General features: G+C 66.3%; 52 protein-coding genes (1 of these 52 running past the window's edge). 17 read left to right on the forward strand and 35 right to left on the reverse strand.

From position 1 onward, the window contains the following. The 4 genes from AO057_RS13455 to AO057_RS13470 all read right to left on the reverse strand — a co-directional run. A partial coding sequence (locus AO057_RS13455) for an LLM class flavin-dependent oxidoreductase (RefSeq protein WP_205630027.1) occupies positions 1-701 on the reverse strand: 701 nt, incomplete at its 3' end. Positions 702-727: 26 nt separating this feature from the next. After that, positions 728-1,231, reverse strand: a complete 504-nt coding sequence (locus AO057_RS13460) for a flavin reductase family protein (RefSeq protein ID WP_057676434.1) — start codon at positions 1,229-1,231, stop codon at positions 728-730. A 94-nt stretch (positions 1,232-1,325) separates the two neighbouring features. Then, complete coding sequence (locus AO057_RS13465; RefSeq protein WP_082605561.1) at positions 1,326-2,015, reverse strand: TetR/AcrR family transcriptional regulator; 690 nt, start codon at positions 2,013-2,015, stop codon at positions 1,326-1,328. Next, positions 2,012-3,079 (reverse strand): Gfo/Idh/MocA family protein, encoded by a 1,068-nt coding sequence (locus AO057_RS13470; protein ID WP_205630028.1) that lies wholly within the window; start codon positions 3,077-3,079, stop codon positions 2,012-2,014. Before AO057_RS13470 ends, AO057_RS13465 begins: the two co-directional genes overlap by 4 nt. Before the next feature lie 18 nt (positions 3,080-3,097). On the opposite strand from AO057_RS13470, the gene AO057_RS13475 reads away from it, so the two are divergent. Beyond that, positions 3,098-4,078, forward strand: a complete 981-nt coding sequence (locus AO057_RS13475; protein WP_082605562.1) for an NAD(P)-dependent oxidoreductase — start codon at positions 3,098-3,100, stop codon at positions 4,076-4,078. A 76-nt stretch (positions 4,079-4,154) separates the two neighbouring features. Here AO057_RS13475 and AO057_RS13480 read toward each other — a convergent pair whose 3' ends face one another. From AO057_RS13480 to AO057_RS13490, 3 genes are all read right to left on the reverse strand, one after another. Next, positions 4,155-5,474, reverse strand: a complete 1,320-nt coding sequence (locus AO057_RS13480; RefSeq protein ID WP_057676436.1) for a TIGR03862 family flavoprotein — start codon at positions 5,472-5,474, stop codon at positions 4,155-4,157. Between the two features lie 149 nt (positions 5,475-5,623). Continuing rightward, positions 5,624-8,878: a UvrD-helicase domain-containing protein gene (locus tag AO057_RS13485; RefSeq protein ID WP_057676437.1), complete on the reverse strand. Its 3,255-nt coding sequence runs from the start codon at positions 8,876-8,878 to the stop codon at positions 5,624-5,626. A 407-nt stretch (positions 8,879-9,285) separates the two neighbouring features. Next, entirely contained in the window at positions 9,286-11,751 is a 2,466-nt protein-coding gene (locus AO057_RS13490) for a PD-(D/E)XK nuclease family protein (protein ID WP_082605654.1), read from the reverse strand. A gap of 103 nt (positions 11,752-11,854) precedes the next feature. Between AO057_RS13490 and trxA the strand changes: the two genes are divergently transcribed. The 5 genes from trxA (at position 11,855) to AO057_RS13515 (ending at position 17,181) form a co-directional block, all read left to right on the forward strand. Then, complete coding sequence (gene trxA / locus AO057_RS13495) at positions 11,855-12,187, forward strand: thioredoxin TrxA (RefSeq protein WP_057676439.1); 333 nt, start codon at positions 11,855-11,857, stop codon at positions 12,185-12,187. A gap of 190 nt (positions 12,188-12,377) precedes the next feature. Then, complete coding sequence (rho, locus tag AO057_RS13500) at positions 12,378-13,640, forward strand: transcription termination factor Rho (protein ID WP_057676440.1); 1,263 nt, start codon at positions 12,378-12,380, stop codon at positions 13,638-13,640. A gap of 108 nt (positions 13,641-13,748) precedes the next feature. Then, positions 13,749-14,006: a type B 50S ribosomal protein L31 gene (locus tag AO057_RS13505; RefSeq protein ID WP_057676441.1), complete on the forward strand. Its 258-nt coding sequence runs from the start codon at positions 13,749-13,751 to the stop codon at positions 14,004-14,006. 108 nt (positions 14,007-14,114) lie between these two features. Beyond that, entirely contained in the window at positions 14,115-15,827 is a 1,713-nt protein-coding gene (locus AO057_RS13510; protein ID WP_057676442.1) for a hypothetical protein, read from the forward strand. Positions 15,828-15,831: 4 nt separating this feature from the next. Further along, positions 15,832-17,181: an MATE family efflux transporter gene (locus tag AO057_RS13515; protein WP_057676443.1), complete on the forward strand. Its 1,350-nt coding sequence runs from the start codon at positions 15,832-15,834 to the stop codon at positions 17,179-17,181. 16 nt (positions 17,182-17,197) lie between these two features. Here the strand turns inward: AO057_RS13515 and phoR are convergent, their stop codons facing one another. Genes phoR through pstS form a run of 7 tightly spaced genes read right to left on the reverse strand, consistent with a single transcriptional unit; the run spans position 17,198 to position 23,704 of the window. Beyond that, complete coding sequence (gene phoR / locus AO057_RS13520; RefSeq protein ID WP_057676444.1) at positions 17,198-18,535, reverse strand: phosphate regulon sensor histidine kinase PhoR; 1,338 nt, start codon at positions 18,533-18,535, stop codon at positions 17,198-17,200. 30 nt (positions 18,536-18,565) lie between these two features. Continuing rightward, positions 18,566-19,279 (reverse strand): phosphate regulon transcriptional regulator PhoB, encoded by a 714-nt coding sequence (gene phoB / locus AO057_RS13525; protein WP_057676445.1) that lies wholly within the window; start codon positions 19,277-19,279, stop codon positions 18,566-18,568. Then, complete coding sequence (gene phoU / locus AO057_RS13530) at positions 19,276-19,977, reverse strand: phosphate signaling complex protein PhoU (RefSeq protein WP_057676446.1); 702 nt, start codon at positions 19,975-19,977, stop codon at positions 19,276-19,278. The genes phoB and phoU overlap by 4 nt, the downstream gene beginning before the upstream one ends. A 13-nt stretch (positions 19,978-19,990) precedes the next feature. Next, positions 19,991-20,776 carry a phosphate ABC transporter ATP-binding protein PstB gene (pstB, locus tag AO057_RS13535; RefSeq protein ID WP_057676447.1) on the reverse strand — a complete coding sequence of 262 codons (786 nt, stop codon included), beginning with the start codon at positions 20,774-20,776 and terminating at the stop codon, positions 19,991-19,993. A 40-nt stretch (positions 20,777-20,816) separates the two neighbouring features. After that, a complete protein-coding gene (pstA, locus tag AO057_RS13540; protein WP_057676448.1) occupies positions 20,817-21,674 on the reverse strand; it encodes a phosphate ABC transporter permease PstA in 858 nt (285 codons plus the stop codon). Further along, positions 21,671-22,636, reverse strand: coding sequence for a phosphate ABC transporter permease subunit PstC (gene pstC / locus AO057_RS13545; protein ID WP_057676449.1), 966 nt, complete (start codon positions 22,634-22,636; stop codon positions 21,671-21,673). The genes pstA and pstC overlap by 4 nt, the downstream gene beginning before the upstream one ends. Before the next feature lie 24 nt (positions 22,637-22,660). Then, positions 22,661-23,704: a phosphate ABC transporter substrate-binding protein PstS gene (gene pstS, locus AO057_RS13550; protein ID WP_057676450.1), complete on the reverse strand. Its 1,044-nt coding sequence runs from the start codon at positions 23,702-23,704 to the stop codon at positions 22,661-22,663. 176 nt (positions 23,705-23,880) lie between these two features. Between pstS and AO057_RS13555 the strand changes: the two genes are divergently transcribed. The 3 genes from AO057_RS13555 (at position 23,881) to ppx (ending at position 27,223) form a co-directional block, all read left to right on the forward strand. Then, positions 23,881-24,372, forward strand: a complete 492-nt coding sequence (locus AO057_RS13555; protein ID WP_057676451.1) for a fasciclin domain-containing protein — start codon at positions 23,881-23,883, stop codon at positions 24,370-24,372. Between the two features lie 105 nt (positions 24,373-24,477). After that, positions 24,478-25,629: an ABC transporter substrate-binding protein gene (locus tag AO057_RS13560; protein WP_240480787.1), complete on the forward strand. Its 1,152-nt coding sequence runs from the start codon at positions 24,478-24,480 to the stop codon at positions 25,627-25,629. A gap of 97 nt (positions 25,630-25,726) precedes the next feature. Beyond that, positions 25,727-27,223, forward strand: a complete 1,497-nt coding sequence (gene ppx / locus AO057_RS13565; RefSeq protein ID WP_057676452.1) for an exopolyphosphatase — start codon at positions 25,727-25,729, stop codon at positions 27,221-27,223. A gap of 43 nt (positions 27,224-27,266) precedes the next feature. Here ppx and AO057_RS13570 read toward each other — a convergent pair whose 3' ends face one another. From AO057_RS13570 to asd, 5 genes are all read right to left on the reverse strand, one after another. Then, a complete protein-coding gene (locus AO057_RS13570; RefSeq protein ID WP_057676453.1) occupies positions 27,267-27,560 on the reverse strand; it encodes a hypothetical protein in 294 nt (97 codons plus the stop codon). Between the two features lie 149 nt (positions 27,561-27,709). Further along, the gene (locus tag AO057_RS13575; RefSeq protein ID WP_371258275.1) at positions 27,710-28,327 is read right to left on the reverse strand and encodes a GDSL-type esterase/lipase family protein; all 618 of its coding nucleotides are present in this window, start codon (positions 28,325-28,327) and stop codon (positions 27,710-27,712) included. Between the two features lie 109 nt (positions 28,328-28,436). Continuing rightward, the gene (locus tag AO057_RS17565) at positions 28,437-29,177 is read right to left on the reverse strand and encodes an Abi-alpha family protein (protein WP_082605563.1); all 741 of its coding nucleotides are present in this window, start codon (positions 29,175-29,177) and stop codon (positions 28,437-28,439) included. A gap of 99 nt (positions 29,178-29,276) precedes the next feature. After that, positions 29,277-29,852 carry a hypothetical protein gene (locus AO057_RS13585; protein ID WP_057676456.1) on the reverse strand — a complete coding sequence of 192 codons (576 nt, stop codon included), beginning with the start codon at positions 29,850-29,852 and terminating at the stop codon, positions 29,277-29,279. 1,044 nt (positions 29,853-30,896) lie between these two features. Further along, a complete protein-coding gene (gene asd / locus AO057_RS13595; protein ID WP_057676458.1) occupies positions 30,897-31,760 on the reverse strand; it encodes an archaetidylserine decarboxylase in 864 nt (287 codons plus the stop codon). Positions 31,761-31,845: 85 nt separating this feature from the next. Here asd and AO057_RS13600 point away from each other — a divergent pair, with 85 nt between their 5' ends. Continuing rightward, positions 31,846-33,489, forward strand: coding sequence for an aminotransferase class III-fold pyridoxal phosphate-dependent enzyme (locus AO057_RS13600; RefSeq protein ID WP_057676459.1), 1,644 nt, complete (start codon positions 31,846-31,848; stop codon positions 33,487-33,489). Between the two features lie 49 nt (positions 33,490-33,538). On the opposite strand, the gene AO057_RS13605 is transcribed toward AO057_RS13600, so the two are convergent. Further along, positions 33,539-34,186 (reverse strand): hypothetical protein, encoded by a 648-nt coding sequence (locus AO057_RS13605; RefSeq protein ID WP_057676460.1) that lies wholly within the window; start codon positions 34,184-34,186, stop codon positions 33,539-33,541. Between the two features lie 180 nt (positions 34,187-34,366). Between AO057_RS13605 and AO057_RS13610 the strand changes: the two genes are divergently transcribed. Further along, positions 34,367-35,596, forward strand: coding sequence for a glycosyltransferase family 4 protein (locus tag AO057_RS13610; RefSeq protein ID WP_057676461.1), 1,230 nt, complete (start codon positions 34,367-34,369; stop codon positions 35,594-35,596). Here the strand turns inward: AO057_RS13610 and lplT are convergent. From lplT to AO057_RS13625, 3 genes are all read right to left on the reverse strand, one after another. After that, on the reverse strand, positions 35,570-36,853 hold the full coding sequence (gene lplT / locus AO057_RS13615; protein WP_082605564.1) for a lysophospholipid transporter LplT: 1,284 nt from the start codon (positions 36,851-36,853) through the stop codon (positions 35,570-35,572). The two genes, AO057_RS13610 and lplT, sit on opposite strands and share 27 nt — an antisense overlap. Beyond that, positions 36,846-38,297 carry a UDP-glucose dehydrogenase family protein gene (locus tag AO057_RS13620; RefSeq protein WP_057676463.1) on the reverse strand — a complete coding sequence of 484 codons (1,452 nt, stop codon included), beginning with the start codon at positions 38,295-38,297 and terminating at the stop codon, positions 36,846-36,848. The genes lplT and AO057_RS13620 overlap by 8 nt, the downstream gene beginning before the upstream one ends. 105 nt (positions 38,298-38,402) lie before the next feature. After that, positions 38,403-40,223 carry a GGDEF domain-containing protein gene (locus tag AO057_RS13625; protein WP_057677302.1) on the reverse strand — a complete coding sequence of 607 codons (1,821 nt, stop codon included), beginning with the start codon at positions 40,221-40,223 and terminating at the stop codon, positions 38,403-38,405. A 241-nt stretch (positions 40,224-40,464) separates the two neighbouring features. Between AO057_RS13625 and AO057_RS13630 the strand changes: the two genes are divergently transcribed. Further along, positions 40,465-40,833 carry a hypothetical protein gene (locus AO057_RS13630; protein ID WP_082605565.1) on the forward strand — a complete coding sequence of 123 codons (369 nt, stop codon included), beginning with the start codon at positions 40,465-40,467 and terminating at the stop codon, positions 40,831-40,833. Positions 40,834-41,035: 202 nt separating this feature from the next. Here the strand turns inward: AO057_RS13630 and AO057_RS13635 are convergent, their stop codons facing one another. The 6 genes from AO057_RS13635 to AO057_RS13660 form a co-directional block, all read right to left on the reverse strand. Then, the gene (locus AO057_RS13635; protein ID WP_057676464.1) at positions 41,036-41,497 is read right to left on the reverse strand and encodes a SixA phosphatase family protein; all 462 of its coding nucleotides are present in this window, start codon (positions 41,495-41,497) and stop codon (positions 41,036-41,038) included. A 340-nt stretch (positions 41,498-41,837) separates the two neighbouring features. Continuing rightward, the gene (ppk1, locus tag AO057_RS13640) at positions 41,838-43,955 is read right to left on the reverse strand and encodes a polyphosphate kinase 1 (RefSeq protein WP_082605566.1); all 2,118 of its coding nucleotides are present in this window, start codon (positions 43,953-43,955) and stop codon (positions 41,838-41,840) included. 10 nt (positions 43,956-43,965) lie between these two features. Further along, positions 43,966-45,051 (reverse strand): glycosyltransferase family 4 protein, encoded by a 1,086-nt coding sequence (locus AO057_RS13645; RefSeq protein WP_057676465.1) that lies wholly within the window; start codon positions 45,049-45,051, stop codon positions 43,966-43,968. Continuing rightward, positions 45,048-45,878, reverse strand: a complete 831-nt coding sequence (locus tag AO057_RS13650; RefSeq protein WP_240480833.1) for a UDP-2,3-diacylglucosamine diphosphatase — start codon at positions 45,876-45,878, stop codon at positions 45,048-45,050. The genes AO057_RS13645 and AO057_RS13650 overlap by 4 nt, the downstream gene beginning before the upstream one ends. Before the next feature lie 44 nt (positions 45,879-45,922). Beyond that, positions 45,923-46,747 (reverse strand): GNAT family N-acetyltransferase, encoded by an 825-nt coding sequence (locus AO057_RS13655; RefSeq protein ID WP_057676467.1) that lies wholly within the window; start codon positions 46,745-46,747, stop codon positions 45,923-45,925. Between the two features lie 78 nt (positions 46,748-46,825). Continuing rightward, complete coding sequence (locus AO057_RS13660) at positions 46,826-47,326, reverse strand: hypothetical protein (protein ID WP_057676468.1); 501 nt, start codon at positions 47,324-47,326, stop codon at positions 46,826-46,828. A 122-nt stretch (positions 47,327-47,448) separates the two neighbouring features. Here AO057_RS13660 and AO057_RS13665 point away from each other — a divergent pair, with 122 nt between their 5' ends. The 4 genes from AO057_RS13665 to arsB are packed head-to-tail and all read left to right on the forward strand — an operon-like array spanning position 47,449 to position 50,696. Continuing rightward, positions 47,449-47,799, forward strand: a complete 351-nt coding sequence (locus AO057_RS13665; RefSeq protein WP_057676469.1) for an ArsR/SmtB family transcription factor — start codon at positions 47,449-47,451, stop codon at positions 47,797-47,799. After that, positions 47,796-49,118, forward strand: coding sequence for a hypothetical protein (locus AO057_RS13670; RefSeq protein ID WP_057676470.1), 1,323 nt, complete (start codon positions 47,796-47,798; stop codon positions 49,116-49,118). Before AO057_RS13665 ends, AO057_RS13670 begins: the two co-directional genes overlap by 4 nt. Beyond that, a complete protein-coding gene (locus tag AO057_RS13675) occupies positions 49,115-49,618 on the forward strand; it encodes an arsenate reductase ArsC (protein ID WP_057676471.1) in 504 nt (167 codons plus the stop codon). Before AO057_RS13670 ends, AO057_RS13675 begins: the two co-directional genes overlap by 4 nt. 1 nt (position 49,619) lies before the next feature. Then, complete coding sequence (gene arsB, locus AO057_RS13680) at positions 49,620-50,696, forward strand: ACR3 family arsenite efflux transporter (protein WP_057676472.1); 1,077 nt, start codon at positions 49,620-49,622, stop codon at positions 50,694-50,696. Between the two features lie 3 nt (positions 50,697-50,699). Here the strand turns inward: arsB and glmM are convergent, their stop codons facing one another. The 4 genes from glmM to AO057_RS13700 all read right to left on the reverse strand — a co-directional run bounded on the left by glmM (position 50,700) and on the right by AO057_RS13700 (position 55,750). Continuing rightward, positions 50,700-52,031, reverse strand: a complete 1,332-nt coding sequence (gene glmM, locus AO057_RS13685; protein WP_057676473.1) for a phosphoglucosamine mutase — start codon at positions 52,029-52,031, stop codon at positions 50,700-50,702. A gap of 40 nt (positions 52,032-52,071) precedes the next feature. Further along, complete coding sequence (gene folP, locus AO057_RS13690) at positions 52,072-52,935, reverse strand: dihydropteroate synthase (RefSeq protein WP_057676474.1); 864 nt, start codon at positions 52,933-52,935, stop codon at positions 52,072-52,074. Positions 52,936-52,998: 63 nt separating this feature from the next. After that, the gene (ftsH, locus tag AO057_RS13695) at positions 52,999-54,915 is read right to left on the reverse strand and encodes an ATP-dependent zinc metalloprotease FtsH (protein ID WP_057677304.1); all 1,917 of its coding nucleotides are present in this window, start codon (positions 54,913-54,915) and stop codon (positions 52,999-53,001) included. A gap of 166 nt (positions 54,916-55,081) precedes the next feature. Then, on the reverse strand, positions 55,082-55,750 hold the full coding sequence (locus AO057_RS13700) for an RlmE family RNA methyltransferase (protein ID WP_057676475.1): 669 nt from the start codon (positions 55,748-55,750) through the stop codon (positions 55,082-55,084). A 59-nt stretch (positions 55,751-55,809) separates the two neighbouring features. Here AO057_RS13700 and AO057_RS13705 point away from each other — a divergent pair, with 59 nt between their 5' ends. Then, positions 55,810-56,283 carry a YhbY family RNA-binding protein gene (locus tag AO057_RS13705; RefSeq protein WP_057676476.1) on the forward strand — a complete coding sequence of 158 codons (474 nt, stop codon included), beginning with the start codon at positions 55,810-55,812 and terminating at the stop codon, positions 56,281-56,283. On the opposite strand, the gene AO057_RS13710 is transcribed toward AO057_RS13705, so the two are convergent. Both AO057_RS13710 and greA read right to left on the reverse strand, forming a co-directional pair. After that, on the reverse strand, positions 56,274-56,717 hold the full coding sequence (locus AO057_RS13710; RefSeq protein WP_240480788.1) for a DUF4149 domain-containing protein: 444 nt from the start codon (positions 56,715-56,717) through the stop codon (positions 56,274-56,276). The genes AO057_RS13705 and AO057_RS13710 overlap by 10 nt on opposite strands. Then, positions 56,714-57,054: the 3' portion of a transcription elongation factor GreA gene (gene greA, locus AO057_RS13715; RefSeq protein WP_057676477.1), read on the reverse strand. 136 nt of this gene lie beyond the right edge of the window; the window shows 341 of its 477 coding nt (coding positions 137-477); its start codon lies beyond the right edge, outside the window; its stop codon occupies positions 56,714-56,716. The genes AO057_RS13710 and greA overlap by 4 nt, the downstream gene beginning before the upstream one ends.

Here is a 57,054-nt window from a genome sequence, read left to right on the forward strand (position 1 = left end):
CTCGGGTCGGCCTTGGCGCCCACACTTTCGCGGCCCTCCACGTACTTCGGCCAATGGGTCTTGACCCATTCCGGCAGCAGGAAGTTGGCCGAGATCGGCTGCCAGCCGCGCTTGGCCATTTCCGTCACGCCTTGGGAGAAAGGCGCCACCGCCGTGCCCACGATGAGGGGGTGGGGACGCTGGTAGGGCTTCATGATGAAACCCTGCCCGATCTCGGGAATCATGGTCTTGCCCACCGATACCTTCCAGAACTCGCCTTCCAGGTCATAAGGCGGATCGGAGGCCCAGATCTTGAGCACCATGTTGATGCCCTCGACGAACATGGCGTTGCGGTCGCGGCCGAAGTTGCCGAAGACCTCGGCATCCGACATCAGGCCGCCGGGGCTGATGCCCATGATGAAACGGCCCTTGAGCATGTGGTCCAGCATGGCCGCCTGCGCGGCAATGGCGGCCGGGTGCGAGTTGGGCACGTTGATGGTGCCGGTGCCCAGCATGATGTTCTTGGTCTCGGCCACCAGGCTGGCCAGGAACATCATGCTGGAGGTGACGGTCTCGGCCGCGTCGGTGACATGCTCGCCCACAAAGGCCTCGCTGTAGCCCAGGCGGTCGGCCAGCAGGACCGCCTCGCGGTCCTCGGCCAGGGTCTGCCCGATGTCACGCCCCAGCGCGTGCAGTGGCATCATGAACATGCTGTGTTTCAACGTGGACTCCTAAGGAATGGACGGGATCAGGCCGTGCTGCATTCGGCGCCCTGCACATAGGCGCCCTGGCAAAACAGCAGGGAGGGCTTGCGCTGGTAGGTGTAGTTTTCGACCTGCCCCAAAAACAGCACATGGTCGCCCACCAGCAGGCGTTCGGTGGTCCGGCATTCGATGGTGGCCACGCAGTCCTGCAGCACGGGCAGCCCCTCCAGCCCGGGCGTGAACGCCACGCCTTCGAACTTGTCGGCGACCGAACTGGCAAAACGCCTGGAGAGGGGGAGCTGGTCGACGGACAGGATGTTGATGACAAAACGGCCCGCGCGGTCAAAGACGTCCAGGCTCGGGGACGCTGCCAGCAGGCTCCACGAGACGATGGGGGGCGACAGCGACACCGAGCTGAAGGAATTGGCCGTGACACCCACCCGGCGGCTGGCCGCCTGGCCCGAGGTGACCACGGTCACACCCGTGCCAAAACTTCCGAAGACGTTGCGCAGCTCGCGCGCGTCGAAGGCGGTTCGTTGGGTGTTCATGTGATCACTTTAGGTTGACCACTTGATCAACAGCACTGGGGATTTCCCTTAGGGCCGGTTAATCATCATTTCAAATGATGCGTGCTAGCCGGCCCTAGCCGCGCTTTTTTGTGCGGGCTTTCGCCGGCGCCGCCACGCCCAGGATCTGCGGCAGCACGACGCGCGCGCCGGCCATGAAATGGGCAATGGTCAGACGGATCATCTCGTTCACATCACCCTCGATCGGCACATCGAAGATCCAGCGCCGCTGCCCGAAATAGAAAACGCGCGCATTGATGCTCCACACCAGCTCGATCTCGGCGGTCTTCAGGGGCAGCGTCTTCACATCGGGCAGTTGCAGCGCGTGGCGCAGCTCCAGCGCGATGGGCTCCAGGATGCGCCGGCGCAGCACCTCCAGGTACTTCTTGTTGATGCTTTCGCCGCGCAGACCGGAGAACATGAAGATGCGCACCCAGTCGCGCGTCAGCGCAACCTTGGAGTACTCGATGTAAAGGCTGACCAGGCGCTCTTCCAGGGGAATGCTGCGGTCGCGGATGACCGACTCCCAGAAGGGATTCCAGCGTCCCAGGTAGACCTCCTGGTAGACCCGATCGATCAGCGCGTCCTTGTTGGGGAAATACTTGTAGATCAGGGACTGGGTCACCCCCAGTCGGCGCGCCAGCTCACGCGTGTCGCCGCCCATGCCCACTTCCGAGAAGAATTCGACCGCCCCGCGCAAGATCTGCTGCTCGCGCTCCGGCCCGCTCAATCGCGTCTTGCGCGGTGCGCTGTGCTTGGTGCTCATGCCGGCGCCTGCAGGTCTGGTGCCGCCACGGGCACGATCTGGCCCGAGGCGACGGACGTCATGATGGCCTCCAGGGCCGCCACATTGGCCAGCATCTCGCGGTGGCTCACAGGATAGGGGCGCTCCTGGCGGATGGCCGCCGCAAAGGCCTCCAGATTGGCGAGCACCGTGGGATGCGGCGGCGCAAAGCTGCGTACGGGCGCCTGGCCCCGCATCACGCGGCAGATGTCCCAGCCGGTGGGCTGCTCGGGATGCGTGCGGTCGCGGATCTCGAACCAGCCCTGAGAGCCATAGACCGCAAGGCGTCCTTCGAAGGGCGTGGCCAGGATGGCGCTGATCAGCGCATTGGCACCACCGGGGAAGGCCAGCATGAGGCCCAGGGTGTCGCCATTCTCGAAGTCGGAACCGCGTGTGGCCAGGCGCGCCCACACCGCCTCGCTGGGCCCCAGGATGGCGATGGCCAGGTCCACCAGATGGATGCCCGTGGCCGTCAGCGGGCCGACCGGGGCGTGCTGGTTCGACAGGCGCCAGTTGTCCTTGGGCAGCGCAAAAAATTTGTCCTGGCTGAAGTTCGCTTCGATCTGCAGGATGGTGCCGTAGACCCCTGCCTCAATTTCCTGACGCAGGGCGATCACCGTGGGCTCGAAGCGGCGCTCGTGCCCGATGCCCAGCACGCGCTGATGGCGCTCGCAGCTGCGGATGGCGCGGCGCGCGTCCTCCAGCGTGAGACACAGGGGCTTTTCGCAAAACACATGCTTGCCCGCCGCAGCGGCAGCCACGATCTGGTCGGCATGCTGCTGGTGCGGGGTGCACAGGATCACCGCCTCCATACCTCCCAGCGCCAGGAAGGCATCCATATCGGCCAGGACCTGCACACCGGCCAGCAAGGGATCGGACGCCATCTCGCGGCGCAGCTCGGCGCTCACCTCCACCACCGCCATGAGGGTCAGGCGATCGGACTGCGAAATCTGGCGGGCGATGGTCTTGCCCCACCAGCCGTAGCCCACCAGCCCCACGGTGACCGGGCTGCGGGAGGAAGCGGAGTTGGCGTCGGGTTGGATCACGGCGGGAGCCCTCGGTGGATGTCTTGTTTTAGACTACGCAGGAATTTACACCAAATAGGAGATCAAATGACCACCAAGAAAAAGACCGCGGCGCCCGCACCGGCCCCGACCACCCGCATCGGATTCCTGGGCCTGGGCATCATGGGCTCGGCCATGTCCGCCAATCTGCTGAAGGCCGGCTTCGAGGTCTTCGGCTTCGATCCCGACACCACGGCCCGCGCGCGCCTGAAGAAGGTCGGCGGCAAACCCTGCACCAGCATGGCGGATCTGGCCTCGCGGGTGGACGTGATCATCACCTCGCTGCCCAGCCCCCAGGCGCTGATGGATGCCGCGCAGGCCGTGGCCCAGGCCGGAAACAAGGGCCTGATCGTGGTGGAAACCAGCACGCTGGAAGTGGACGACAAGTTGGCTGCGAAGAAAATCCTGGCTAAAAAGGGCATCACGCTGCTGGACTGCCCGCTGTCTGGCACCGGGGCCCAGGCCGTGCGCAAGGACCTCTCGATCTATTCCAGCGGTCCGGCCAAGGCGGTCAAGCAGCTGGCACCGGTGTTCGAAGGTTTCGCCAAGGCCAATTACTACCTGGGCGAGTTCGGCAACGGCATGAAGATGAAGCTGATGGCCAATCTTCTGGTGGCCATCCACAACGTGTCGACCGCCGAGGTGCTGCTGTTCGGCCAGCGTTTCGGCATCGCCCCGGAACTCGCCGTCAAGGTCCTGTCCGATGGCGCGGGCGGCTCAAGGATGCTTGATGTGCGCGGCCCCATGATGGTCGACCAGAGCTGGGACCAGGCCACCATGAAGGTCGGCATCTGGCAAAAGGACATGAAGCTCATCAGCGCCGCCCTGGCGCAAACGCAGACCCCGGCGCCGCTGTTCGCCGCCACACTGCCGGTCTACAACGCCGCCATGGGCATGGGCCATGCCGACAACGACACGGCAGCGGTGTTCGATGTGCTGGCGCAAATGTGCAGCCCCAGGAAGGCTGGCAAGCGCAAATAGGGAACACGGCGGGCATGGCCCGCCTCCCCTGCCCGGCCCGGCCGCTGCGGCACCTGCACGGCTGACGCTGGAGCCGTCAGCCGTGCAGGTGGCGCAAGACCCCCTGCGCCGCCCGCCGGCCACTGGCCAGGCAGGCCGTGAGCAGGTACCCCCCCGTAGGAGCCTCCCAGTCCAGCATCTCGCCTGCGCAGAACAGACCCGGCAGGGCCTCGCACATCAGGTCCGCATTCAGCACTTCGAACAGCACGCCGCCGGCGCTGCTGATGGCCTCGTCGATGGGCCGTGCCGCGACCAGTTGCAGCGGCAAGGCCTTGAGGGCTGCCGCGAGCTTGTGGCTGTCGTGCATGTCGTCCTTGCCCAGCAGCTCGTGCAGGACAGCGGCCTTGATGCCATCGATGCCCAAGCGGCTCTTGAGGTGGCTGGAGAGCGAACGCGAGCCGCGCGGGTGCATCACCTCGGCCAGCACACGTTCGGCCGTCATGTCGGGCAGCAGGTCCAGATGCAGTGTGGCGTGCCCGGTGCGGATGATCTCCTCGCGCAGCAGATGGGACGCCGCATAAACCAGGCTGCCCTCCACCCCGGTGGCGGTGGCGACGAACTCGCCCTTGCGTTCGAAGCTGCGGCCCAGGCCGTCCGTGCAGCGGATGGCCACGGTCTTGAAGGGCTGGCCGGCAAAACGGCTGGCGAAAAACGCGCTCCAGCCCGCTGGCGCCGGCACCGCCTGCACCGGCAGGGCCTGTCCCTCGGGCGGCAGTTTGCACTGCAGCGCCACGTCGAAACCGCAATTCGCCGGCAGCAAGGGCGCCACCGCCACGCCGCGTGCGGCCAGCAAGGGCACCCAGGCACCGTTGGAACCCAGCCGCGCCCAGCTACCGCCGCCCAGGGCCAGCACCACCGCGTCGGCCGGCACGCGCACCTCGCCTTCCGGCGATTCGAAACGCAGTTCGCGGCCGTCCTCGGACCAGCCCAGCCAGCGATGCCGCATGTGGAAAGCCACGCCCGACCCGCCATGCGCCGGATGGCGCAGGCGCTGCAACCAGGCACGCAGCAGCGGCGCGGCCTTCATGTCCTTGGGGAACACGCGGCCGGAACTGCCCACAAAAGTTTCGATGCCCAGGCCCTGCGCCCAGGCGCGCAGCTCGGGCGCACCGAAGTCGCGCAGCAGCGCCTCGATCTGCGTGCGACGGGCGCCGTAGCGCTCGGCAAAACGGTCCGCCGGCTCGGAATGCGTGAGGTTCAAACCGCCCTTGCCGGCCAGCAGGAACTTGCGGCCCACCGAGGGCATGGCGTCGTACAGGTCCACGGCCACGCCGGCCTGCACCAGCACTTCGGCCGCCATCAGGCCGGCCGGACCGCCGCCGATCACCACCACTTTTTTGTTCTGCATTTCAATCATTCCATTCACCGGCGCGCGACACCCACGCCATGCATCCACCCAGACCAGGGGCACCACGGAACCGGCTCAGCCGGGCCGTTGGTGCCGCCCCCCTCCCGCCGCAGGCGAGAGAGGGGGGAGACGCGCAGCGGCTCAGGGGGTGTTTCACCTTATTTGATCTCTTCAAGGGTTCCCTGTGCGCTCAGAAAGGCGGCGCGCACCGGCTCGCCCGGACAGGCCGCCTGCACCGCGGCACAGTAATCGCGCAGCTGCGACTGCAATTCCTCCTGGATCTGCGGCTGCGCAGCCGACTTGTAATCCAGCACCCACCAGCTGCCATCCATCTTGCGCACCAGCCGGTCGATCCGGCGCACGCTGCCCTGCAGCGTAACGGGCACCTCGTTGCCTTGCCACGCCACCTCGCCCGAGCGCCAGGCCCAGGCGCCCTCGCCCTGCAGGATGCGCAGGGCCATGGCCGCAGCCTGCCGGGCCTGCGCTTCGTCCAGGCCGAACTCGGTGCCGGCACGCTGCACCTGGGCTGCGGACCAGCCTGTGGCATCCAGCGCCGCCCACTCCAGCAGGCGGTGCATGGCCTGGCCCACCCGGGCCTCGGGCGTGGCGGCATCCTGGGAAGCTCCTTTTTTGATAGCAAACGGCGCCAGCGCGGAAAACACCGGCAGAACGGGCAGGCTGATCACCCCCGGCGTCCGGGCCGTGGCGGGACCCGCCAGCTCGGGAATGTCCTCCCGCGCGATGGAATCGCAGCCGGCCTGCAGGCGCTGCCACCAGCTCGCACCATTGGCCTGGTGCGGCTGGACCGACGAGAGCACCAGGCCGCGCTGGGCCCGCGTCAAGGCCACGTACAGGGCGTTGAGCTCCTCGCGCTGGCGTGCCTGTTCCTCCACCTGCAGCGCCTCGCGCACGCTGGGCGGCACCCGGCTCTCGCTGGCCAGGAAGATGAAACAACGCGGTACTTCGTCCTCGCCCGGCCAGTCCAGCAAGACCCCCATGCTCTGGGCGCGCTGGGCCGGCGCGTCGGTGTCGAGCAGGAGCACCAGCCCGGCCTCCAGCCCCTTGGCGCCGTGCACGGTCAGCAGGCGAACCGCATCGGCATCGGCCAGTGCGGGCGCCGGCACCCCGCCGGCCTTGAGCGCCCGCACGAAAGCGTAAGGCGTGGCGTAGCGCGCGCCATCCACCTGCAGGGCCGCCGCCAGCAGAGCCTGCAGCTTGGTCCGCGCGGTCTCACGCAAGGTGGGCGGCGCGGCGGCCACAAAACGCGCCAGCACGTCACCATCGTCGTAGATGGCATGGAGCGCATCGTGCGGCGGCAGCGTATCCAGCCAGCGCTTCCAGCGCAGCAACTGCGGCGCGATGGCCTGCAGCGCTGGCGGCAAGCCCTGGCCCTGCTGCAGCAGGTCGAACCAGGGGGCACGGTGTTCGCGCTGGCGCAGCGCCAGCGCGATGAGATCGTCATCGCTGACGTCGAACAGCGGCGACTTGAGCGCACGCGCCAGCGACAGGTCGTGCGCCGGCGAGACCAGGGCATCGAGCAGGGCCACCAGGTCCTGCACCTCGGGCGCATCGCCCAGTTCGCTCTTCTCGGGTTGCTGGGCCGGGATGCCCAGCTCGCGCAACTCCTCCTGCATGACGGCCAGACGATCCCGCTTGCGCGCCAGCACCATGATGTCCTGCGGCCGCAGGCCTTCGGCGATCTGCGCCGCCAGCCAGCGCGCCGCCTGGCGGCATTCCTGCGTGCGCAGCGTTTCCTCGGGCATGACACGCGGCTGGGTCAGGCTGTCGCGCCAGACCGCCGGGGCGTCCGCACCCTTCTCCGGCTTGTCGGGCCGCGGAATCTGCGGCAGGGCCCGCACGCTGCCCGTCTCTTGCGATTCGGTGGTGTGGGCCCGAAAACCTTCGTAATCGTTCTGTGCCTGGGCCTCTCCCATGGCCTGGTTCACCAGGGTCAGCACGGCGGGCGCATTGCGCCGCGTGTGGTCGCAGCTCAGCAGCTCGCCGCCGAGTTCGCGCACAAAGGCCTTGGCCGCCTTGAAGACCTGAGGCTCGGCGCGGCGGAAGCGGTAGATGCTCTGCTTGGGATCGCCCACGATGAAAAGCCGCGGTGCCACCGCGCCGCCACCGCTGCCCGCGTAGCTGCCGAGCCAGGCGTGCAGGGCCTGCCATTGCAGGGGGTTGGTGTCCTGGAACTCGTCGATCAGCAGGTGGCGGGTGCGCGCGTCCAGCCGCTCCTGCACCCAGCCGCCCAGCACCGGGTCGGCCAGCAGGTACAAGGCGGCGCGTTCGATGTCGCTCATGTCGACCCAGCCGCGCTCACGCTTGAGCATGGCGTATTCGTCGATCAGCAGGCGCGTGAGCCGCATCAGACGCTGCTGGTAACGCCAGGCCTCGTGCTGCTGCTGCGCGGCGCACAGGCGCTGCAGCTCGGGCTCGGCCTCCTGCGCCGCGCCCACTTTCAGCAGGTGCTGCGTCAGGCGGTCCTCGTCCTTGACGAAAAAACCGGCGCGCAGGATCTGCAGTGCCTCGTCAAGCTGGGCTGCGCTGACCGCAGCGTCCAGCAAGGCATAGGCGTCAATGACGGCCGCCGCCGCCTTCTGCGGTGTCTTGTTCTTTTCCTGGCCCAGGGCCTGGGCCCGGGCCAGCCACCGGGCACGCACGGCCGGCTGGCGCAGCACGCGCGCCGGCGTGTCCTCGCCGCCCAGTTCGGGATAGAGCACCTCAAAGGCCGGCACCGACGCCTCCACCGTGCCGGCGCCATCGGCCAGCAGAAACTCCACACGGCGCTGCAGGGCCGCGGTCAGCGCGTTCTCGGTCTGGAAACGGCCATGGCCAGCCACCACGGCCTCGTAGTCGGCCCGCGCTTCGGGTTCGCGCAACAGGCGCGCCTGGAAAGGCCGCCACACCTGCGCGATGGCCGGGGCATCGTCCTCCAGCAGTTCATAACCCGCCGGCAGGCCCAGCGTTTCCAGCACCGACATCGGCGCGTTGCGCAGCAAGGCCGCAAACCAGCTGTGGAAGGTCCGGATCTGCACCGGCCGGCCCTGGGCCAGCAGCTGGCCGTAGAGCTGGCGCAGGGGTACGCACAACTCCCGCGCGCGCGCCGGCTCGACACCGCGGACCAGCAACTCCTTGTGCAATTGCTCGTCGCTGGCGTGGGCAAACTGCTCCAGCCACTCCATGAGACGCTGGCGCATCTCGCCGGCGGCCTTTTTGGTGAAGGTGATGGCCAGGATCTCGTGCGGGGCGGCGCCCTCGAGCAGCGCACGCAGGATGCGCGAGACCAGCATCCAGGTCTTGCCGGCGCCGGCGCAGGCTTCCACTGCCACGTGACGGTTGGGGTCGCAGGCGATCTTGTAAAAGTCTTCTCTGGCGACTGGGTCGCCGTTGCGTTCGTAGGCGGGTTGGCTCATTTTGTGTTGCCTCCCGCAGGGGTTGCTCTTCCCCCCCCCCCCCCCTCCCCCCCCCCGCCGGGGCGGGAAGGGGAGCCCGATTTGGCAATTGGTTGCTGGATACGCTTCTACAGCGCCAATGTCGCCACTGTGTTTTGGATGCCAGCATTCCAGGCTGACGGTCGTAGAGAACGCGCCGGGCTGTGCGTGCCCCCGGCTGGCAGCTGCGCGCCAGCGATCAAGCCGTTTACTACGACCGGTACCGAGAACTCTCGGCACGCAATTCCAGATCGCAAACTCACCCTCGTAGTAGCGTAGCCGGCGCGAAGAAACAAAATCAGGCTCCCCCTTCCCGCCCCGGCGGGGGCGGGAAGGGGGCGGGGGGGGATAGGGGGGGAAAGAGTCAGCCTTGCGGCAGCAAAACCAACTCATGACTCACTCCAAAAATCCCGCCGACACAAACCCCGCGCCGCACAAAACTCACAAACAGTCCCCTCCCCCAACGCTGGCATGCCCGCCCCCCCCGCAATGCGCTGCAAGTCGTCCACGATGCCGTGGATCAAGGCATCGCGCACCTCCACCACATCGTCCTGCTCGAACGTCCGTGTGCCGTCCTTCTCGCCCACGTTGACGTAAGCCGCGCGCAGCGTGTCCTGCGGCAGCAGTGCCGCGTAGAAGGCCAGCTGGGTGTCTTCCAAAGGCGTCTTGGTGCGCTCCCGCGTGACGCTCTGCGGTTCGGTCTTGTAGTCGATGACCATGAGCTCATCGCTGCTGGAACGGTCAACGCGGTCAAGCCGGCCCACCAGCGTCAGGCTGCCCAGCGGCTGCGCCGACTCGCGCTCGCCCTCGCTGAAGCGCAGCCCGGTCGCCTCGTGGCCGGCCAGCCAGTCCAGGTAACCCTCGCGCACCCGGGGCCAGGCGGCCTGGAAAGGCAGGAACTCGTCCTCGGCCAGGCGCATGGATTGCGTCACCTCGACCGCGGCCGCGTCGATCAGCGCACGCCGCTGCGCGGCATCAGCACTGAGATCTTCGTGCAAACGGTCGTGGAAGGCCTTGAGCACGGCGTGCAGCCAGAGGCCGAAGTCGCGCTTGTCGAGTTCCCCCTCGATCTCCTCCGCCTCCTTCAGGCCGAGCTGGCGCAAGGCAAAGAAACGGTAAGGGCAATGGCGCAGGTCCTGGTAGGCGCTGGCCGACAGGCGTGCCACGCCCAGCTGTGGCGCCATCGGCAGCGGCCGTGGCACCGGAGTGGGCACGATCTCGCGCCTGGCGCGCGGATCGTCGGCCTGGCCATCACCCGAGTCATGGCGGATCTGCTGCACCAGCGGGCTGGGCAACAGGGGCTCCCCCCCCTCGTCGCTGGTGCGCCAGAGCAGGTCCACCTGCGCCGTGCACAGGGCATCGCGCCAGGCCGCGCGCAGGGCGGCATCCAGCGCCTCGCGGGCGGGCAGGCCCAGGGCGGCACGCTGCGCGGCCGTCCACAGGCCGGGCGGCTCGGGCGAGGGATTCAGGCGGATCTCGTCACAGCCCGGCAGCACCGCGGCTGCGAAGGGACGGCCCAGCATCTGCGCCAGCGGCAGGATCACGACCTGCTCCTGCGCCGGGTAGTCGGGCTTGAAGCTCACGGCCTCCAGCACCTGGTCCACCCAGTGCGTGAACTCGGGCAGCGCCAGGCGGCGCCGGGCCCACAGCGCATCGGGCGGCAAGGCTGCACCGCCCGGACCCAATCTCAGCGCGCCCAGGACCGCCTCGCCGGCCACGTCGTCCTGCAGCAAGGCCCACTGGCCGCTGCCTTGCAACAGCTCGCCCAGGGCCGTGAGCCATTGCGCCAGCGTACGACCGCGTTGCAGCGGCTCGCGGGCCGCCTCGACCTGAGCCAGCAAGGCGGCCAGCGCGGGCTGCTCGCGCGCGTCCAGCGTGGCCGGAACATGGCGCCAGGCGCGCTGCGGCTGGCGCCGCAGTGCGGCTTCGAGCTGGCGCACGGCCGCGGTGTCGCAGGCGGGCGAGTTCTTGAGCCAGTCCAGCACGGCGTCGCTGCTGGCATTCCAGGCGCAGGCACGCAAGGCGCCCATGAGCTGGGCCCCGGCCCGGCTGGTGGAGAGCTTCCAGCCGGTCTCATCCCGGATCTGGATGTCCTGTCCGGCCAGCATGGCGCGCACGCGGCGTGTCAGCGCCCGGTCGGTGACCACCAGCGCCACCGGCGCACGCCCGGCCTGCAGGTGGCGCAGCACGCAGGCGGCGGCCAGCTGCGCCTCGTCCTGCGCGTCCCGCGCGCGATGCAGGGCCGGCGTGGCCGGCGGGACCAACGCCGCCTCGCACGCCAGCACGAGCATGCGCTCGCCCCAGACCGAGCGCAGGGCCGCGGGCAAGGGATCGGGCTGGAAACCAGGCACGGCGACCAGGCAGTCGGTGGACTCGATCACGCGCGATTCAAAAAGCACATCGCTGGGATAGGAAGAATTGGCAGCCCAGGCCACGGCCAGCTGCGCCACGGCGACCTCCAGCGCCAGGGCGCCGGCATCCATGCCGGTCATGGCCGCAGCGCGGGCCTGCACAGCCCAGGTGGCCCGCTGCGCCGGCGGCACGGCCGCGGCCAGGGGCGCCAGCTGCTGAGCGGCTTCAAGCAGCAAGGGGGTGGCGGCCTGCGCGCGTGTACCCAGACCGGCCTGCTCCAGCAGCGCCTGCGCCGTCAGCACGTCGAGCGCGGCATCGAAGCTGACATCGGTCGAGGCCGGGTGGTGCCCACCCAGGCTGCGGCACCAGTTCTGCGTGGTTTCGAAGCGCGGCGCAAAGCCGTCCGGGTGCAGACGGGCCCACAGTCGCGCGGCCTGCGGCATCAGCTGCGCATAGGGCAGCAGGACCACGGTGCGGGCCGGGTGCGCGCCGCGTGCGTGCATGTGGGCCTCGATGCCGGCAAGCCACTGTTGCCAACGAAAATCCGTGGTTTCTGTCACAATGCCGCAACTGTAGCCGCATTGCCTCATAGACCAAGGAGCCCTCATGGCCAGCGACCTGATCAAGCATGTTTCCGACGCGTCCTTCGAAACCGACGTCCTCAAATCCAGCCAACCCGTGCTGGTCGACTACTGGGCCGAGTGGTGCGGTCCCTGCAAGATGATCGCCCCCGTGCTGGACGAAGTGGCCGGCACCTACCAGGGCAAGCTGCAGGTGGCCAAGATGAATGTGGACGAGAACCGCGACATCCCCGCCAAGTTCGGCATCCGTGGCATCCCCACGCTCATGCTGTTCAAGGACGGCCAGCTGGCCGCCACCAAGGTCGGCGCCATGAGCAAGGCCCAGCTGACCGCCTTCATCGACCAGCAACTGGCCTGAAGCCACCCCATCCGCTCTGAACAGGGCCGCCGACGCAATACTGCGCGGCGGCCTTTTTTCCTGTCATAATCTCCAGCAATCGCCGGTTCCATCCTGAACCGGTTCGAGTTCCCGGCTGGCAAGACCCCGGCGTCTGCTCAGTTGCACACCCCCCCGATCGATATAGCCACACCCCACTGGGGCTCCATCCATGCACTTAAACGAACTCAAGGTACTGCACGTATCTGAAATCCTCCAGCAGGCCGAGGCCCTCGAAATCGAGAACACCGGCCGCATGCGCAAGCAGGAGCTGATGTTCGCGATCATCAAGAAGCGCGCCAAGACCGGTGAACAGGTGTTTGCCGACGGCGTGCTGGAGATCCTGCCCGACGGTTTCGGCTTCCTGCGCAGCCCTGATTCAAGCTACACCGCCAGCACCGACGACATCTACATCAGCCCCAGCCAGGTACGTCGTTTCAACCTGCACACCGGCGACATGATCGAAGGCGAAGTGCGCACACCCAAGGATGGCGAGCGCTACTTCGCGCTGAACAAGCTGGAGAAGGTCAACGGCGGTTCGCCCGAGACGAACAAGCACAAGGTGATGTTCGAGAACCTGACGCCGCTGTTCCCCAAGGTGCAGATGAAGCTGGAACAGGACATCAAGGGTGAGGAAAACATCACCGGCCGTGTCATCGACATCATCGCCCCCATCGGCAAGGGCCAGCGCGCCCTGATCGTGGCGCAGCCCAAGAGCGGCAAGACCGTGATGATGCAGCACATCGCGCACGCCATCTCGGCCAACTACCCCGACAGCTACCTGATGGTGCTGCTGATCGACGAGCGTCCGGAAGAAGTGACCGAGATGCAGCGCACCGTCAAGGGCGAGGTGATTGCCTCCACCTTCGACGAGCCGGCCGCCCGCCATGTGCACGTGGCCGAGATGGTGATCGAGCGCGCCAAGCGCCTGGTCGAGTTGAAGAAGGACGTGGTGATCCTGCTGGACTCCATCACACGCCTGGCCCGCGCCTACAACAACGTGGTGCCGTCGTCGGGCAAGGTGCTGACCGGCGGTGTGGACGCCAACGCCCTGCAGCGCCCCAAGCGTTTCCTGGGTGCCGCCCGTAACGTCGAAGAAGGTGGCTCGCTGACCATCATCGCCACGGCGCTGGTGGACACCGGCAGCCGCATGGACGAAGTGATCTTCGAGGAGTTCAAGGGCACCGGCAACTCCGAAATCCATCTGGACCGCCGCCTGTACGAGAAGCGCGTCTTCCCCTCCATCCAGCTCAACCGCAGCGGCACCCGCCGCGAAGAACTGCTGCTGCAACCCGAAATCCTGCAGAAGACCCGCATCCTGCGCCAGTTCCTCTACAACATGGACGAGATCGAGGCCATGGAAATGGTGCTCAAGCAGATGCGTGCCACCAAGAACAACAACGAGTTCTTCGACATGATGCGTCGCGGCGGCTGATCTCAACCGGAAATCAAGCCAAGTCCTTGATTTACTTGTATAATCTGCGTTTTTCGCGGAAAGTAGTCTGGATGGTCCAGGCCGGCTCCCGCACCTAGAGGAAGAATCATGAAAGAAGGCATTCACCCGAACTACCGCGAAGTCTGCTTCGTGGACCTGTCCAACGGTTTCAAGTTCGTGACCCGTTCCTGCGCCAACGCCAAGGAAATGATCAAGATGGAAGACGGCCGCGAACTGCCGCTCTTCAAGCTGGACACCTCCAGCGAGTCGCACCCCTTCTACACCGGCACCCAGAAGTCGGTGGACAACATGGGCGGCCGCGTGGAGAAATTCCGCAACCGCTTCGGCAAGACTGCTGCCAAGTAATCTGGTCGCCGTTTTCCAGTCGAGGGCAGCCCGGTTTACCGCGCTGCCCTTTTCCATTCCCGAACCCTTCCAGCCCCTTAGCCCCATGTCCTCTGGCATGATCCGCGCGTGAACCAGCCCAGCCCCGCCATCGTCGCCCAGGGCGCCGTGCGCCGCCTGCCCCACCTGGCGCTCTGGCTCTTCGCCCTGGCCTATCTGCTGCCCGGCTTCATCGGGCGCAGTCCCTGGCGCAGCGCCGACATCACCGCCTATGGCTACATGGCCGAACTGGCCGCCGGCCGCGCCAGCTGGTTCTCGCCCACCCTTCTGAACCAGCCCCCCGAGGTCGACGCCCTGCTGCCCTACTGGCTGGGCGCCTGGGCCCTGCAACTGGCGCCGTCCTGGATCGCAGCCGACTTTGCCGCCCGCCTGCCCTTCATCGGCCTGCTGGCCCTGACCCTGATTGCGGTCTGGCAGGGCATCTACTACCTGGCGCGCAGCCCGCGGGCCCAACCCGTGGCCTTCGCCTTCGGTGGTGAAGCCCGCCCCAACGACTACGCCCGTGCCATGGCAGATGGCGGCCTGCTCGCCTTCATCGCCTGCCTGGGTCTGGCCCAGCTCTCGCACGAGACCACCCCGGCCCTGGCCCAGCTGTGCTTCACGGCGCTGAGCTTCTACGCCTTTGCCGCCCTGCCCTACCGGCGCTGGACGCCGACCCTCTCGGCCCTGGTCGGCCTGACCGGCCTCACGCTCTCGGGCGGCCCGTCCATGGCCCTGCTGCTGGCCCTGGGCGCCCTGCTGGCGCACGTGCTGGACCGCAGCCAGGCGCAGGAAAATACCAGCCACTACCGACGTGACCTGAAGCGGCTGCTGGCGCTGACCCTGGCGGTGGCCGTGCTGGCCAGCGCGCTTGACCTCTGGCGCTGGCGCATCGGCCTGCCCGCGCCCACCTGGGCCGCCTGGCATGGCCTGGGCAGCCTGCTGCTGTGGTTCACCTGGCCCGCCTGGCCCCTGGTGCTGTGGACGCTGTGGCGCTGGCGCCGCCAGCTCTTCGACCGCCGGCCCAGCCGCCACCTCTCGCTGCCGCTGTGGTACACCACGATCACCGTGGGCGCCACGCTCATCACCCCGGCCGGCGACCGGGCCCTGCTGCTGGCCCTGCCGGCCCTGGCCACGCTGGCCGCCTTCGCCCTTCCCACGCTGGGACGCAGCGTGTCGGCCCTGATCGACTGGTTCACGCTGCTGTTCTTCACCACCTGTGCACTCGTCATCTGGGTGGTCTGGATCGCCATGTTGACCGGCTTCCCGCCCCAGCCCGCCGCCAACGTGGCGCGTCTGCTGCCCGGATTCGAGCCGCGCTTCGTCATCCTGCCCTTTGTCTTCGCCACCCTGGCCACCCTCGCTTGGGGCTGGCTGGTGAAATGGCGCATCGGCCGGCACCGCGCCGCGCTCTGGAAAAGCATGGTGCTGCCCGCCGGCGGCGCCGCCCTGTCCTGGCTGCTGCTGACCACGCTGTGGATGCCGGCGCTGGACTTTGCCCGCAGTTACGCGCCCCTGGTACGGCGCATCGAGGCCACCGTGCAGCCGGCCGGCTGCCTGGCGCACTTCGGTCTCTCCCGCGGTCAGCTGGCGGCCTTGCAGCTGCATTCGCGCCTGCGCCTGGAACCGGCCAACGACAGCGCCCGCTGCGACTGGCTGATCATCGATCGGGGCATCGTGCGGCAGACACCCGAGATCCTCAGCCCGGCGCAGTGGCAGCTGCACAGCGAACTGGGCCACCCGCGCGAAGGCGAGGAAGATCTGGCCATCTACCGCCGTCTCCCGGCCACCGCCACCCGCTGATCCCGTGCCCGAGTTCAAGACCATCGCGCGCCATGCCGGCACCGTGCTGGTGGGCCAGCTGGCCACCATGGCCTATGGCGTGACCGACACCATCGTCGCCGGCCGCTACGCCGAGGCCTCGCTGGCCGCGCTGTCGGTGGGTTCCGCCATCTACATGAGCGTGTACGTCGGCTTGATGAGCGTGCTGACAGCCCTGCTGCCGGTCTGGTCCGAATTGCACGGAGCCCGCAAACCTGCGCAACTCGGACACTCCATCCGCCAGGCGCTGTACCTGTGGCTGGCACTGGTACTGGTCGGCCTGTCCATCCTGCTCAATCCAGGTTTCCTGCTCGACTGGGCCGATGTGCCGGTGGCGCTGCGCGCCGAGGTGCTGGCCTACCTGGGCGTGCTGGCGCTGGCCCTGCCAGCGGCGCTGATGTTCCGGCTCTACAGTACGTTCAACCAGAGCCTGGGCAAGCCCCAGCTGGTGACCTGGCTGCAGCTGGGCTCGCTCGGCGTCAAGGTGCCGCTCTCCATCTGGTTCGCTTTCGGCGGCCTGGGCCTGGAGGCCCGGGGAGCCGAAGGCTGCGCCTGGGCCACCCTGGTCGTGCACGTGGCCATGCTGTCCCTGGCCCTGTGGCTGCTGCGCACGCGCACCCTGTACGCGCCCTACCAGCTCTGGCACGCACCCGGCCGGCCCGACTGGAAAGTGCTCGCTGCCTTCGCCCGCCTGGGCGTACCCAGCGGCCTGACCATCCTGATCGAGGTGACCTCCTTCACGCTGATGGCGCTGTTCGTGGCGCGCCTGGGCACCACGGCGGCCGCCAGCCACCAGATCGCCGCCAACCTGGCCGCTGTGCTCTACATGGTGCCGCTGGCCATCGGCATCGCCACCAGCGCACGCACCAGCTACTGGCTGGGCGCCGGCCAGGCGAGCAAGGCGCGTCATGCAGTGGGAGTCGGTTTCGTGCTCGTGCTGGGCAGCGCCGTTCTGCTGGCCACCACGTTGGTGCTGGTACGCGGCCCGCTGGCCCGGCTGTATGCCAGCAGCCCCGAGGTGGTGGCGCTGGCCGTGCCGCTGCTGTTTTGGACCGCGATCTACCACCTGTTCGACGGCCTGCAGGCCCTGGCAGTCTTCGTGCTGCGCTGCTGGCGCATCACGCTGGCCCCCTTCCTGATCTACGGCGTGCTGCTGTGGGGCCTGGGCCTGTATGGCGGCTTCCTGCTGGCCTATCGCGGTCTCGGCCCCTGGCCTGCGCTGCAGACCCCGGCGGCCTTCTGGATGGCCGGCGCCACGGCATTGGCGCTCGCGGCCCTGAGCTTTTGGCTGATGATCTGGCAGGTGCTGCGGCGTGAACACCAGCCCGGCAAGTAGCCTCTGCGACTGACGCTCAGGACAGCTGGCGAACCCGGCTGGCCGGAAACAGGATGGAAAAGCGTGAGCCCTTGCCCGGGCTGCTCTCGATGTGCAATTCGGCGCCATGGCGCTGAGCCACGTGCTTGACGATGGCCAAGCCCAGGCCGGTACCGCCGGTGTCGCGCGAACGGCTGCGGTCCACGCGGTAAAAACGTTCGGTCAGACGCGGAATGTGTTCGGGTGCGATGCCCGGGCCGCTGTCCTGCACGTAAAACTCCACGCGGCCGTCCTCCAGCATCAGCCAGCCGCAGCGCACCTCGCCACCGGCCGGCGTGTAGCGCACGGCGTTGCTGACCAGATTGGAGAGCGCACTGTGCAGCTCCGAAGGCCTGCCGGCCAGTTCACGGGCGGGCGCCGGCTCGAACACCAGCGTTTGTGCCGGGCCGGTCATGGGCGGATTCAGCACCGCCGAGAGGACTTGCGCTTCCTGCTCCACCTGCCCCATCAGCGCGGGCAATGACGACCACTCGGCAGCCCCGGGCAGTGGGCTGCCCTCCAGGCGCGAGAGCATCAGCAAGTCGCTCACCAGGGACTGCATGCGCCCGGCCTGCTGGGCCATCAGATCCAGGTAACGGGCGCGCTCGGTGGCGTCCAGCGGCAGGGTCTGCAGGGTCTCGACAAAACCGGAAAGCACCGTCAGCGGCGTGCGGATCTCGTGCGAGACGTTGGCCACGAAGTCGCGCCGCATGGCCTCGGCCTGCTCGAACATGGTGACGTCACGCGAAAGCAGCAGGCGCCGGCCCTCACCGTAGTCATGCAGGTGAACCGAAAGGCGCGAGGGATGGGCGCTGCTGTGGGCCCGCCCCTGCATGACCACGCTGGACTGGTAGTTCCCCCCAGAAACATAGGCCGTGAAAGCCGGATCACGCACCAGATTGACCATGTGCTGCAACAGGTCACGCCCCGAGTCCAGGCCGAAGTGCTGGGCTGCCGTCTGGTTGAACCATTCGATGCGCCCGTGCGCGTCCAGCAACACCACCCCGTTGGGTGAAGCCTGCAGGGCCGCCAGGAAATCCTGCAGACGGCGATCGCTGTCGCGTGTTTCATGCTCGCGCTGGCGCACCAGCCGGCGCGCGCGCTCGGCGGCTTCACCCCACAGACCCAGCTTGAGCGGCACATCCGAGACGTCGCCGTTGCGCAGCCAATGCAGCACCCGCAGGCCACGCGTGAAATCGACCAGCACCCACAGCAGCCCCATGACCAGCATGCCGGCCAGTCCGCCCCGGATCTGCAGGTCCTCAGGCGCCAGCCAGATGCCGATCACCGCCCCCAAAATCTGGAGCAGCAGAAAAAGTATGAGATGCAAAAGCATGAAACGACGACCCCGGGGACGGGACCGCCCTCAGCCACGCAGCGCGGCGGGAACCGGCACGGGCTGCGCCGACAAGCGATAGCCGGCACCACGCACGGTCTCCACCATGGCAGCCGCCTCGCCCAGGGCTTCGCGCAAGCGCTTGATGTGCACGTCCACCGTGCGCTCCTCGATGAAGACGTGGTCACCCCAGACCTTGTCCAGCAGTTGTCCCCGGCTGTGCACGCGCTCGGCGTGGCTCATCAGGTACTGCAGCAGCTTGAATTCGGTGGGCCCCAGCTTGAGCGCCTGCTCCGCGTAGCTCACACGGTGCGTGGCCGTGTCCAGCTTGAGGCGGCCGATCTCCAGCGTCACCACACCCTGGTCGGGCGCGCGTCGGCGCAGCAGGGCGCGGATGCGCGCCAGCATCTCCTTGGTGGAGAAAGGCTTGGCCATGTAATCGTCGGCACCGGCATCCAGGCCTGCCACGCGGTCGGCCTCGTCACCACGCGCCGTCAGCATGATGATGGGCACGGCCTTGGTCCGCGGATCGTTGCGCCAGCGGCGCGCCAGGCTCAGCCCGCTCTCGCCGGGCAGCATCCAGTCCAGCAGCACCAGGTCGGGCAGCACCGCGTCGATCTCGCGCTGCGCGGTCAGACCATCGGGCGCCACGGTGGGCTGGAAACCGTTATGGCGCAGGTTGACAGCGATCAACTCGGCGATCGCCGGCTCGTCTTCCACCACGAGTACAGCAGGCTGTTTCATTTGAGGACGGATTCGATCTCTTCGATCGAAGAATGGCGCACGTCGGCACCCTTGACGATGTAGATGATGAGCTCGGCGATGTTCTTGGCGTGGTCGCCGACACGTTCGATGGCCTTGGCCAGGAAGAGCAGGTCCAGGCTGGGCGAGATGGTGCGAGGGTCTTCCATCATGTAGGTGATCAGCACGCGCACGAAGCTGTCGAACTCCCTGTCGATCAGGTCGTCTTCCTTCAGGATGGCCACGGCGTTCGTCGTATCGAGCCGGGCGAAGGCATCCAGCGCCTTGCGCAGCTGGCCCGCGGCCAGATCGGCCGCCGTGCGCAGCTCGGAGGCCGGCAGGGCGCGCGGCGCTCCGTTGTGGATGATGGACAGCACCATGCGCGCCATCTTCTCGGCCTCATCCCCGGCGCGTTCCAGGTTGGCGATGGCCTTGGAGATGGCCATCAGCAGGCGCAGGTCGCGGGCGGTGGGCTGACGGCGCGCGATGATGGAGGAGATCTCGTGATCGAGTTCGATCTCCATGGTGTTCACCCGGTGTTCCAGCTCGATCACCTGGCGGGCTTCCTCGGCGTTGAACTGGCCCAGGGCCTGGACCGCCTGCTGGACCTGGGCTTCGACCAGGCCGCCCATTTCCATGACGCGGCTGGAGACGGAACTCAGTTCGCTGTCGAACTGGGTGGAGAGATGTTTTTCGGGCATGTGCATTTCCTCCTTAGCCGAAGCGGCCGGTGATGTAGTCTTCAGTTTCCTTGCGCGTCGGCTTGAAGAACATCTGCTCGGTGGAGCCGAACTCCACCAGATCGCCCAGGTACATATAGGCCGTGTAATCGCTGCAACGCGCCGCCTGCTGCATGTTGTGCGTGACGATCACCACCGTGTAGTCGTCCTTGAGCTCGGTGATCAACTCCTCGATCTTGGCGGTGGAGATCGGGTCCAGCGCGGAACAGGGCTCGTCGAGCAGGATCACCTCGGGCTTGATGGCGATGCCGCGTGCGATGCACAGGCGCTGCTGCTGGCCGCCCGATAGGCTGGAGCCGCTCTGCTTGAGTTTGTCCTTGACCTCGTTCCACAGGGCGGCCTTGCGCAAGGCCCATTCGACGCGCTCTTCCAGATCGGTGGCGCTGAGCGATTCGAACAGCTTGATGCCGAAGGCGATGTTGTCGAAGATGGACATCGGGAAGGGCGTGGGCTTCTGGAACACCATGCCGACCTTGGCGCGCAGCAGGGCTACGTCTTCCTTGCTGGTCAGCAGATTCTCGCCGTCGAGCAGCACCTCGCCCTGGGCACGCTGGTCCGGGTAAAGCTCGAACATGCGGTTGAACACGCGCAGCAGGGTGGACTTGCCGCAGCCGGAGGGGCCGATGAAGGCCGTCACCTTGTTCTGCGGAATGTCCAGGTTGATGTTCTTGAGCGCATGGAATTTTCCGTAGAAGAAATCCAGGTTGCGCACCGAGATCTTCGGGGCAGGCGTTTCGGCCGGGTTGGAAATCGGTTCCATGTTTTGCCTTGCAGGAGAGTATTCGCTGGTGTACACGTGGTCAGCCCTTGTGGCGCGTCAGCACACGCGCAATGATGTTGAGCCCGAGCACGGTCACGGTGATCAGCAGCACTCCGGCCCAGGCCAGTTGCTGCCAGTTCTCGTACGGGCTCATGGCGAACTTGAAAATGGTGACCGGCAGGCTGGCCATCGGGTCCGACAGGTTCGAGGTCCAGAACTGGTTGCTCAGCGCCGTGAACAGCAGCGGTGCCGTCTCGCCCGAGATGCGGGCCACGGCCAGCAGCACACCGGTGACCACACCGGCGCGCGCAGCGCGCAGGGTGATCATCAGGATGACCTTCCACTTGGGCGTGCCCAGCGCGTAGGCGGCCTCGCGCATGGCAGAGGGCACCAGCTGCAGCATGTTCTCGGTGGTGCGGATCACGACCGGGATCACGATCAGCGCCAGTGCCATCACGCCGGCCCAGCCGGAGAAGGACTTGAAGCGCGTCACCACCACCGCATAAACGAACAGGCCGATCACGATGGAGGGGGCCGACAGCAGGATGTCGTTGACAAAACGTGTCACCTCGGCCAGCCAGCCCTTGGGCTCGTACTCGGCCAGGTAGATGCCCGCCATGATGCCGATGGGCGTGCCCACAAAGGTGGCGAGCAACACCATGAGGAAGGAGCCGTAGATGGCGTTGGCGATGCCGCCCGCTTCGTTGGGCGGCGGGGTCATCTGCGTCACGGTGGCCCACACCAGGCCGTCCAGGCCCAGGCGGAAGGTTTCCCAGAGGATCCAGAACAGCCAGAACAGGCCAAAAGCCATGGCGCCCATGGACAACGCCAGGGCCAGGAAGTTGACACGCTTGCGGCGCTGGAAGGCGCGGCTGCGGATCTGGTCTTGCGCGTTCATGACTTGGTGCCTTCGCTCTTCTTGAGTTGCTGCAGCAGCAGCTTGGACAGGGTCAGCACGACAAAGGTGATGAAGAACAGCACCAGGCCCAGATAGATCAGCGACGCCTGGTGGATGCCGGCGGCGGCCTCGGCGAACTCGTTGGCCAGGGCCGAGGTGATGCTGTTGGCCGCATCGAACAGGCTCAGCGTGTCGAGCTGGTTCATGTTGCCGATGACGAAGGTGACCGCCATGGTCTCGCCCAGGGCACGGCCCAGGCCGAGCATGATGCCGCCGACCACACCGGCCTTGGTATAGGGCAGCACCACCTTGGAGACCACCTCCCAGGTGGTGGAGCCCAGGCCGTAGGCCGACTCCTTGAGCAGCGGCGGTGTGACCTCGAACACGTCGCGCATCACGGCGGCGATGAAGGGGATGATCATGATGGCCAGGATGATGCCGGCCGACAGGATGCCGATACCCACCGGCGGCCCCGACACCAGGGCGCCCAGATAGGGCACGCCGGCAAACAGCTTCTGCAACGGCACCTGCACATAGGTGGCCAGGATGGGACCGAAGACCAGCAGGCCCCACATGCCATACACGATGGAGGGCACGGCCGCCAGCAACTCAATGGCGGTGCCCAGCGGGCGCTTGAGCCAGGCCGGGCACATCTCGGTCAGAAACAGGGCGATGCCGAAACTGACCGGAACGGCGATCAGCAAGGCGATGAAGGAGGTGGCCAGGGTGCCGTAGATCATCACCAGGCCGCCGAAATTCTCCTGCACCGGGTCCCACACCGGGCTGGTCAGGAAACCCAGACCATAACGTTCGATGGCGGGCCAGGCGCCGACCATCAGGGAAGCAATGATGCTGGCCAGCAGCGCCAGAGTCACCCACGCCGCCCCTTGGGCCAGCCAGCCGAACAGGACATCGAACCAGGCACCGGTCCGGGACCGGGGAGCAGACGGGAGTGAACTCATGGCGTACGGACGCTTTCTCTCTACTTACTTGTAGGCGACGGGCTTGCCGGAGGCGTCCTTGATCTGGCTCCAGGACTTCTCAATGGCGGCCTTCACGCTGGCGGGCATGGGCACATATTCCAGGTCGCTGGCCATGGTGTCGCCATTCTTGTAGACCCACTGGAAGAACTTCAGGGTCTGGGCGGCGTTGGCCGGCTTGTCCTGCACCTTGTGCATCAGGATGAAGGTGGCGCTGGTGATCGGCCAGGCATTCTTGCCCGGCTTGTTGCCCAGGACCTGGAAGAAGGTCTTGTCCCAGTCGGCGCCTGCAGCGGCAGCCTTGAAGCTGTCGTCGCTGGGCTGGACGAACACACCATCGCGGTTCTGCAGCTGGGTGTGGGCCATCTTGTTCTGCTTGGCGTAAGCGAACTCGACGTAACCGATGGAGTTGGGCAGGCGGCCAACGAAGGCGGAGACGCCTTCGTTGCCCTTGCCGCCGGCGCCCACGGGCCAGTTCACAGCGGTGCCTTCACCGACCTTTTCCTTCCACTCCGGGCTGACCTGGCTCAGGTAGTTGGTGAAACCGAAGGTGGTGCCGGAACCGTCGGCGCGGCGCACCGGAGCGATGGCGGCGTCGGGCAGGTCCAGGCCGGGGTTCAGGCTGGTGATGGCCTTGTCGTTCCACTTGGTGATCTTGCCCAGGTAGATGTCAGCCAGCACCGTGCCGGTCAGCTTGAGCTGGCCCGGGGCAATGCCCTTGATGTTCACCACGGCCACGGTACCACCCATGACAGTGGGGAACTGCAGCTGGCCCTTCTTGGCCAGCACGTCGTCGGTCAGCGGCATGTCGGAAGCGCCGAAATCAACGGTCTTGGCGTCGATCTGGCGGATGCCGGCACCGGAGCCCACCGACTGGTAGTTGATCTTGATGCCGGTGGCCTTGTTGTACTCGGAAGCCCACTTGGCGTAGACAGGCGCCGGGAAGCTGGCGCCGGCGCCGGTCACGTCCTGGGCGACTGCGGCACCCGCCCACAGAAGGGTCGAGCTGGCAGCGAGGCCCAGCAGGGAAGATTTCAGGCTGGTTTTCATGGAATGGCTCCTGGTTGGTTACTTGAAAGCAAACCAAATTTACGAATCTTTTGTGACAGGATCGTGACATGAGCCGACACATGGAGTGTAGCGCGGCCCACACTTTTCAAATTACCGTCATCTTGCTGTCACAGGCCTCCGATAGCCTTCGAACTTTCTCACCCAAGGAGCCTGCAATGAACAAGACCGCCTTCACCCGCCGCCTGATGCTTGCCACCGCCGTGGCCTGGGGCCTGGCCGGCTGTGCGAGCATGAACCAGCCCGTCACCCTGGCCGACACCCTGGCCCGTGACCCCCAGCTCAGCACCCTGAACAGCCTGGTGGAAAAGGCCGGCCTCGCGGACACGCTCAAATCCGGCAGCTACACCGTCTTCGCCCCCAGCAATGAGGCCTTCAAGGCCGTCCCGGCCAAGACCCTGGAAGAGCTCGCGGCCAACCCGGCCCGCCTCAAGGAGGTGCTGACGTATCACGTGGTGGCCGGCAAGGTCATGGCCGCCGACGTCAAGAACGGCCCGGTCAAGACCGTGCAGGGCGCTAACGTGGCCCTGGCCCGCGCCGGCGCCTTCGTCACCGTGGAAGAGGCCATGGTGATCAAGGCCGACATGACGGCTACCAACGGCGTGGTGCACGTGGTCGACCGCGTGCTCATGCCGCCCGTGCGCCGCTGAAGCTCGTCCCGCAGGCCCGCCGTGGCCGGCACGCCTTCCCTCTCGTGCAGGCCCACCCCCCGGTGGGCCTGCGCACTTGCGATACCCGAATTCAGTGCCCTCATCGTGACCCGACTGCCCCCGCCCCCTGCCCCCACCCGCCGCCAGCTCCTGCTCGCCGCCGCCAGCCTGCCCCTGCTGGGCGTCGCCCAGGCCCAGCCGGCACGGGCTACCCCCGCCACGCGCACCCCGGAGATCGTGCAGTTGGTCGACAGCGCCGCCGACCAGCTCGATGTCTCGCGCGACTTCCTCATCGGCTCTCGCGCCGCCTGGCAGGAGTTCAACGCCCGCGGCGGCTGGCGCGGCCGAGCCGTGCAGCACACCGTGCTGGAGGTGGACGGCAGCCCCGCCAGCCTGCGCCAGGCCGTGGAATCCGTGCGTGCCCTGCCCAACTGCCTGGCCTTGTGCGGCACCGCCGGCGACCGCACCGCCGCGCAACTCGTCGAGTTGCTGCGGCAGGATCCGCTGGAGATCGCCCATGCCGCGCCCTGGCTGCACCAGGACCTGGCAGCCGGCGCCGAGCAGCGCACCTTTCCCATCTTCGCCTCCCGCCAGGAGCAGATCGCGCACGCGCTGCGCTCACTCTCCGTCATCGGCGTGCCGGAACTTGGGGTGGTCTATGCCTCGGCGCAGGAACAGCGCCTCTACGAAAACGAGGTCCAGCGCATCGTGCGCTCGCTGCAGCTGCGCCTGCAGACCTATGCGCCCGGCGGCGACCTGCAGGAGCTGGGGCGCAAGCTCACGCCCCAGACGCCGCCCATCCTGCTGTTCGTCGGCGGCACACCCGAACTCGCCCAGTTCACCCTGGGCCTGGGCCGGCAGGAGCGCCAGCGTTACGTCATCGGCCTGGCCGACGTGAACCTGCAGACACTCAACCAATTGGGCGCCTCGCGCAACACACCCGTCATGGCCACCCAGGTCGTGCCCATGGTCACGGCCGGCCTGCCCATCGTGCGCGCCTACCGCGAGACCCTGGCGCGCCTGTTCGACGAACCCCCCACGCCGCAAAGCCTGGCCGGCTACATCGCCGCGCGCTACGCGCAGGATGTACTGCAGAGTGTGGAGCCCACGGCCACCCGCGCCCAGGTGCTGCAGGCTTTCCGCCAGCGCAGCCAGCTTGACCTGGCGGGCTTTCGCATCACCTTCCAGGCCCAGCGTCGCAGCAGCGCCTACGTCACACAAAGCATGCTGACCGCTGATGGCCGCATCCTGGGGTGAACTTGTGAATAGATCCACTGCGCGACCCGCTCACTGCGATTTCTTCACAAGTTCAACAGCCGGGTACCATCGACCCGATGAAGCTTGAGACCCGCGCATGAAAAACGGAACCGAACTCGCCGCCATCGACCTGGGCTCCAACAGCTTCCGGCTTGAAATCGCCCAGCTCGACCACGGCCTGCTCAAGCGCCGCGAATACCTCAAGGAAACCGTGCGCCAGGGCAACGGCCTGGACGCCGACCGCAACCTCGGTGACGACGCCATGCAGCGCGGCTGGGACTGCCTGGGCCGTTTTGCCGAACGCCTGGCCGGCTTCAAGAAGAACCAGGTACGCGCCGTCGCCACCCAGACCCTGCGCGAAGCCCGCAACCGCGAGGTCTTCCTGGAACGCGCGCAGAAGATCCTCGGCTTTCCCATCGACGTGATCTCCGGCCGCGAGGAAGCGCGCCTGATCTACCAGGGCGTGGCCCATCTGCTGCCGCAGTCCGACGAACGCCGCCTGGTGGTGGACATCGGCGGACGCTCCACCGAACTCATCCTGGGCCAGGGCTACCGCCCGCGTTTCATGGACTCCTACCGCGTGGGCAGCGTGGCCTGGTCCATGCGTTATTTCCCTGAAGGCACCTTCAGTGCCGAGGCCTTCGAGACCGCCGAGGTCGCCGCCCAGGCCGTGCTGGACGAAGCCCTCACCAGCTGCCGGCGCGAAGACTGGGATGTGGCCTACGGCTCCTCGGGCACCGTGGGCGCCGTAGGCGACGTGCTGCAGGCCGCCGGCTGGGCTGAGGGCCTGATCACACAGGAAGGCCTGGACTGGCTGCTGGAGCGCCTGCTCAAGGCTGGCAGCGCCGAGCGCCTGCGCATCGAGGGCATGAAGGACGACCGCCGCGCCGTCATCGGCGGCGGCGTCAGCGTGCTGCGCGCCCTCTTCGCCCTGCTGGACATCGAGGAGATGCACGTGGCCCAGGGCGCGCTGCGCCACGGCGCGCTCTACGACCTGCTGGACCGCGAACACGAACAGAGCGACCAGCGCAGCACCAGCGTGGCGCGTCTGGCGCGCAACTTCAACGCCGACCCGGCCCAGGCCCGGCGCGTGAGCCAGGTGGCGCACCACCTGTTGCGCCAGCTGGCCGGCCCGGGCGAACCCGAGGAACTGGAACGCGCCCTGCGCAAGCTGGGCTGGGCCGCGCAGCTGCACGAGATCGGCAGCGCCATCTCGCACAGCGACTACCACAAGCACGGCGCCTACATCCTGGACAACGCAGATGCCGCCGGCTTCACCATGAACGAACTGCACCGCCTGGGCCAGCTCGTGCTGGGCCACCGCGGCAAGCTGCGCAAGCTGGACCTGGCGTTCGACGACGCGGCCTTCGTGCTGCAGCTGCTGGCCCTGCGCCTGGCCGTCATCCTCTGCCATGCGCGGCGTGATCCGGACCTGCAGGGCTTGCGCCTGGACTGGGATGGGGAGCGTGAAGTGCGGCTCGACTGCCGCGCCGACTGGGTCGCCAAGTACCCGCAGTCGGCGTATCTGCTGCAGGAAGAAATGCAGGCCTGGCAGAAGACGGCCTGGACGCTGGATGTCCTCAACGCGGACTGAGCCTGGCCGATAACGGCGCCGAGGCCGACGGCGCCCCGAAGGCCTAGCGCGAGATCTTGCGCTCGATTTCGACCACGGCCCCCGACCTGAAGGTGATGACCGTCAAGGTGTCCGGATCCTGCGCATGCGGGAAGTAGGTCCAGGTCTTCTCCTCGGGCAGGCCCCTGAGGGCGTTGTTGGCGACCACGGATTCGTGATCCGGCTTGCCCACACGCACGAGGACTTCGCCCTCGGACATGCCCCTGCGGATGAAGCCGCGTTCGCGGGCATCCTGGGCCAAGGCCGCAAAGCTGGCGATGAGGAGCAGAGGCAGGAGGAAAACTCGAAAGATGTTCATGTGCCATTCCCTTCTGTTACGCGTTGGAGAGTGCACGGGAAGGGGTTTGACACCATGGCCAGACGGTCATCGCGTGTTCCTCCCATGCTTTGGGCAAGCGCTTATTTATATCTGAAATCGGCCACACGCAGGCTGAGCCACGCCGGCCTTCAGGCGAGCCAGCCCACGCGGCGCAGCGTCTGCACCAGCCCTTCGGCAAACTGGCGGTAACCCTGGGCGTTGGCGTGCACACTGTCGGCACGCAGGCTGGGGTTGGACAAGACGGTCGCCCAGCCGTCCGCGTGCAGCGGGAGCTTGAGCTCCTCCGCCAGCTCGGCGTACAGCGGGTGGTCTTTCAGGCTGCCCGTGCCGGCCGCCAGCAGCGAGGCCTGGGGCACGGCCACCAGCAGCACCTGGGCGCCACCCGCCCGGGCCGCGCGGCAGACCTCGCGGATGGTGTCTTTGGCCCCGGCCGCGCTCATCTGGCGCAGAAAATCGTTGCCGCCGATGCTCACGATGACCAGTGCGGGCTGGTGCTCCTGCAGCAGGGCCGGCAAACGCGACAAGGCCTGGGCCGAGGTATCGCCCGAGACGCCGCCGTTCACCACCTGCCATCCCGTGAGTGACTGCAGCACAGCGGGATAAGCCATATCCGCTGTGGCCCCTACGCCGGCCGTCAGCGAATCGCCCAGGGCCAGCACGGTGCTGCCGGCGGGCAGCGCCTGGGCTTTGGGCGTGCGTTTGCCGCAGGCGGACAGTAAGACGGCGAGGGCAAGGGCCCCGAGCAAATGGCGGCGAGGCCGATGAAGAAGAGAGTGAGAGAGCATCACGGGTAACGTAGAAGTAACAGGCCTGTACGACTTTTCGCGTAGGTCCGTGACTTTCGGGTTATGCGTCTTACGCACCTTGGACCCAATGAGGGTTGAGGTCATCGGGTACGCAAGACTGCGCGAACATCTTTCCGAAACTCTCGAGAGCGATAACGCTCTTGATGTTTACGCCGGTCTGGCGGGAGGTGGCACCGTTCATAATCGGTTCTTGATTTCCGTCTTGCCAGATACCTGCCAGATTGAGACTGTGGAGATGGTCCATATAGAGTCCGAAGTTTCCAGGGAACACGAGTTCGCTTAGCGGAAACTCATTGTGTGTCGTCGTTCTTGGTCCGAACGTACTCGATTCCTGACGATACACGGCATGCTGTCGGAAAGAAAAGGAGCGTCGTTTAAGGTGAAAGAGAATCAGCGCCTCATCGGGACTCAGCTGAGTGATCAATTGAGCGAACGCAGGATGAGCTTCGCTCACCCGCTCTCGGTCGATGGCTCGGGCTAGAAGGTTGAGGAAAAGCTCGGCATTGATGCTCGTCTCTTCGACATATTGGAGGCCAGCGAACACAGGACCCGCAAGTTGCGGATGCGCTTCAACCCTGCGCTCCTCTGGTACTTTCTCGGCGACGCGTTCGAGGTACCGTTTCCATCGCTGATGTTGAGCGGCTAGATAATCCACGGGTGCCAAGGCAAAACGCGCCACCTTCGCTGCATTTCCGAGCGCTTCGCCCACCTCTCTTGCAGCAGGTTGTGCTACGTCGCGGTAGACCTCGGCGATTGGTACAACCTTTCCAATGTCTTCAAGCCAGTTCATATCAACTTAGGGCCCTAATAGACGCATAACGTGAAGATGACCGGCGGACAGTAGGGGGGGCGAAAGCCCGCCGATAGGACATCCGCGTCGATCGACATGTTAAGTTGCATGCTCGTATCCGTTGGTGCGCTCGGCCAGTTCCGAGAAGAGCCAGCGATCTGGGCTTAGCCGTGCCTTCTTGGACTTTGGATTCGGGAAATGCACGACTGCCCACAACGACTTGTACATATCCATCATGCACCAGACCTTGCCGTTGTGCCTTGGGTCGCGCACGAAGACGTATGAGAACACGCCGCTTTGCACAGTACGCCAGCGCTTGCGTTGGAATCGTTCAGTGAAGGTGGCTATGAAGTATGGGAGCGGCCGCTGGTCGATTACGTTGTACGGGTAGACGGCCACAGGGCCAACGTGCTCCTGCGCGGGAGCCCACCCGTAGCGAAGTACGAAAAGACCAGTGGCCATCTTTCGAACGACCCGTTCGACTCGGTCATGCTCTGGCCGGATCAGCACACGGCCTGTCTCCTCGTCGACAGAGAGGGCCTGGAGCAGCTTCTCGTCCAGTGCGGGCGCGCGGCTCAATGTTCGGTCGATCTGTCCGCCTGGAGCCAGCTTCTCCTCAATATGCGGCGAAGTCGCGATCTGCCCCAGCAAGACGAGAAAATACTGTTCATCCAATGACGCGCCACGGTTGCAGTGAACGCAACTCGGAACCTTGCGCAAGTTGTTCGGCAACGGTCGGGCGAGCAATGACTTCGGGGGGACGTGATCCCCCGTGCCCGCAAGGCCACCACAGTACACGCAGCGAGTCGCGATGGTTCCCATGCAATTTAACGTTTGAGATGAGTGAGAGCCGTAGGCGATCCACTCTCGATTGAAATGTTAGGTACCACGGCCATTAGTTCTTCAAGAGAATTTTTCTCAAGGACCATTCTGGAGCCGGCGAGTGGATGTCGTTGATTCTCCAGCCATCATCTGTGTGAACAACATCAAACGCCAAGGTGAATGACTTTTGGCCGGGGTAGACAATCGAAACCGAAATTGCATTGCCTGGACCGATGCCTACGACACGAAACTTGGCACCTTCAGGGTCCTGACTATTCCAAATGGGTGAGAAGTCCAGTTGACATATCTCACGAGTACGTTCGGCGCACTTCCTATCTTCAAGCAACAGGCGAGCCAAGGACTGGGTTAGATACTTGGTCAGGACACTCGATTTCTCGTTGAGAAACGGTGTGCGCTTAGAGATCCTAGGCCCAGTCTCCCACGTGTAGTCCTGATACAGACGTTCGACGACAGCAAGCCGAGCGTCCTCTGCCGCGTGGGCACTGAACAAAGTGAAGAGTGCCAGAAATATGGACGCTCGGAAAACGTTTCCCATTCGCGTACCTAACGTAATGTGGACCGCAAAAATGCGGAATAACATTGGCGACTGTTCATCCTGGCGCCTCCCTTGTTGCAAGCTAAGTGCTTGTTTTGCTTGAAGAATTCTGGCCAATATAGCGCAGTGTCGCGTCGCTAACAAACCGTGTAACCTCGCGAAAGTGCGGCATAACATCGCCGCCACAGTCGCAGCTGTAAGGCTAGACGAACGCAAGTGCTTGTCGGCGCAGCGTTTTTCCCGCGTCAGTCATCAGCACGGCCAAATAAAAATCCGATAAACCCCGCAAGTTTTCCGTGCATGCAAGGGCTAGCCCTTGCCCAGCACGGCTCGGTTCTACCTTAAACCTGTCGCAGCAAGGCCTGCCCCGCCCTCACCTCCGCCCCCGGCTCCAGGCCGTCCACCAGCTCCATACCCTTCGGCGCCAGCACCACGATGGTCGAGCCATGCTCGAACCAGCCCATCTCCTGCCCGCGCTGCAACTTCGCATCGCAGGCAATCACCTGCTCGCCCCGGTAGTCATGGTGCAGGTTCAGGCTCAGGAAGTGCAGGCGCACGCTGGCCACCAGGATGGCACCCACAGGCACGATGGTCAGGGCCTGGCCCGAGGGCAGCGCGGCCTCGATCACGGCACGATCATTTCGACAGTAGAGGCTGGGCACGCGCTTGAGCGCAATGGGGTTGACGTTCCACATATCGCCCTGGATGTGCGTGACGCGTTTCACCGTGCAGTCGGTCGGTGCGTGAAAGCGGTGGTACATGCTGGCGCGCAGGCGCAGGGTGACGTAGCTGCCGCCCTGGTGTTTTTCCGCCAGCGCAGCACTGCCCAGCAACTCGGTCAGGCTGTAGGGCATGCCCTTGATCTGCAGCAGTTCGTCACCATCGATGCGGCCGTGGCCACCGACGATGCCGTCGCTGGGGCTGCAGATCACTTGCGGGTCAGCGTCGAAGGGCCGCGCGCCCTCTTTCAGTTCACGTACAAAACAGTCGTGCAGGCTGTCGAAGCTCTGTTTTTTGGCCTCACTCAGGTCCAGGTCACCAAAGAACTGGAACAAAGCAATGGAGGCATCACGCACCAGCGGCTGGCGGATCTTGCTGAAACGGCCCATGAAACGCGTCAGCGCCACGCGGGGCAGGCGGTTGGTGAGCACGAAGTTCAGGCCTTCCTGTTGCAGGAGGCGGTCGAGCAATGTCTTGAATGTCATCTGGTTTTCACATGCCTGTCAAATGGTTTGAATACAAAGAGTCATCGTCGTTTCACACGGCTGCCCCAAAGGAAACCGAAGGACCATGACTTACGAACTTGCCTGGATTGCCGGCGCCGCCGGCCTCACCCTCCCCGCCCTCAAGCGCCGCCTGGAGCTCTCGCGCGCCAAGCACCCCTCGCTGGCCGGGCATTCGCGCACGGCCAAGCGCCTGGCGCGCTGGATCCCGGGCTACGCCTACGACGAGGCCACCTTCTATGCCTGCGATGGCGCGCCCGATACCGTGGCGCAACAACGCCGCGCGGGCTTCTTTGCACTCGCCGGCCGGCTGCAGGCCAAGGCGCCACAGTCGATCGCGCTGACCAAAGCCGCGCGCGAAGGTCTGCCGGATCTGCGTTTCACGGGCGCCTACCGCGTGCCCTACCAGTTCAGCCCCTACCTGCGCCAGCATCTGCAGGTGGGTGGCTTCGTACAGGCCAGCGAGGGCGTGAGCGTGACGGACCTGGACGGCAACCGCTACATCGACCTCACGGGTTCCTACGGCGTCAACGTCATGGGCATGGACTTCTACAAGTCCTGCATCGCAGCGGGCGCGCGTATTGCGCAGGACCTGGGCCCCGTGCTCGGTGCCTACCATCCCTGCGTGGCCGACAACGTGGCGCGGCTGCAGCAGATCAGCGGGCTGGACGCCGTGTCCTTCCACATGAGCGGCACCGAGGCCGTGATGCAGGCCGTGCGCCTGGCGCGTTACCACACGGGCAAACGCCACCTGGTGCGTTTCTGCGGGGCCTACCACGGCTGGTGGGAAGACGTGCAGCCGGGCCCGGGCAACCCCCTGCCCCCGCGCGAGACCTACACCCTGCGTGACATGCACGAGGCTTCGCTCAAGGTGCTGCGCACCCGCCGCGACATCGCCTGCGTGCTCATCAACCCGCTGCAGGCCCTGCACCCCAACAAGAACGCCCCGGGCGACTCCACCTTGCTCGACAGCAGCCGCAGCGCGGGCTACGACCGCGCGGCCTACACGCGCTGGCTGCAGCAGCTGCGCGAGGTTTGCACCGAACGCGGCATCGTGTTGATCTTCGACGAGGTGTTTCTGGGTTTCCGCCTGGCGGCGCGCGGCGCGCAGGAGTACTTTGGCGTGCAGGCCGATCTGGTGACCTACGGCAAGACCCTGGGCGGCGGCCTGCCCGTGGGCGTGGTTTGCGGCAAACAGGCGCTGATGCAGCGCTTCCGCGAGGACAAGCCCGCCGACATCTGCTTTGCACGCGGCACCTTCAACGCCCACCCCTATGTGATGGGGGCGATGAACGAATTCCTGCGCCGGCTGGATACGCCCGAGATCAGTGCGATCTACCGCGATCTGGATGGCACCTGGGATACACGACGCGAGCGCTTCAACGCCCGCATGCTGGTCGAGGGCCTGCCCCTGCAGGCGGCGAACATGAGCAGCGTCTGGACGCTGAGCTATACCCGCCCCTCGCGCTACAACTGGATGCTGCAGTATTACCTGCGCGATCATGGCCTGGCCCTGAGCTGGGTGGGCACGGGCCGTTTCATCTTCAGCCTGAACTTCAGCGAAAGTGATTTCGAGGACATGCTGGAGCGTTGTGTACAGGCCGGCCTGCAGATGCAGCGCGACGGCTGGTGGTGGAAGGCCCCGGGCCAGACCAACAAGACCATCAAGCGCGGGTTGCTGCGGGAGATGCTGCGCCATCTGTGGCGCTAGGAAAGAAAAAACCCGGTGCGACGGAACCCGCCGCACCGGGAACATGGCATCAGGCCTGGTGACGGGCCAGCTCAGCCTCGTGCTCGGCACGTTCCTCGATCAGGTGCTCGGGCTTGGCGATCAGCTCGCCCTGCAGCAGGTACAGCGGCGACTTCCAGTAGAGCAGGATGTCGTGGAAAGGGTCGGTGATGATCTTGATGGCCCAGACGATGCCGGTATAAAGACTTTGGGTCACGGCCAGTTGCAGCACGCGGAAGGCCAGGCCACCCACCCCCAGCCAGAGCCAGAGCCAGCCGACGTTGAGCACGTAGCCGCTGGGCTGGGTGTGCGCCTCCAGCAGGCCGAAGAAATCCGGCTGCAGCCAGAGCACCACGGGCAGGCCGGCCCAGACGGCCATGAGCACCACCTTGCGCTTGAGGTTGTAGCCCACCTTGATCTCTTCCTTGTACTCGTGGGTGGCGTGGTTCACCTCGTCATAGCCCTTGGGCTCGAAGAAGAAGTGGCCCGACTGACGCGAGACCATGGAGATCAGCCAGGCGATCAGCGCGGCCACCGGCGGCTGGATGAAGAGGAAGGCATAGGCCACCAGGAAGGACACAGCGCTGATGAGGTGCAGCGACTGATTGATGCGGCTGTGGTGGTAATAGCGGTGGTCGTCCCAGCGCTGGACCTTCAGGGCTTGCAGAAATTGGCTCACGGAGGCTCCTTGGTGTGTCGTGTTAACGGAGGGCAGCAAGGCTGCGCCTGGGGGCATGGTCGGGCCCGCGCGTGAAAGAACGATGACAGCCGGTGGCCCGTCATCAAAATTTCACAGGCCTGCGATGCCGCGATACCACGCTGTCATCGAACTGAGATAAATGCGCCGCAAGATGGGCGCATGAAACCCGACACCACCGACATCCTGGTCGAAGACCTGCCGCCCGCGCAGACGCATCTACGCATCGCCATCGTCACCGAGACCTACCCGCCCGAGATCAACGGCGTGGCGCTCACGCTGCAGCGTGTGGTCGAAGGCCTGCGCGAGCGCGGCCACCAGGTCCAGCTGGTGCGCCCGCGCCAGGCCAGCGAAGCCCCGGCGGGTGAATCGGGCGACGTGCTCATGCGCGGCATGCCCATCCCGCGTTACCCGCACCTGCAGCTGGGCCTGCCCTCGCGCCGCCAGCTCGAACCGCTGTGGATGCTCAAGCGGCCGGACCTGGTGCACATCGCCACGGAAGGACCGCTGGGCTGGTCGGCGCTGCGTGTGGCGCGCAAGCTGCGCATCCCGGTCACCTCGGATTTCCGCACCAACTTCCATGCCTACAGCAGCCACTACGGCATGGGCTGGCTGAGCAAGCCCATCATGGCCTACCTGCGGCGCTTCCATAACCAGACGCTGTGCACCATGGTGCCCACACGCGGCCTGGCCGAACGCCTGAGCGAAGCCGGCTTCGAGCGACTGCAGGTGGTGGCGCGCGGCGTGGACAGCAGCATCTTCGACCCGGCCCTCCGCAGCGAGGCGCTGCGCGCCAGCTGGGGCGCCGGGCCCGACACCCCGGTGCTGCTGTGCGTGGGCCGCCTGGCCAAGGAGAAGAGCCTGCCGCTGCTGGTGCGCGCCTACGCCCAGGCGCGGCTGCTGCGACCCGACCTGAAACTGGTGCTGGTGGGCGACGGCCCGATGCGGGCCGAACTGCAGGCGCTGGCACCCGAGGCCATCTTCACCGGCACGCTGGCGCGCCCGGCCCTGGCGCAGCATTACGCCTCGGCCGACCTCTTCGGTTTTCCCAGCCAGACCGAGACCTTCGGCAACGTGGTGCTGGAGGCCATGGCCAGCGGGCTGGGCGTGGTGGCCTACGACTACGCCGCCGCCTCGGAAAACATCAAACCGGGCCAGAACGGCCTGCTGGCGCCGATGGACGACGACGAGACCTTCGTGCGCCTGCTGGTCGAACTGGTGCAGGACAGCGCCCTGCTGCAGCGCCTGCGCACGGCTTCGCGCGACGCGGCACGACAGAACGACTGGGCCGGCATCGTGGCACAGATCGAAAGCGTGATGAAGCTGGCTGTGGCCGGACACCTCGCGTCCGGCGGCCGGCCGCTTTCAATCCCTGCGCAGCAGGTGGCCTGACAGGGCCTTGAGCCCGGTCCGGCGGCTCCGGCGCCAGAGTGTGCCACCAATGAACAGGATCAAGCCCAGGCCGGCCAGCGCCATGACGTGCTGCGCCGGCAGCTCCAGCGCGATCAGCCCTGCATAGAGTCCCAGCAACACCAGGATGCTGAGGTTTTCGTTGAAGCCCTGCACCGCGATGGACTGGCCCGCCGTCAGCAGGCGGTGGCCGCGGTGCTGCAACAGCGCGTTCATGGGAACGACCATCATGCCGCCCAGCGCCCCCACGGCCAGCAGCACGGGCACGGCGGCGCGCCAGTCGGAGATGAAGAGCGCACTCACCATGAAGGCCCCCATGAACTGCCCCAGCGGCAAAACCGCCGTGGCGTGGCGCAGGCGCAGGCGGCTGGCCACCAGCACGGCCCCGCCCACCACACCCAGGGCCACGACGCCCTGCAGATAGGCTGCCTGGTCCAGGCCCAGGCCCAGCGCCTGCACGGCCCACAGCAGCACGGCAAACTGCAGCATGGCGCCCAGGCCCCAGAACACCGTGGTCACGGTCAGCGAAAGGCCGCCGCTGCGGTCCCGCCAGAGCAAGGCATTGGCGTGCCGGAAGTCGGCCAGCATCTGCGCCGGACGACGCCCGCGCACCGGGTAGGACGCGCCGCTGGGCACGATGCGCAGATTGCACAGGGCCGAAAGCGCATACAGCACGATCACGATGGCCATCGAGACGTTGAGCGCAGCCGAGGAAGCACCGGCCGAGAGCGGCCAAAGCGCGCCGGCCCCGGCCGCAGCAGAGGACTGCAGCCACAGCGGCGCCACCAGCAGGCCGCCGAGCACCGTGCCCAGCAAGACCGAGAGCACCACGGCCGATTCCACCCAGCCATTGGCTGCCACCAGCGCGGCGGGCGGCACGCTTTCGGTCAGCAGCCCGTATTTGGCCGGCGCATAGGCCGAGGCGCCCAGGCCCACCAGGGCAAAAGCCAGCATGGGGTGCACGCCATACAGCAGGGCCAGCGCACCCAGCAACTTGAGCCCGTTCATCCAGGCCATCAGGCTGCGCTTGCAGACGGCATCGGCCAGCGCGCCGATGAAGGGCGCGAGGAAGACATAGGACAGGGTGAAGGCGAACTTGAGCAGCGGCGCCCACCACAGCGGCGAGCCCAGGTGATGCAGGTGCGCAATGGCGACGATGAGCAGCGCGTTGTCGGCCAGCGAGGAGAGAAACTGGGTGGCCATGAGCCACCCGAAGCCGCGCGGTAACTGCCTAGACATTCGCCATCGGACGGGCCGGTTCGGCCAGCCGGACCAGGCTCTCGGTGCCGGCGGCGCCAGCGAGAGCCAGTACGGCCAGCGCATTGCGCCGGCCGATGCCCTGGTAGGCGATGCCCTGCTCCTGCAACTGCTGCGGATCGTAGAGATTGCGGCCGTCGATGATCAGCGGATGGCGCAGGGCCTGGCGGATCAGCCCGAAATCCGGGTTGTGAAAGAGCTTCCACTCCGTCACCACCAGCAGGGCGTCGGCACCGTCGAGCGCGGACATGGCGTCGCCCACGAGGGTGAGGCGCGACAGGCCGTCCGGAATGTCGGCCAGGTCCTCGGCCAGCACGGCCTGCGCCGCCTCCATGGCCACCGGGTCGTGGGCCACCACCTCGGCGCCGCGCAGGATGAGCTGGCGGATCAGGTGGCGGCTGGGGGCCTCGCGCATGTCGTCGGTCTGCGGCTTGAAGGCCAGGCCCCACAGGGCAAAACGACGCCCGTGCAGATCACTGCCGAAGTGGGCCATGACCCGGCGCGCCAGGATCTGGCGCTGGGCCTGGTTGACGCGCTCGGTGGCTTCCACCAGCTGCATCTGGCTGCCATGCTGTTGCGCCGTCTGCATCAGGGCGCGCGTGTCCTTGGGGAAACAGCTGCCGCCATAGCCGGTGCCGGCGTAGAGGAAGCTCGGGCCGATGCGGCTGTCGCTGCCGATGCCGCGGCGGATGGCGTCCACGTCAGCCCCCACCAGGTCGGCCAGGTTGGCCATCTCGTTCATGAAGGAGATGCGCGCAGCCAGCATGGCGTTGGCGGCGTACTTGGTGAGCTCGGCGCTGCGCACATCCATCCAGACCGTGCGCTCGTGGTGGCGGTTGAGCGAAGCGTAGAGCCGCGTCATGGCCGCGCGCGCCATCTCGCCGGGGGCACCGGCGGGCAGGCCGATCACGATGCGGTCCGGGTGCATGAAGTCGTCGATGGCCGCGCCTTCCTTGAGGAATTCGGGGTTGGAGATCACCGCAAAAGGCAGTCCGGAGCGGTCCCGCTCCTGCAGGGCTTCGGTGATCACCGCCTCGACCCGCTCGGCCGTGCCCACCGGCACGGTGGATTTGTTCACGACGACCAGCGGATGCGTCAGGCTGCGGCCTACCTGTCGCGCCACGTCCAGCACGTGGACCAGATCGGCCGAGCCATCCTCCTTCGGTGGCGTGCCGACGGCGATGAACAGCACCTCGCAGGCCTCCAGCGCATCCGGCAGGCGGGTGGTGAAGAACAGCCGCTGGTCGCGGGTGTTGCGCTGGATCACGGTGTCCAGCCCGGGCTCGTAGATCGGCACCACACCCGAGCGCAGCAGCTCCACGCGCCGAGGATCGCTGTCCATGCAGACCACCTCATGGCCCATGTCGGCCAGACAGCTCGCCGTCACCAGGCCCACATAACCGGCACCGATCACTGATACTTTCATGGTCACCCCGCTAGTTTGTTGGGACGATCATGCAAGCGTCATGTGACCGCGGCATGTCTGCGCCATGAACAATCGGTGACCGGGCCGACGGCCCGCGCCCACTGTTCAGGCCGGGACAGTCGCGCGCCGCGGCATCACGAACAGGCCGCTGCCCGCAAGCTTGGCCTCGCGTTTGGCCAGCGCGGCCTGGGTGGCCACCTCCTCCGCGTCGCGGTAGGCCTGGCACCCGACCTGCACCGCACCGATGGAGACCGTGGTGCAGGGGAAGAAGCGCATGACACCGTGCCGGTCCTCGGCATGGATGCCGCCGCACAGGCGGGCCGCCTCGTCGAAAAGCTCGCGTGCCTGCTGGGCGAATTCGTCAACGATGCGCTCGCAGCGCTGCGCCCAGTCGTCGCTCTGGAACAGGATCATGAAGTCGTCGCCACCCACATGCCCGACGAAGTCGCGCTGCGGATCGCTGTGCGCCACGGCCAGCCGCGCCAGCAGGCGGATCATCTCGTCGCCGCGCCAGTAACCATACTGATCGTTGAAGGGCTTGAAGTTGTTCATGTCGATGTAACAGGCGACGAACTCGCCCTGGCTCTCGATCAGGCGTTTGATGTGCAGGCTGATCGGGATGTTGCCCGGCAGCGAAGTCAGCGGGTTGGCGTGGCGGGCCGCCTCCAGGCGCAGCTCGGTGACCGATCGCACCAGTTGTTCGCCCGTGCCCAGGCCGACGTAACGACCGTTCTCGGTGACGATGAAACCGTCGCTCAGGTAACGCTGGTCCTGCGAGGTCAGGATGCCCACCAGTTCCTCGATGTCGTGGCTGCGCTCGATCAGACGCGGCTGCTGGTTGGCGTGCAGCAGGCAGGACTTCTTGCCGAAGATCTCGCGGAAGTACAGCGTGGCGTAATGGTCCATGAACTGCTGGCGGTTGATGATGGCCTGCGGACGTTCGTCGTCCACCACCGCCACCGCGTGCAGCTCCGGATAGGCCTGGAAGATGGCCGCCACCTCGTCGTTGCTGGCGCGGCAGCCGATCGCAGGCGCATGGATGAGCGAAAGATGGCGCAGCTGCCCCATGCGGGCCACGTAGCGCTGCTCGGGCATCACCGCCACCCGCGTGTCGTGCAGCACCTCCACCGCCGCTGCGAGGATTTCGGGCCGCACCTCGGCCCCCGGGTGTCCCAGGAAATAGCCCTGGCCATAGGCGATGCCGAGATCGCGGATGACACGCAGGTCGGCCTCGTTCTCGATGCCCTCGGCCACCAGTGCCGTGCCGAAGACATCGGCGATCTGCAGCAGGGCCTGCAGGGTCTTGAGCTTGTCAGCGCTGCAGCTGATGTCGCGGCTGAAGTACTTGTCGATCTTGACGATGTCGGGCCGGATCTGCGACCACAGGCGCAGGCTGGAGCGGCCGTCGCCGAAATCGTCGAGCGCCAGCGACAGGCCCACGGCGTGCAGCGCGCGGGCCACCTCGACCAGCCCGTCCATGTCATGCACACGCTCATGCTCGGTGATCTCCAGCACCACCATGCGCGGCGACACCTCCAGGGTGCGCATGGCCCGTGCCAGCGTCTGGGTGCCGTCCACCGCAACGAGACGCTCCAGCGCATGGGCGCTGATGTTGAGGAACAGCCGCCCCGGCTGGCGCTGCTGCCCCCACTGCCGCAGCGCCACGTAGACGCAGTAGAGCTCGAACTCATAGAGCAGGCCTTCGGCCTGGGCTGCGCCCAGCAGCGCATCAGCCGACTGCAGCCGGCTGCCTTGCGGCCCGCGGATCAACGCCTCGTGCGCGTGTACCGTCGCACTCTTGAGATCGACGATGGGCTGGAACACCGGGTGCAGGGCATCGGCCCGCATCAGGCAGGCGAGCGGCCCCTCCCGACCGCTCAGCGCGGAGAGGAATTCATGGGCAAAAAGACGGACGTGGTCAATCATCGGCGGGCGTTGCGCAGCGTGCGCATCCTGCGTCGCAGCGAACAGGGTTTCCTGCATTCCATTCCAGAGGTAGCGCCCCAGCAGGCAGGCAAGACCTTACTGTGCCGGCGCCTCATGTCAGCGGCATGACGGACATGTTTCAGTCCGATGACATGACACCAGGCCGTGTGCGGTAGCGCATTGCCGCGCAGCGAGAAACTATATAAACTGTTTTTTGTTTCAACCCCAACGACGCTCGACCATGCCAGCACCTGTCTCATCCCCCGCCACGCCCACCCGCGGCAAGACCCGAACCACCACCGCCAAAAAAGCAGCGCCCCGCAAGGCCGCGACCGGCAAGACCGCCGTCAAGACCGGCACGGCCCAACCGGTCAAGCAGGTCAAGCCCAAGAAACCCAAGCTGGTGCGCGACAGCTTCACCATCCCCAAGGACGAATACGGTGTGCTGGCCGAGCTCAAGCAGCGCTGCGCCAAGCTGGCACAGCCGAGCAAGAAGAGTGAGTTGCTGCGTGCCGGCATCCAGGCCCTGGCCGCCATGAGCGACAAGAGCCTGCTCGCCGCGCTCAAGGCAATCCCGTCGATCAAGACCGGCCGTCCGAAGAAAGCCTGAAACTCGCAAAGAAATCGTAGCGAGCGGCCCGAGCGCAAGGCGGACGGAGCGCAGCCACCGGAACGTACTTTCTGTACGTGAGGATGGCGACAACGAAGTTGCGGCGTAGGCTAACTTTCGCAAAGCGAAAGTTAAGCGCAGCGGCCGAAGCCAACACCGCCCAACGCAGCGATCGGGTCGCGCAGTAGATTTATTGCGAGTTTTACAGCACGTCGGGCGACTGCACCGACACCAGGGTGGTCTGCGAGATGCCGTCGCGCAGGCGATGGCGCAGCCACCAGACGGCGCCTTTTTTCACGCTGCACTCGCTGCCATGGATGGCGAGCAGACGCGCGATGGTCTGCCCCAGCACCGGCTGGTGCCCGACCACCACGGTGACACCGCGACTGTCAGGCCATTGAACGGCCTGCAACAGTTGCTCGACCGTAGCACCGGGACCCAGTTCCTCGCGCAGCTTGAACTTGCGCCCCAGCGCCAGTGCCGTCTGCTCGGTGCGGCGTGCCGGGCTGACCAGGATGCGGGCACCTTCGGGCAGCTGGCGGTCCAGCCAGCCCGCCATGCGCGCCGCCTGTTTTTCGCCGCGCGGCGTCAGCAAGCGCGCAAGGTCATCCCCACCCGGCTGGGCCTCATGCGCTTCCGCGTGACGCCACAGCAGCAAATCCATCTAGAACTTCCCCGCCCCTGATTTGAGGTCACGTTGGGGTGCAATCGGGATGAGTTGCCCGGCAACATTTCGCAGCATGGGCTGACCGCCCATGCAAGGAATTTGGTGGGAAAATCGCCCGCTCGCACAGCCGGCCGGCTGTGCGCCGTGCGACGGCCCCATAGGGGGCGCAAACGCGACCGCGTTTGCGGCACCCCAACCCGCAGGGCTCATGGTTTTTCGGGTGACCTGCCGCGTTGCAAAACCAGGCAAGGCGTCCAGCCTTGCCTTGGGTTTTGCGCCTTGCATTCCATCCCGAAAAATCATGAGCGTGATCCTCAAATCAGGGGTGGGGAAGTTCTTAGGCTCCACGCGGCTCGCGCAGCGCGTAACGCGCCATGAGTGCGTCCTGGGCGCTGATGGCCGGGCGTCCGGCCGCGGGAACAACCTTGGTGTAGCGCCCGTCCGGCTGCAACTCCCAGCTGCCCTGGGTGTCGCCCATGGCAGCCACCAGGCATTCGTCGACGATGCGCTGGCGCAGCAGCGGGTCCAGCACCGGCCAGGCCAGCTCGACCCGGCGCAGCATGTTGCGGTTCATCCAGTCGGCGCTGGAGAGGTAGAGCTCCTCGGTCTCGCCGGCACGGAAATAGAAGACCCGCGCATGTTCGAGAAAACGTCCGATCAGCGAACGCACGCGGATGTTGCCGGTCTGTCCGGGCAGTTGCGCGGGCAGCATGCAGGCACCCCGCACGATCAGGTCGATCTTCGCGCCTTTCTGTCCGGCGGCGATCAAGGCGCGAATGAGTGCCTCGTCGGTCAGGGCGTTCATCTTGGCGACGATGCGCGCCGGCTGGCCGGCCGCAGCGGCGGCCCCCAGGCTCTCGATCTTCTCCAGCAGCTTGCGGTGCAGCTGGAAAGGCGCCACCCACAGGTGCTTGAGGCGCGGCAGTCGGCTCTGGCCGGCCAGGTGCACGAAGACATGTTCGATGTCGGCGGTCAACCCCGCGTCGGCCGTGAGGTGGCTGAGGTCGGTGTAGAAGCGCGCCGTCGCCGGGTTGTAGTTGCCGGTGGACAGGTGGGCGTAGCGCCGGAAATGCCGGCCCTCGCGTCGTGTCACCAGCATCATCTTGGCGTGGGTCTTGAGACCGACCACGCCATAGAGCACCTGCACACCGATGGATTCGAGCTGCTCGGCCCAGTTGATGTTGACCTCTTCATCGAAGCGCGCCTTGAGCTCCAGCACCACGGTCACTTCCTTGCCGCGGCGCACGGCTTCGCGCAGCAGGTCCATCAGGACGGAGTTGGCACCGGTGCGGTAGATGGTCTGCTTGATGGCCAGCACCTGGGGATCGCTGATGGCCTGGCGCAGGAAGTCCAGCACCCCGTCAAAGCTCTCGTAGGGCTGGTGGATCAGCATGTCGCCACGCTTGAGCTGTTCGAAGATGGACTGCCCGCTCACCAGCTGGACCGGGTAGGACGGCTTGTAGGCCGGGAAGCGCAGGCGCGGCTCGTCCACCAGGTCGACCAGCTGGCCCAGGCGCACCAGATTCACCGGCCCGTGCACGCGGTAGAGCGCGCCCTCGGGCAGCTCGAACTGACGCAGCAGGAAATCCGACAGGTACTGCGAGCAGCCGGCCGAGACCTCCAGCCGCACGGCCTGGCCGTAGTGGCGGTGCTGCAAACCCTGGCGCAGCGCGGTGCGCAGGTTCTTGACGTCGTCCTCGTCCACCGCCAGATCGGAGTGGCGCGTGACGCGGAACTGCGAGAACTGGCTCATGTCGCGCCCGGGGAACAGCTCGGCCAAGTGCGCGCGGATCACGCTGGAGAGCGAGACAAACAGCCGGCGCTTGCCGCACAGCTTCTCGGGCAGGCAGATCAGGCGCGGCAAGGCGCGCGGCACCTTGACGATGGAAACGTCGTTCTCGCGGCCGAAGGCGTCGTGCCCGCCCAGGCGAACGATGAAGTTGAGCGACTTGTTGGCCACTTGCGGAAAAGGGTGGGAGGGGTCGAGCCCCACCGGAATCAGCAGGGGCCGCACCTCCTGCTCGAAGTACTGCTTGACCCAGCGCCGCTGTGCGGTGTTGCGATCGCCGTGCGAGATGATCTTGATGCCTTCCTTCTCGAAGGCCGGCATCAGCTCGTCGTTGTACAGGGCGTACTGGCGCTCCACCAGGCTGTGGATGGCTACCGACATGGCATCGAAGGTCGCCGCGGTGTAGGTGCCCAACTGGTCCTGGCCCTGCTTGGCGCTCAAATGCGGTTCAGCCCGCACCTCGAAGAATTCATCGAGGTTGGAGGACACGATGCACAGGTAGCGCAGGCGCTCCAGCAGCGGCACCTCGGGCCGGCAGGCCCAATCAAACACACGCTCATTGAAGGCCAGGATGCTCTGGTCGCGGTCCAGCAGGGCGGGCACGGTGATGCGTTGGGCGCTTTCGGCAGGCACGGTCAGCTCCAGGCTGGAAGATTGCAAAGTCATGACAGATTGTTTACAGCATAGATGACATTGGTGTGACAGTATCGTCCGATGCCCCGGTCAGGACTGTGGCCTGCCGCACAGGCACCAGATGGGCCAGGAACTGCTGCGCCGCCTGCCCCCAGCTGAAGACCTCGGCCCGCTGGCGCGCCGCATGGCGCGGCACGGCCTGGGCCCGGTACCAGGCCTGCTGCAGGTCCTCGTCAAGCACCCCACCCCGGGCCCGGCCTTCGTGCTGGCCCAGCACTTCCAGCGGTCCATCCACCGGGTAGGCCGCCACGGGTGTGCCGCAGGCCATGGCCTCCAGCATGACCAGGCCGAAGGTCTCGGAGCGGCTGGGCATCACAAACACATCGGCCGCCGCATACACCTGCGCCAGCTCGGCCCGCGGCAGGATGCCCAGCCAGTGCACCCGCTGGTAGCGGGCCTTGAGCGCGGTCTCCAGCGGCCCGACGCCGCAGACGATCTTGCAACCCGGCACATCGAGTTGCAGGAAGGCCTCGATGTTCTTCTCGTAGGAGACCCGCCCCACGAAAAGCGACACCGGCCGGGGCAGATCCTGCAGCCCGGCATACCTGCGCACCTCGTCCTGGTAGGGGAAGAGCCTGAGATCCACGCCGTGCGTCCAGGGCCGCAGATTCCTGAAACCACGCTGTTGCAACAGATTCAGCACGCCTTGCGTGGGCACCAGCACGCCCGAAGATGGTCTGTGGAAGTGGCGGAACAGGGCATACCCCCAGGACAGGGGGACACGCAGCGCAGCCTGCAGGATTTCCGGGAAACGGGTGTGGTAAGCCGTGGTGAAGGCCAGGCCGTGCTTCAGGCAATAAGCCCGCGCCGCCCAGCCCAGGGGGCCCTCGGTGGCGATGTGGATGGCCTGCGGCGCCAGCGCGTCCAGACGCTGGCCGAGCGCCTTGCGTGGGCGCACGGCCAGGTCGATGCCGGCATACCCCGGACAGGGGCGCGTGCGGAACTGGCCGGGGTGGATCACCTCGACCTCATGCCCGGCGGCACGCACCTCACGCACCAGTTCCACCAGCGTGGTGACCACGCCGTTGACCTGGGGCTCCCAGGCATCGGTGACCAGCGCGATCTTCATGCGGTGGCGGCGCGCACAGAGGCGGTCTGCAGGGCCTGGGCCGGTGCCGCCTCGCCCCAGCGCACCAACTCCAGCCGGCCGTCGTGGTGCTCGACCAGGGCCGTCAGGCTTTCGACCCAGTCACCGTCGTTGCAGTAGAGGATGCCTTCGATCTCGCGGATCTCGGCGTGGTGGATGTGGCCGCAGACCACCCCCTGGTGACCGCGCTTTTTCGCCTCGTGCGCCACCGCCTGTTCGAAATCGCTGATGAAGTTGACCGCCTTCTTGACCTTGTGTTTCAGGTAGGCCGAGAGCGACCAGTAAGGCAGGCCGAACTTGGCGCGCAGGTGGTTGAGGTAGCGGTTGAGCTTGAGCGTGAACTCGTAGAGGTTGTCGCCCACATAGGCCAGCCACTTGGCGCACTGGATCACGCCGTCGAAATAGTCGCCGTGGGTGACCCACAGGCGCTTGCCGTCGGCCGTGAGGTGCACGGCATCGTCCACCACCTCGATGCCACCGAACTGGTGGCCGATGAAACCGCGCGCGAACTCGTCGTGGTTGCCCGGCACGAAGACCACGCGGCAGCCCTTGCGCGCGCGGCGCAGCAGCTTTTGCACCACGTCGTTGTGGGCTTGCGGCCAGTACCAGCGCCGGCGCAGCTGCCAGCCGTCGATGATGTCGCCCACCAGATAGAGGTGCTCGCTGGAGCTGGCCCTGAGGAAGTCCAGCAGGTCCTCGGCCCGGCAGCCGGGTGTGCCCAGGTGCAGGTCGGAGATGAAGACGGCGCGGTAGCGCTTGCCGCCGCCCTTGTCGTCGTCATGGTCGTCCTCATGCCCCTGGCGCACCATGGCCTGACCCAGCCAGCTGCTGCGGTGTTCGAGCTCGCTCTTCATCAGGCACCGAAGAAGTGTTTGCGGTAGCGCGCCGGCAGGTCGCTGATGCGCATCAGCATGGGCAGGTCCGCGCTGTTGAAGTCCGGGTCCCAGGCCGGGGCACCGAGCACCTTGGCGCCCAGGCGCAGGTAACCCTTGATCAGGGCCGGCGGCTCCACGTCCAGGCTGCTGTCGAGCTCGTCGACCGGCAGCGCCAGGCGCGGCCAGACCTGGTGCTCGATGGGCGCCATATGGGTCTCGCGCACCTGGCGCCAGATGCTGGCCGCCACGTCGCCGCTGATCACGCCGTTGTGCAGCATGGGGATGCTGGCGCAGCCGATCATGGTGTCCAGCTTGTTGCGCACCATGAACTCGGCCAGCGCACCCCACAGGGCCATGATGATGCCGCCGTGGCGGAAATCCGGGTGCACGCAGCTGCGGCCCAGCTCCACCATGCGCTCGCGCAGGGCGCGCAGGCGCGTCAGGTCGAACTCCAGCTCGCTGTAGGTGCTGCCGATGCGCTGGGCCTGCTCGGGCGTGAGCACGCGGTAGGTGCCGATGACCTGCTGGGTTTCCTGGTCACGCACGATGAGGTGCTCGCAGTAGTCGTCGAACAGGTCCACGTCGTGGCCGGGCACCGTGGTGGACAGGCGCGCGCCCATCTCGCCGACAAAGATGTCGTGCCTCAGGCGCTGCGCCGCACGGACTTCATCGAGGTGGCGCGCCCACGAAACTTCAAAACCGCCGCGCTCTTGCGCAGGGACCGACTGATGAGGGCGGTGAAGTGACCCCCGAGGCATGGCAAGGGGTGACAGCGGGAAAGTGGGGTTCGGTAGTTCTTTCATTTTTTCTCTCCTGTTTTTGATGGCTATGGATCGGTTTGGCGTGTAAAAAAGCCCCGGCTCGGCGGGGCTCGCAAGAAGTCAGGTGGCAACGGCGCCTCCATCACGGCGCCGCTCGACCAGGGTGGCCGTTTCGCCGTCGTGCAAGGTATTGAAGAAGATGAAGCGCCGGTCCGGCGTGCCCACGATGCTGGAGCGCAGGGCGGTCCGCCCCCCGGCGCGGGCCAGTGCCGCCACGGCCAGCGTGCGTGCGCGCAGGCTGTCGGGCATCACCAGCCAGCACCCCTGGCGCTCCAGTATCTCGATGGCACCGTGCAACTCCCCCTGATCCACGAACAGCGCCAGCACACCATGGCGGGGATTGCCGTCCAGCGGCTGGAACAGCAGGCCGGCGGCGCGCTGCCCGGGACTCAGCGCCCAGTGGTGCAGCACCTGAGTACGCCCGGGCTGCGGCAGCCCTTCGTCCCCCTGGAATACGGGCCACCAGCCGGCATCGCGCAGGCGGCCTGCCTCCCGGCCCATGGCCGGGCCGGGCCAGGCCTCGCCTGGTTCACGTGGGGTGGGGGTGCCGTAGTCCTGCATGCCTTGCAGTGTGCGCAGGCTTGATGACGGCTTTGTGGCTGTCGCATGACATCTCCATGACATCGACCACCCGAATCCGACGGGGCTTGCCATTCATTCAATATTTCAAGTATTATTGAAACATGAAAAAGACCAAGACCACCGAAAGCGAGGCCCTGCGCTCCCTGGCGGCACTGGCCCAGGCACAGCGCCTGCGCGCCTTCCGCGCGCTGGTGGTGGCCGGCCCGGCCGGACTCACGCCCGGCCTGCTGGCGGTGCAGCTGGACATCAGCCCCAGCGCCCTGTCCTTCCACCTCAAGGAACTGGTGCAGGCCGGCCTGGCCAGCAGCGAACCCGATGGCCGGCACCTGGTCTACCACGCGAACTTCGCGCAGATGGATGCCCTGCTGGCCTATCTGACTCTGCACTGCTGCCAGGGTGCCAGCTGTGAAGTCACACCGGCAGGCCGCAAGGCCTGCACGCCCGCCGCATGAAGCTGGCCGACACCCTGAACCTCGAGTGTGCCTGCCGCACGCTGGACGCGCAGCAGCTGCGCACCGAGCTGGAGACCACCCCGGCCCTGCGCGGCCTGGTCGATCAGCTCGCGCTGAGCCATCCCCACCTGTTCGCGGCCACCGTCGTCTTCCTGGATCCGAAGACACGCGACGAGATCGAGCAGGCCGTGGCCGCACTCGATCGCGTCTGCGCCCTGCCCGCCTGGCAGGACCACGCCCTCGCAGGCGCCGATGCCCAGACCCGCCAAGACCACGGACCGCAGGGCGTGTTCATGGGCTACGACTTCCACCTCAGCGCCGAGGGGCCCCGGCTGATCGAGATCAACACCAACGCGGGGGGCGCCTTCCTCAACGCGGCGCTGGCACGTGCGCACCGCGCCTGCTGCGGCGCCATGCCGGCTTTCATGGACCCGGCCGGCCAGCTGGACCGGACCGAGGCCGTGATCGTGGACATGTTCCGCAGCGAATGGCAGGCCCAGCGCGGTGAGCGCCCCTGGCGCAATGTGCTGATCGTCGACGACGAGCCGCTGGCCCAGTACCTGGCGCCCGAATTCACCCTGGCGCGCAACCTCTTTGCCGCGCAGGGCCTGCTGGCCGTGGTGGCCGATCCCCGGGAACTGCAGTGGCGCGACGGTGCGCTGTGGCACCCGGCCCTGCCCGCCAACCAGCCGGTGGACCTGGTCTACAACCGCCTGACGGACTTTGCACTGGCCCAGCCCGGCCACGCCGCCCTGCGCTCGGCCTGGGCCGCGGGCGCGGTCGTGCTCACTCCGCACCCGCGCGTCTACACCGTCGCCGCGGACAAGCGCCGCCTGATCGAGCTGTCCGACCCGGCCCGCCTTGAGGCGCTGGGCGTGACCGCGGCCGACCGTGCCCGGCTCGCACGCGTGGTGCCGGCCACACAGGCCGTCACGGCCGAAGGCGCCGAGGCGCTGTGGGCACGCCGGCGCGGCCTGTTCTTCAAACCTGCCACCGGCTTCGGCGCGCGCGCCGCCTACCGCGGCGACAAGCTCACGCAACGCGTGTGGCGCGAGATCGTCGCCGGCGACTACGTGGCCCAGGCCCTGGTGCCGCCCAGCGAGCGTCTGATCAGCGTCAACGGCCAGGCCCAGCGTCTCAAGCTGGACCTGCGCGCCTACGCCTACCGGGGCCAGGTTCAACTGCTGGCCGCGCGCACCTGGTCCGGCCAGACCACGAACTTCCGCACCGAAGGCGGCGGTTTCTCGCCCGTCGTGGTGCTACCCGATTCCCTCCAACCCGACGGCCCCGCCGTTGCCATGTCGTCTGACTCCGCATGAACTCACCTGCCCTGAACGTCCTCTTTCTCTGCACGCACAACTCCGCGCGCAGCATCCTGGCCGAGGCCACACTCAACCACATCGGCGGCGGCCGCTTCAAGGCGTATTCCGCCGGCAGCAGCCCGCGCGAGAACCAGCAACCCAACCCCCTGGGCCTCAAGGCCCTGCAAGCCGTCGGCATCGACACCACCGGCCTGCGCAGCAAGAGCTGGGACGAGTTCGCCGGCGCAAACGCACCGCAGATGGACCTGATCATCACGGTCTGCGACAACGCCGCGGGTGAGGTCTGCCCCATCTGGCCTGGCCACCCGGCCACCGCGCACTGGGGTTATGCCGACCCGTCCGAAGTACAGGGCACGGAAGAACAGCGGCTGGAGGCCTTCCGCCAGACCCTGCTGGCCATCCGCCGTCGCCTGGACCTGCTGGTCAACCTGCCGCCGGAGAAACTGGCCCGCCAGCTGATCCAGACCACGGCCCGTGATCTGTCCGGGAGAACTTGAGATGAGCGCGCAATGTGAAGTGACCGCCAAGCAGGCCGCTGGCGCCCCCATGAGCGTGTTCGAGCGCTACCTCACGGTCTGGGTCATCCTGTGCATCGTGGCCGGCATCGCTCTGGGCCAGCTGATGCCCGAGCTGTTCCAGGCCATCGGCCGCATGGAACTGGCCCGGGTCAACCTGCCCGTGGGCGGGCTGATCTGGGTGATGATCATCCCCATGCTGGTCAAGGTGGACTTCGGCGCGCTGCACGAGGTGCGCCAGCATGTGAAGGGCATCGGTGTCACGCTGTTCGTGAACTGGCTGGTCAAGCCCTTTTCCATGGCCTTGCTCGGCTGGTTCTTCATCCGGTATCTGTTCGCACCGCTGCTGCCGGCCGAGCAGATCGACAGCTACATCGCGGGCCTGATCCTGCTGGCCGCCGCGCCCTGCACGGCCATGGTCTTCGTCTGGAGCCGCCTGACCGGTGGCAACCCGCTGTTCACGCTGACGCAGGTGGCCGTGAACGACAGCATCATGGTCTTCGCCTTCGCACCGCTGGTGGCCTTGCTGCTGGGCCTGTCGGCCATCACGGTGCCCTGGGACACCTTGCTGACCTCGGTCGTTCTGTACATCGTGATCCCGGTGATCCTCGCGCAGCTCTTGCGCGGGGCCCTGCTGGCCCGAGGGCAGGCCACCTTCGACGCCGCGATGCTCAGGATCGGCCCCTGGTCCATCTCGGCCCTGCTGGCCACCCTGGTGCTGCTCTTCGCCTTCCAGGGCGAGGCCATCCTGAAACAGCCGCTGATCATCGCCCTGCTGGCCGTACCCATCCTGATCCAGGTTTTCTTCAACGCAGGCCTGGCCTACTGGCTCAACCGCGCCGTTGGTGAGAAGCACGAGATCGCCTGCCCCTCGGCGCTGATCGGGGCCTCCAACTTCTTCGAGCTGGCCGTGGCTGCCGCCATCAGCCTGTTCGGCTTCAACTCCGGTGCCGCGCTGGCCACCGTGGTCGGTGTGCTGATCGAAGTGCCAGTGATGCTGCTGGTGGTGCGCATCGTGAACCAGTCCAAGGGCTGGTACGAGCGCAGCGACACCGCCTGAACCTCAGGCGCGCAGGGTGGCGGCCAGGCGCTCGGCGCAGCCCTGAGCCTGGGCAGCATCACGCGCCTCCACCATGACGCGTACCAGCGGCTCGGTACCGCTGGCGCGGATCAGGACACGACCGCTGTCGCCGAGTTCGGCTTCCACAGCTTTCGTCTCCGAACCAAGCCGCGTGTTGGCCTTCCAGTCCTGGCCTGGCTGCAAACGCACGTTGATCAGGGTCTGCGGGAACAGGGTCACGCTCGCCAGCAGCTGAGCCATGCTCTGGCCGCTGCGCACGCAGGTCTGCAGCACCTGCAGGGCCGACACCAGGCCGTCACCCGTGGTCTGTTTGTCCAGCGCCAGCAGGTGACCCGAGCCTTCGCCGCCCAGCAGCCACTTGTGCTTGTTCAGTTCTTCCAGCACGTAACGGTCGCCGACCTTGGCGCGCACGAACTGCACACCGCGTTTCTTCAGTGCCACTTCGACAGCCATATTGGTCATGAGCGTGCCCACGACACCGGGCACGTGCTCGTCGCGGCCCAGCCGGTCGTCCACCATCAGGTAGAGCAGTTCGTCGCCGTTGTACAGGCGACCGTTGGCGTCGACCATCATCAGGCGATCGGCATCGCCATCGAGTGCCACACCGTAGTCGGCTTGGTGGGCCTTGACCGCGGCCACCAGCACCTCGGTGTGGGTGGCGCCGACCTCGTGATTGATGTTGAGGCCATCCGGCGCGCAGCCGATGGCGATCACTTCAGCGCCCAGCTCGTGAAAGACCTTGGGGGCGATCTGGTAGGCCGCACCGTGCGCGGCATCCACGACGATCTTCAGGCCCTTGAGCGTGAGGTCCGTCGAGAAAGTGCTTTTGCAGAACTCGATGTACCGACCGGCTGCATCGTCGAGACGGCGCGCACGCCCCAGGCTGGCCGAGTCCACCCAGACCGGCGGCTCGTCCACCGCCGCTTCCACCGCCAGTTCCCACGCGTCAGGCAGCTTGCTGCCCTGGGCGCTGAAGAACTTGATGCCGTTGTCGGGGTAGGCGTTGTGGCTGGCGCTGATGACCACCCCCAGCGAGGCACGCTGGGCGCGCGTCAGGTAGGCAACACCCGGCGTGGGCAGGGGGCCCAGCAGCACCACATCGACACCGGCGGAGTTGAAGCCGGATTCGAGCGCACTCTCCAGCATGTAGCCTGAAATGCGCGTGTCCTTGCCGATCAGCACCACGGGGCGCTCTTCCGTGCGCTTGAGCACACGGCCCACGGCATGCGCCAGGCGCAACACGAAATCCGGGGTGATGGGGGCCTGCCCCACCGTGCCGCGGATGCCGTCGGTGCCGAAGTATTTTCTGCTCATATTTCCATTCCCCTGCTCTGTCTTCGTTATTTAATGCTACTTATTTTATAGCTGCCAGCACCTTCAGCGCCTGAGCGGTTTCCCGCACATCATGGACCCGCACGATGGCCGCGCCCCGCTCCACCGCCAGCAGCGCGGCCGCCACGCTGGGCGCCAAACGCTCGTGCTGGCCTGCCGGCACCGTGCTGCCCGGTGGCGGGCCGGCCACGGCCCCCCGGGAAGATTTGCGTGACCAGCCCGCCAGCAGAGGATAGCCGGCGGCCAGCAGCTCACTCTGGCGCGCCAGCAACGAGAAATTCTGCGCCACCGTCTTGCCGAAACCGATGCCGGGGTCGAGCACGATGCGCTCCCGGGCCACGCCCAGCGCGCGCAAGGCCTGCGCGGCCTCTTGCAGGAAAGCCTGGACGGCCGGCACGACGTCGCCCTCCATGGGCCTGACCTGCATGGTGCGGGGCTCACCATGCATGTGCATCAGGCAGACGCCGCAGTTCGGATGACGGGCGACGACCTGGCGGCCGTCCAGCGGATCGGCCGCAGCCTGCCAGCGTAGGGCCCAGATGTCGTTGACGATGTCGGCCCCCAGGTCCAGCACGGCCTGCATGACCTGCGGTTTGTAGGTATCGATGGAGAGGGGAACGCCGAGCGTGAGCGCCTCGCGTAGCACCGGCAGCACACGCGCCAGCTCTTCGTCCAGCGGCACCTGCACGGCACCCGGGCGGGTTGATTCGCCACCGAGGTCCAGGATGTCAGCGCCGTCCTTGAGCAACTGTTCGCAGTGGACCAGCGCCGCGCGGGTGCTGGCATGACGGCCGCCGTCGGAAAAGGAGTCGGGCGTGATGTTGACGATGCCCATGACCTGCGGCCTGGCCAGGTCGATGGCGTAACGGGTGGTCTGCCAGATCATGGAAAATCGGAGAGGGGCCAAACAAAACGGGGCGCTGGGCCCCGTTTGTGATTATCGCGCCGATCAGGCAGCGGTTGGTGAAGGATCGGTCTTGACCGCCGGTGTGCCACCGGCATCACCACCGCCAGAGTTCGGCGTGCGCGGCGACCAGTCCTTCGGCGGACGCGGCTCCTTGCCGGCCATGATGTCATCCAGCTGCTCGGTATCGATGGTTTCCCACTCCAGCAGGGCCTTGGCCATGGCGTGCATCTTGTCGGCGTTGTCCTCGATCAGCTTGCGCGCCTCGGCGTACTGCTGGTCGATGATACGACGCACTTCGGCGTCGACCTTCTGCATGGTCTGCTCGCTGATGCTGGTGGTCTTGGTCACCGAACGGCCCAGGAACACTTCACCCTCGTTCTCGGCGTAGACCATGGGGCCCAGCGCATCGGTCATGCCATAGCGCATGACCATGTCGCGTGCGATGTGGGTGGCACGCTCGAAGTCGTTGGAAGCGCCGGTGGTCATCTGGTTCATGAACACTTCTTCGGCGATGCGGCCGCCGAACAGCATGCTGATCTGGTTCAGCATGTACTCGCGGTCGTAGCTGTAACGGTCCTTTTCAGGCAGGCTCATGGTCACGCCCAGGGCGCGGCCACGCGGGATGATGGTGACCTTGTGCACCGGATCGCACTTGGGCAGCATCTTGCCGATCAGGGCGTGGCCGGACTCGTGGTAGGCCGTGTTGCGGCGCTCTTCCTCGGGCATGACCATGCTCTTGCGCTCGGGGCCCATGAGGATCTTGTCCTTGGCCTTCTCGAAGTCCTGCATCTCGACCACGCGCGCATTGCGACGCGCGGCCATCAGCGCGGCTTCGTTGCACAGGTTGGCCAGATCGGCACCGCTCATGCCGGGGGTGCCGCGGGCGATGATGGCCGGGGCCACGTCCTGCCCGATCGGGATCTTGCGCATGTGCACATTGAGGATCTGTTCGCGGCCGCGGATGTCGGGCAGCGTGACGTAGACCTGGCGGTCGAAACGGCCCGGGCGTAGCAGGGCGGCGTCCAGGATGTCCGGGCGGTTGGTGGCAGCCACCACGATCACACCCAGGTTGGTCTCGAAACCGTCCATCTCGACCAGCATCTGGTTGAGGGTCTGCTCGCGCTCGTCGTTGCCGCCGCCCAGGCCAGCGCCACGCTGGCGACCGACGGCGTCGATTTCATCGATGAAGATGATGCAGGGCGCGTTTTTCTTGGCGTTCTCGAACATGTCGCGCACGCGGGCCGCGCCCACGCCGACGAACATTTCAACGAAGTCGGAACCAGAGATGCTGAAGAACGGCACCTTGGCTTCGCCGGCAATGCCCTTGGCCAGCAGCGTCTTGCCGGTGCCCGGGGGGCCGACCAGCAACAGGCCGCGCGGGATGCGCCCGCCGAGTTTCTGGAATTTCTGCGGGTCTTTCAGGAAGTCCACGACTTCCTTGACCTCTTCCTTGGCCTCGTCGCAACCGGCCACGTCCGCAAACGTGACCAGGTTGTTGTTCTCATCGAGCATGCGCGCCTTGCTCTTGCCGAAGCTGAAGGCGCCGCCCTTGCCGCCGCCCTGCATCTGGCGCATGAAGTAGATCCAGACACCGATCAGCAGCAGCATGGGGCCCCAGCTGACCAGCAGGGTCATGAGCAGGGAGCCCTCCTCGCGGGGCTTGACGTCGAACTTGACGCCGTTGTTGATCAGGTCGCCGACCAGGCCGCGGTCCAGGTAGGTGGCGGTGGTACGCACCTTGCGATCATCGGTGGTGGTGGCAATGATTTCGGTGCCGCCGGGGCCTTCCTGGATCAGCGCGCTCTTGATGCGATTGCTGCGCACTTCCTCCAGGAAATCGGAGTAGCCCAGCGTGCCGGTCGCGGCGCCACTGCGGGTGTCGAACTGCTTGAACACCGTGAAGAGCACAAGCGCGATCACCAGCCAGACGGCGACTTTAGAAAACCACTGATTATTCAAGTGCAGCTCCAATAGGGATGCCAGGGAAAAACATAGCTTGTACCCATTTTAGGCGTTTCAAGCCTGGGCCCGATTGATTTTGCCTGCGACAGCCATTGATCATGGAGGGGATTTGGGGGCGATTTCACGCTTTACACCCCGCTCCTTTGCGCCACGGGGGAAAAGATCAAGCGGCCGCCACTTGCTTCAGGCCCACGCCCACCAGGAAAGTTTCAGACGAACGGTCGCGCGAAGCCTTGGGTTTGACGGGTTTGACGGTCTGGAAATTGGCCCGGAAGTGCTGGATGATCTCTTCGTAACCCCGGCCGTGGAAAACTTTGGCCACCAGGGCGCCCGAGGGCTTGAGATGGTGCTGGCAGAAATCAATCGCCAGCTCGATCAGGTGCTCCATCCGGGCCGCATCGACCGAGGACACGCCCGAGAGGTTGGGCGCCATGTCCGAGACCACCACATCGGCCTGGCGGCCCTGCAGCAGCTCTTCCAGCCGGGCCAGCACCTCGGGTTCGCCAAAATCACCCTGGATGTACTGCACGCCCTCGATCGGCTCCATGGCCAGCAGGTCCAGGCCGATGATGGTGCCCTTGAGTTCACCCACCGCCGCCCCGCCGGGCGCCATGCGGCGGCGCAGGTACTGGCTCCAGGCGCCGGGGGCGCAGCCCAGGTCCACCACCACCTGGCCGGGTTTGATCAGGCGCAGGGTTTCGTCGATTTCCTTGAGCTTGTAGGCCGCCCGCGCCCGATACCCCTCCTTCTGCGCCAGCTTGACGTAGGTATCGTTGACATGGTCGTTGAGCCAGGCCTTGTTGACCTTCTTGCTCTTGGTATTGACTTTCATTTCTTTCCTTCGGGACGGAACAAGTGTCCCCATCCCAACAATCCAACGATAATACGGACATGCCCGCTATACAACTGACCCCTGCCGAACGCAAGGAATTCCGTGCCGACGCCCATCACCTCGACCCCGTCGTGATGATCGGCAACGACGGCCTGACGGCCGCCGTCAAGAAGGAAACCGACTCTGCCCTCAAGGCCCATGGCCTGATCAAGGTGCGTGTCTTCTCGGATGACCGCGCCGCACGCGAAACCATCTTCCAGACGCTGGCCGAGGAGCTCAATGCCGCCCCCATCCAGCACATCGGCAAGCTGCTGGTGCTCTGGCGCCCCAAGCCGGAGAAAGAACGCGTCGAGGACGAGGACCGCAAACCCGGTCCGCGTGACGTCAAGGTGCTCAAGTTCAGCAAACGCGGCGGTCAGCGCCCCGAAGTCCAGGTGCTGCGCGTGCTGGGCAACCAGCGCCTGACACCCGGCGGCAAGGTCAAGCGGGCCAAGCCCAAGCAGACCAGCGTCAAGAAACGCAGTCAGACCTGACGTTTCCCCAGCCGCCAGAAAGTCAGGGCGGCAAACACCCACTGCGTGAAGTACATGGCACTGCCGATGCGGTGCCAGACCGCCAGGTTCTCCCGCGCCACGATGCGCGGTGCCACCGCGAACTCCGCCAGCAGGGCCAGCAGCAGCCCCCCCACGACGAGCAGCCGGGCGGCGTGCAGCGGAGGAGGGTCCCCCTCCTCCCCTTCTTGCGGACGTGAAGCCAGCAAGAGCAGCAAGGTACAGGCGACGGAGACCCAGGTCTGCGCCGTAAAGAACCTGGCCGCCAGCGTACCGGCCATGGTGCCGGGCAAATGTGCGAACAGCAGCGGCACCACCAGGAACCCGATGGTCGTCAGGCTGCCCCACCAAAGGGCGGCCGCCCAGCGCGGCAAGGCCTGAACGAAACGGGACAGGGGAGCGGAAATGACGTTCACCGGTAGCTGACGCCCACGATCTCGTAGCGCTTGATGCCACCCGGCGCCTGCACCTCGGCCGTGTCGCCCTCTTCCTTGCCGATCAGGGCACGGGCGATGGGGCTGCCGACGTTGATCAGGCCCAGCTTGAGATCGGCTTCGTCCTCGCCCACGATCTGGTAGGTCACCGCGTCGCCGGTGGATTCATCTTCCAGCTTGACCGTGGCACCGAACACCACCTTGCCGCCGGCATCGATGGAGGTCGGGTCGATGACCTGGGAGGCGGAGAGCTTGCTCTCGATTTCCTGGATGCGGCCTTCGATGAAACCCTGGCGATCCTTGGCGGCATCGTATTCGG

Source organism: Curvibacter sp. PAE-UM (assembly GCF_001432305.1).
Taxonomy (GTDB): Bacteria; Pseudomonadota; Gammaproteobacteria; order Burkholderiales; family Burkholderiaceae_C; genus Hylemonella.

Excerpts from the sequence above, each read along its gene's own strand:
- AO057_RS13460 (WP_057676434.1), bottom strand. The coding sequence starts at position 1,231 with ATGAACACCCAACGAACCGCCTTCGACGCGCGCGAGCTGCGCAACGTC.
- AO057_RS13465 (WP_082605561.1), bottom strand. The coding sequence starts at position 2,015 with ATGAGCACCAAGCACAGCGCACCGCGCAAGACGCGATTGAGCGGGCCG.
- AO057_RS13475 (WP_082605562.1), top strand. The coding sequence starts at position 3,098 with ATGTCTTGTTTTAGACTACGCAGGAATTTACACCAAATAGGAGATCAA.
- AO057_RS13480 (WP_057676436.1), bottom strand. The coding sequence starts at position 5,474 with ATGATTGAAATGCAGAACAAAAAAGTGGTGGTGATCGGCGGCGGTCCG.
- AO057_RS13485 (WP_057676437.1), bottom strand. The coding sequence starts at position 8,878 with ATGAGCCAACCCGCCTACGAACGCAACGGCGACCCAGTCGCCAGAGAA.
- AO057_RS13490 (WP_082605654.1), bottom strand. The coding sequence starts at position 11,751 with ATGCACGCACGCGGCGCGCACCCGGCCCGCACCGTGGTCCTGCTGCCC.
- trxA (WP_057676439.1), top strand. The coding sequence starts at position 11,855 with ATGGCCAGCGACCTGATCAAGCATGTTTCCGACGCGTCCTTCGAAACC.
- rho (WP_057676440.1), top strand. The coding sequence starts at position 12,378 with ATGCACTTAAACGAACTCAAGGTACTGCACGTATCTGAAATCCTCCAG.
- AO057_RS13505 (WP_057676441.1), top strand. The coding sequence starts at position 13,749 with ATGAAAGAAGGCATTCACCCGAACTACCGCGAAGTCTGCTTCGTGGAC.
- phoR (WP_057676444.1), bottom strand. The coding sequence starts at position 18,535 with ATGCTTTTGCATCTCATACTTTTTCTGCTGCTCCAGATTTTGGGGGCG.
- phoB (WP_057676445.1), bottom strand. The coding sequence starts at position 19,279 with ATGAAACAGCCTGCTGTACTCGTGGTGGAAGACGAGCCGGCGATCGCC.
- phoU (WP_057676446.1), bottom strand. The coding sequence starts at position 19,977 with ATGCCCGAAAAACATCTCTCCACCCAGTTCGACAGCGAACTGAGTTCC.
- pstB (WP_057676447.1), bottom strand. The coding sequence starts at position 20,776 with ATGGAACCGATTTCCAACCCGGCCGAAACGCCTGCCCCGAAGATCTCG.
- pstA (WP_057676448.1), bottom strand. The coding sequence starts at position 21,674 with ATGAACGCGCAAGACCAGATCCGCAGCCGCGCCTTCCAGCGCCGCAAG.
- pstC (WP_057676449.1), bottom strand. The coding sequence starts at position 22,636 with ATGAGTTCACTCCCGTCTGCTCCCCGGTCCCGGACCGGTGCCTGGTTC.
- pstS (WP_057676450.1), bottom strand. The coding sequence starts at position 23,704 with ATGAAAACCAGCCTGAAATCTTCCCTGCTGGGCCTCGCTGCCAGCTCG.
- AO057_RS13555 (WP_057676451.1), top strand. The coding sequence starts at position 23,881 with ATGAACAAGACCGCCTTCACCCGCCGCCTGATGCTTGCCACCGCCGTG.
- ppx (WP_057676452.1), top strand. The coding sequence starts at position 25,727 with ATGAAAAACGGAACCGAACTCGCCGCCATCGACCTGGGCTCCAACAGC.
- AO057_RS13570 (WP_057676453.1), bottom strand. The coding sequence starts at position 27,560 with ATGAACATCTTTCGAGTTTTCCTCCTGCCTCTGCTCCTCATCGCCAGC.
- AO057_RS17565 (WP_082605563.1), bottom strand. The coding sequence starts at position 29,177 with ATGAACTGGCTTGAAGACATTGGAAAGGTTGTACCAATCGCCGAGGTC.
- asd (WP_057676458.1), bottom strand. The coding sequence starts at position 31,760 with ATGACATTCAAGACATTGCTCGACCGCCTCCTGCAACAGGAAGGCCTG.
- AO057_RS13600 (WP_057676459.1), top strand. The coding sequence starts at position 31,846 with ATGACTTACGAACTTGCCTGGATTGCCGGCGCCGCCGGCCTCACCCTC.
- AO057_RS13610 (WP_057676461.1), top strand. The coding sequence starts at position 34,367 with ATGAAACCCGACACCACCGACATCCTGGTCGAAGACCTGCCGCCCGCG.
- lplT (WP_082605564.1), bottom strand. The coding sequence starts at position 36,853 with ATGTCTAGGCAGTTACCGCGCGGCTTCGGGTGGCTCATGGCCACCCAG.
- AO057_RS13620 (WP_057676463.1), bottom strand. The coding sequence starts at position 38,297 with ATGAAAGTATCAGTGATCGGTGCCGGTTATGTGGGCCTGGTGACGGCG.
- AO057_RS13625 (WP_057677302.1), bottom strand. The coding sequence starts at position 40,223 with ATGATTGACCACGTCCGTCTTTTTGCCCATGAATTCCTCTCCGCGCTG.
- AO057_RS13630 (WP_082605565.1), top strand. The coding sequence starts at position 40,465 with ATGCCAGCACCTGTCTCATCCCCCGCCACGCCCACCCGCGGCAAGACC.
- AO057_RS13635 (WP_057676464.1), bottom strand. The coding sequence starts at position 41,497 with ATGGATTTGCTGCTGTGGCGTCACGCGGAAGCGCATGAGGCCCAGCCG.
- ppk1 (WP_082605566.1), bottom strand. The coding sequence starts at position 43,955 with ATGACTTTGCAATCTTCCAGCCTGGAGCTGACCGTGCCTGCCGAAAGC.
- AO057_RS13645 (WP_057676465.1), bottom strand. The coding sequence starts at position 45,051 with ATGAAGATCGCGCTGGTCACCGATGCCTGGGAGCCCCAGGTCAACGGC.
- AO057_RS13650 (WP_240480833.1), bottom strand. The coding sequence starts at position 45,878 with ATGGTGCGCCAGGGGCATGAGGACGACCATGACGACGACAAGGGCGGC.
- AO057_RS13655 (WP_057676467.1), bottom strand. The coding sequence starts at position 46,747 with ATGAAAGAACTACCGAACCCCACTTTCCCGCTGTCACCCCTTGCCATG.
- AO057_RS13660 (WP_057676468.1), bottom strand. The coding sequence starts at position 47,326 with ATGCAGGACTACGGCACCCCCACCCCACGTGAACCAGGCGAGGCCTGG.
- AO057_RS13665 (WP_057676469.1), top strand. The coding sequence starts at position 47,449 with ATGAAAAAGACCAAGACCACCGAAAGCGAGGCCCTGCGCTCCCTGGCG.
- AO057_RS13670 (WP_057676470.1), top strand. The coding sequence starts at position 47,796 with ATGAAGCTGGCCGACACCCTGAACCTCGAGTGTGCCTGCCGCACGCTG.
- AO057_RS13675 (WP_057676471.1), top strand. The coding sequence starts at position 49,115 with ATGAACTCACCTGCCCTGAACGTCCTCTTTCTCTGCACGCACAACTCC.
- arsB (WP_057676472.1), top strand. The coding sequence starts at position 49,620 with ATGAGCGCGCAATGTGAAGTGACCGCCAAGCAGGCCGCTGGCGCCCCC.
- glmM (WP_057676473.1), bottom strand. The coding sequence starts at position 52,031 with ATGAGCAGAAAATACTTCGGCACCGACGGCATCCGCGGCACGGTGGGG.
- folP (WP_057676474.1), bottom strand. The coding sequence starts at position 52,935 with ATGATCTGGCAGACCACCCGTTACGCCATCGACCTGGCCAGGCCGCAG.
- AO057_RS13700 (WP_057676475.1), bottom strand. The coding sequence starts at position 55,750 with ATGAAAGTCAATACCAAGAGCAAGAAGGTCAACAAGGCCTGGCTCAAC.
- AO057_RS13705 (WP_057676476.1), top strand. The coding sequence starts at position 55,810 with ATGCCCGCTATACAACTGACCCCTGCCGAACGCAAGGAATTCCGTGCC.